The 57,671-nt window shown below is 35.6% G+C and carries 55 protein-coding genes (2 of these 55 cut by a window edge); 28 read left to right on the top strand and 27 right to left on the bottom strand.

Annotated features, from left to right (window positions below; genetic code table 11):
• The 3 genes from AC0NBN_RS11705 to AC0NBN_RS11695 form a co-directional block, all read right to left on the bottom strand.
• Positions 1–1,001, bottom strand: partial view of an outer membrane beta-barrel protein gene (locus AC0NBN_RS11705; protein WP_160812648.1) — the start only. Its footprint begins 1,231 nt before the window's first position; 1,001 of the gene's 2,232 nt are visible here — the first part of the coding sequence; it begins with the start codon at positions 999–1,001; its stop codon lies beyond the left edge, outside the window.
• Positions 1,002–1,275: 274 nt separating this feature from the next.
• Complete coding sequence (locus tag AC0NBN_RS11700; RefSeq protein WP_160812649.1) at positions 1,276–3,543, bottom strand: aconitate hydratase; 2,268 nt, start codon at positions 3,541–3,543, stop codon at positions 1,276–1,278.
• Between the two features lie 311 nt (positions 3,544–3,854).
• Complete coding sequence (locus tag AC0NBN_RS11695) at positions 3,855–6,638, bottom strand: bifunctional aconitate hydratase 2/2-methylisocitrate dehydratase (RefSeq protein ID WP_160812650.1); 2,784 nt, start codon at positions 6,636–6,638, stop codon at positions 3,855–3,857.
• Between the two features lie 304 nt (positions 6,639–6,942).
• Here AC0NBN_RS11695 and AC0NBN_RS11690 point away from each other — a divergent pair, with 304 nt between their 5' ends.
• The 12 genes from AC0NBN_RS11690 (at position 6,943) to AC0NBN_RS11635 (ending at position 17,987) form a co-directional block, all read left to right on the top strand.
• Positions 6,943–7,713 (top strand): WG repeat-containing protein, encoded by a 771-nt coding sequence (locus AC0NBN_RS11690; protein WP_160812651.1) that lies wholly within the window; start codon positions 6,943–6,945, stop codon positions 7,711–7,713.
• 245 nt (positions 7,714–7,958) lie between these two features.
• On the top strand, positions 7,959–10,061 hold the full coding sequence (locus AC0NBN_RS11685) for a TonB-dependent receptor plug domain-containing protein (RefSeq protein WP_160812652.1): 2,103 nt from the start codon (positions 7,959–7,961) through the stop codon (positions 10,059–10,061).
• 204 nt (positions 10,062–10,265) lie between these two features.
• Positions 10,266–11,030, top strand: coding sequence for an HU domain-containing protein (locus AC0NBN_RS11680; RefSeq protein WP_160812653.1), 765 nt, complete (start codon positions 10,266–10,268; stop codon positions 11,028–11,030).
• Positions 11,018–11,545 carry an acyl-CoA thioesterase gene (locus AC0NBN_RS11675; protein ID WP_143883199.1) on the top strand — a complete coding sequence of 176 codons (528 nt, stop codon included), beginning with the start codon at positions 11,018–11,020 and terminating at the stop codon, positions 11,543–11,545. The genes AC0NBN_RS11680 and AC0NBN_RS11675 overlap by 13 nt, the downstream gene beginning before the upstream one ends.
• Positions 11,546–11,566: 21 nt before the next feature.
• Positions 11,567–12,766, top strand: a complete 1,200-nt coding sequence (locus AC0NBN_RS11670) for a beta-ketoacyl-[acyl-carrier-protein] synthase family protein (RefSeq protein WP_160812654.1) — start codon at positions 11,567–11,569, stop codon at positions 12,764–12,766.
• Positions 12,763–13,824, top strand: coding sequence for a beta-ketoacyl synthase N-terminal-like domain-containing protein (locus AC0NBN_RS11665; RefSeq protein ID WP_160812655.1), 1,062 nt, complete (start codon positions 12,763–12,765; stop codon positions 13,822–13,824). The genes AC0NBN_RS11670 and AC0NBN_RS11665 overlap by 4 nt, the downstream gene beginning before the upstream one ends.
• A 140-nt stretch (positions 13,825–13,964) precedes the next feature.
• A complete protein-coding gene (locus tag AC0NBN_RS11660; protein WP_160812656.1) occupies positions 13,965–14,714 on the top strand; it encodes a polysaccharide deacetylase family protein in 750 nt (249 codons plus the stop codon).
• Positions 14,714–15,340: a flexirubin biosynthesis/transport protein LolA2 gene (gene lolA2, locus AC0NBN_RS11655; RefSeq protein ID WP_160812657.1), complete on the top strand. Its 627-nt coding sequence runs from the start codon at positions 14,714–14,716 to the stop codon at positions 15,338–15,340. The genes AC0NBN_RS11660 and lolA2 overlap by 1 nt, the downstream gene beginning before the upstream one ends.
• Entirely contained in the window at positions 15,306–15,956 is a 651-nt protein-coding gene (gene lolB2, locus AC0NBN_RS11650) for a flexirubin biosynthesis protein LolB2 (protein ID WP_160812658.1), read from the top strand. Before lolA2 ends, lolB2 begins: the two co-directional genes overlap by 35 nt.
• 2 nt (positions 15,957–15,958) lie before the next feature.
• Complete coding sequence (locus AC0NBN_RS11645) at positions 15,959–16,333, top strand: ApeI family dehydratase (protein WP_474468427.1); 375 nt, start codon at positions 15,959–15,961, stop codon at positions 16,331–16,333.
• The gene (locus AC0NBN_RS11640; RefSeq protein ID WP_143883206.1) at positions 16,330–16,815 is read left to right on the top strand and encodes a hypothetical protein; all 486 of its coding nucleotides are present in this window, start codon (positions 16,330–16,332) and stop codon (positions 16,813–16,815) included. Before AC0NBN_RS11645 ends, AC0NBN_RS11640 begins: the two co-directional genes overlap by 4 nt.
• On the top strand, positions 16,815–17,987 hold the full coding sequence (locus AC0NBN_RS11635) for a DUF2062 domain-containing protein (RefSeq protein ID WP_160812659.1): 1,173 nt from the start codon (positions 16,815–16,817) through the stop codon (positions 17,985–17,987). The genes AC0NBN_RS11640 and AC0NBN_RS11635 overlap by 1 nt, the downstream gene beginning before the upstream one ends.
• Positions 17,988–18,195: 208 nt before the next feature.
• Here the strand turns inward: AC0NBN_RS11635 and AC0NBN_RS11630 are convergent, their stop codons facing one another.
• A complete protein-coding gene (locus AC0NBN_RS11630) occupies positions 18,196–19,395 on the bottom strand; it encodes an endonuclease/exonuclease/phosphatase family protein (protein WP_160812660.1) in 1,200 nt (399 codons plus the stop codon).
• Between the two features lie 240 nt (positions 19,396–19,635).
• On the opposite strand from AC0NBN_RS11630, the gene AC0NBN_RS11625 reads away from it, so the two are divergent.
• Both AC0NBN_RS11625 and AC0NBN_RS11620 read left to right on the top strand, forming a co-directional pair.
• A complete protein-coding gene (locus AC0NBN_RS11625) occupies positions 19,636–22,416 on the top strand; it encodes a TonB-dependent receptor (RefSeq protein WP_160812661.1) in 2,781 nt (926 codons plus the stop codon).
• A gap of 11 nt (positions 22,417–22,427) precedes the next feature.
• Positions 22,428–24,494, top strand: coding sequence for a DUF5689 domain-containing protein (locus tag AC0NBN_RS11620; protein ID WP_160812662.1), 2,067 nt, complete (start codon positions 22,428–22,430; stop codon positions 24,492–24,494).
• 400 nt (positions 24,495–24,894) lie between these two features.
• Here the strand turns inward: AC0NBN_RS11620 and AC0NBN_RS11615 are convergent, their stop codons facing one another.
• The 8 genes from AC0NBN_RS11615 to AC0NBN_RS11580 form a co-directional block, all read right to left on the bottom strand.
• The gene (locus AC0NBN_RS11615; RefSeq protein WP_143883211.1) at positions 24,895–25,656 is read right to left on the bottom strand and encodes a sulfite exporter TauE/SafE family protein; all 762 of its coding nucleotides are present in this window, start codon (positions 25,654–25,656) and stop codon (positions 24,895–24,897) included.
• Positions 25,647–26,099 (bottom strand): FixH family protein, encoded by a 453-nt coding sequence (locus AC0NBN_RS11610; RefSeq protein ID WP_160812663.1) that lies wholly within the window; start codon positions 26,097–26,099, stop codon positions 25,647–25,649. Before AC0NBN_RS11610 ends, AC0NBN_RS11615 begins: the two co-directional genes overlap by 10 nt.
• 11 nt (positions 26,100–26,110) lie before the next feature.
• Complete coding sequence (gene ccoG, locus AC0NBN_RS11605; protein WP_143883213.1) at positions 26,111–27,565, bottom strand: cytochrome c oxidase accessory protein CcoG; 1,455 nt, start codon at positions 27,563–27,565, stop codon at positions 26,111–26,113.
• 91 nt (positions 27,566–27,656) lie between these two features.
• Complete coding sequence (locus AC0NBN_RS11600) at positions 27,657–28,535, bottom strand: c-type cytochrome (protein WP_143883214.1); 879 nt, start codon at positions 28,533–28,535, stop codon at positions 27,657–27,659.
• 10 nt (positions 28,536–28,545) lie between these two features.
• Positions 28,546–28,743, bottom strand: a complete 198-nt coding sequence (locus AC0NBN_RS11595; RefSeq protein WP_143883215.1) for a cbb3-type cytochrome oxidase subunit 3 — start codon at positions 28,741–28,743, stop codon at positions 28,546–28,548.
• 16 nt (positions 28,744–28,759) lie between these two features.
• Positions 28,760–31,021: a cytochrome-c oxidase, cbb3-type subunit I gene (gene ccoN / locus AC0NBN_RS11590; protein WP_160812664.1), complete on the bottom strand. Its 2,262-nt coding sequence runs from the start codon at positions 31,019–31,021 to the stop codon at positions 28,760–28,762.
• Between the two features lie 5 nt (positions 31,022–31,026).
• Positions 31,027–31,251 carry a cbb3-type cytochrome oxidase assembly protein CcoS gene (gene ccoS, locus AC0NBN_RS11585; protein ID WP_143883217.1) on the bottom strand — a complete coding sequence of 75 codons (225 nt, stop codon included), beginning with the start codon at positions 31,249–31,251 and terminating at the stop codon, positions 31,027–31,029.
• A 109-nt stretch (positions 31,252–31,360) separates the two neighbouring features.
• Positions 31,361–33,739, bottom strand: a complete 2,379-nt coding sequence (locus tag AC0NBN_RS11580) for a heavy metal translocating P-type ATPase (protein WP_474468437.1) — start codon at positions 33,737–33,739, stop codon at positions 31,361–31,363.
• A gap of 89 nt (positions 33,740–33,828) precedes the next feature.
• On the opposite strand from AC0NBN_RS11580, the gene AC0NBN_RS11575 reads away from it, so the two are divergent.
• The 3 genes from AC0NBN_RS11575 to AC0NBN_RS11565 all read left to right on the top strand — a co-directional run bounded on the left by AC0NBN_RS11575 (position 33,829) and on the right by AC0NBN_RS11565 (position 35,792).
• A complete protein-coding gene (locus AC0NBN_RS11575) occupies positions 33,829–34,542 on the top strand; it encodes a Crp/Fnr family transcriptional regulator (protein WP_143883805.1) in 714 nt (237 codons plus the stop codon).
• 108 nt (positions 34,543–34,650) lie between these two features.
• The gene (panB, locus tag AC0NBN_RS11570) at positions 34,651–35,466 is read left to right on the top strand and encodes a 3-methyl-2-oxobutanoate hydroxymethyltransferase (RefSeq protein WP_143883219.1); all 816 of its coding nucleotides are present in this window, start codon (positions 34,651–34,653) and stop codon (positions 35,464–35,466) included.
• Entirely contained in the window at positions 35,466–35,792 is a 327-nt protein-coding gene (locus tag AC0NBN_RS11565; protein WP_143883220.1) for a hypothetical protein, read from the top strand. The genes panB and AC0NBN_RS11565 overlap by 1 nt, the downstream gene beginning before the upstream one ends.
• A 61-nt stretch (positions 35,793–35,853) precedes the next feature.
• On the opposite strand, the gene AC0NBN_RS11560 is transcribed toward AC0NBN_RS11565, so the two are convergent.
• From AC0NBN_RS11560 to AC0NBN_RS11540, 5 genes are all read right to left on the bottom strand, one after another.
• Complete coding sequence (locus AC0NBN_RS11560) at positions 35,854–36,198, bottom strand: hypothetical protein (RefSeq protein ID WP_160812666.1); 345 nt, start codon at positions 36,196–36,198, stop codon at positions 35,854–35,856.
• Positions 36,199–36,210: 12 nt separating this feature from the next.
• The gene (locus AC0NBN_RS11555) at positions 36,211–36,405 is read right to left on the bottom strand and encodes a hypothetical protein (protein ID WP_143883222.1); all 195 of its coding nucleotides are present in this window, start codon (positions 36,403–36,405) and stop codon (positions 36,211–36,213) included.
• A 7-nt stretch (positions 36,406–36,412) separates the two neighbouring features.
• The gene (locus tag AC0NBN_RS11550) at positions 36,413–38,455 is read right to left on the bottom strand and encodes a S9 family peptidase (RefSeq protein WP_160812667.1); all 2,043 of its coding nucleotides are present in this window, start codon (positions 38,453–38,455) and stop codon (positions 36,413–36,415) included.
• 87 nt (positions 38,456–38,542) lie between these two features.
• A complete protein-coding gene (locus tag AC0NBN_RS11545; RefSeq protein ID WP_143883806.1) occupies positions 38,543–39,283 on the bottom strand; it encodes a uroporphyrinogen-III synthase in 741 nt (246 codons plus the stop codon).
• An 11-nt stretch (positions 39,284–39,294) separates the two neighbouring features.
• Positions 39,295–39,942 carry a DUF4271 domain-containing protein gene (locus tag AC0NBN_RS11540; RefSeq protein WP_474468419.1) on the bottom strand — a complete coding sequence of 216 codons (648 nt, stop codon included), beginning with the start codon at positions 39,940–39,942 and terminating at the stop codon, positions 39,295–39,297.
• A gap of 98 nt (positions 39,943–40,040) precedes the next feature.
• On the opposite strand from AC0NBN_RS11540, the gene AC0NBN_RS11535 reads away from it, so the two are divergent.
• The 4 genes from AC0NBN_RS11535 (at position 40,041) to AC0NBN_RS11520 (ending at position 43,494) form a co-directional block, all read left to right on the top strand.
• On the top strand, positions 40,041–40,757 hold the full coding sequence (locus AC0NBN_RS11535; RefSeq protein WP_143883225.1) for a polyprenol monophosphomannose synthase: 717 nt from the start codon (positions 40,041–40,043) through the stop codon (positions 40,755–40,757).
• A gap of 63 nt (positions 40,758–40,820) precedes the next feature.
• The gene (locus AC0NBN_RS11530) at positions 40,821–41,195 is read left to right on the top strand and encodes a DUF4296 domain-containing protein (protein ID WP_160812669.1); all 375 of its coding nucleotides are present in this window, start codon (positions 40,821–40,823) and stop codon (positions 41,193–41,195) included.
• Positions 41,196–41,241: 46 nt separating this feature from the next.
• A complete protein-coding gene (gene tgt, locus AC0NBN_RS11525; RefSeq protein ID WP_160812670.1) occupies positions 41,242–42,372 on the top strand; it encodes a tRNA guanosine(34) transglycosylase Tgt in 1,131 nt (376 codons plus the stop codon).
• Between the two features lie 9 nt (positions 42,373–42,381).
• A complete protein-coding gene (locus tag AC0NBN_RS11520; protein WP_143883228.1) occupies positions 42,382–43,494 on the top strand; it encodes an LptF/LptG family permease in 1,113 nt (370 codons plus the stop codon).
• On the opposite strand, the gene AC0NBN_RS11515 is transcribed toward AC0NBN_RS11520, so the two are convergent.
• Positions 43,488–44,201 (bottom strand): biotin--[acetyl-CoA-carboxylase] ligase, encoded by a 714-nt coding sequence (locus AC0NBN_RS11515; protein ID WP_160812671.1) that lies wholly within the window; start codon positions 44,199–44,201, stop codon positions 43,488–43,490. The two genes, AC0NBN_RS11520 and AC0NBN_RS11515, sit on opposite strands and share 7 nt — an antisense overlap.
• 85 nt (positions 44,202–44,286) lie before the next feature.
• Here AC0NBN_RS11515 and rsfS point away from each other — a divergent pair, with 85 nt between their 5' ends.
• From rsfS to AC0NBN_RS11490, 5 genes are all read left to right on the top strand, one after another.
• Complete coding sequence (gene rsfS, locus AC0NBN_RS11510) at positions 44,287–44,655, top strand: ribosome silencing factor (protein WP_143883230.1); 369 nt, start codon at positions 44,287–44,289, stop codon at positions 44,653–44,655.
• Positions 44,656–44,671: 16 nt separating this feature from the next.
• The gene (gene ftsH / locus AC0NBN_RS11505) at positions 44,672–46,684 is read left to right on the top strand and encodes an ATP-dependent zinc metalloprotease FtsH (protein ID WP_160812672.1); all 2,013 of its coding nucleotides are present in this window, start codon (positions 44,672–44,674) and stop codon (positions 46,682–46,684) included.
• A gap of 136 nt (positions 46,685–46,820) precedes the next feature.
• Positions 46,821–47,402, top strand: a complete 582-nt coding sequence (locus tag AC0NBN_RS11500; protein WP_143883232.1) for an LUD domain-containing protein — start codon at positions 46,821–46,823, stop codon at positions 47,400–47,402.
• A 22-nt stretch (positions 47,403–47,424) separates the two neighbouring features.
• The gene (locus AC0NBN_RS11495) at positions 47,425–48,285 is read left to right on the top strand and encodes a phosphatidate cytidylyltransferase (RefSeq protein ID WP_160812673.1); all 861 of its coding nucleotides are present in this window, start codon (positions 47,425–47,427) and stop codon (positions 48,283–48,285) included.
• A gap of 37 nt (positions 48,286–48,322) precedes the next feature.
• Complete coding sequence (locus AC0NBN_RS11490) at positions 48,323–48,976, top strand: phosphatidylserine decarboxylase family protein (protein WP_160812674.1); 654 nt, start codon at positions 48,323–48,325, stop codon at positions 48,974–48,976.
• A 58-nt stretch (positions 48,977–49,034) separates the two neighbouring features.
• Here the strand turns inward: AC0NBN_RS11490 and AC0NBN_RS11485 are convergent, their stop codons facing one another.
• From AC0NBN_RS11485 to AC0NBN_RS11470, 4 genes are all read right to left on the bottom strand, one after another.
• The gene (locus AC0NBN_RS11485; RefSeq protein ID WP_160812675.1) at positions 49,035–49,382 is read right to left on the bottom strand and encodes a DUF1801 domain-containing protein; all 348 of its coding nucleotides are present in this window, start codon (positions 49,380–49,382) and stop codon (positions 49,035–49,037) included.
• A gap of 19 nt (positions 49,383–49,401) precedes the next feature.
• The gene (locus AC0NBN_RS11480; RefSeq protein WP_143883238.1) at positions 49,402–51,240 is read right to left on the bottom strand and encodes an ABC transporter ATP-binding protein; all 1,839 of its coding nucleotides are present in this window, start codon (positions 51,238–51,240) and stop codon (positions 49,402–49,404) included.
• Between the two features lie 50 nt (positions 51,241–51,290).
• Positions 51,291–52,217 carry a M28 family peptidase gene (locus AC0NBN_RS11475; RefSeq protein WP_160812676.1) on the bottom strand — a complete coding sequence of 309 codons (927 nt, stop codon included), beginning with the start codon at positions 52,215–52,217 and terminating at the stop codon, positions 51,291–51,293.
• A 172-nt stretch (positions 52,218–52,389) separates the two neighbouring features.
• Positions 52,390–52,779 (bottom strand): DUF4293 domain-containing protein, encoded by a 390-nt coding sequence (locus tag AC0NBN_RS11470; protein WP_143883240.1) that lies wholly within the window; start codon positions 52,777–52,779, stop codon positions 52,390–52,392.
• A gap of 145 nt (positions 52,780–52,924) precedes the next feature.
• Here AC0NBN_RS11470 and rho point away from each other — a divergent pair, with 145 nt between their 5' ends.
• Positions 52,925–54,766, top strand: a complete 1,842-nt coding sequence (gene rho, locus AC0NBN_RS11465; RefSeq protein WP_160812677.1) for a transcription termination factor Rho — start codon at positions 52,925–52,927, stop codon at positions 54,764–54,766.
• A 152-nt stretch (positions 54,767–54,918) separates the two neighbouring features.
• Positions 54,919–55,515, top strand: coding sequence for a superoxide dismutase (locus AC0NBN_RS11460; protein WP_143883242.1), 597 nt, complete (start codon positions 54,919–54,921; stop codon positions 55,513–55,515).
• Positions 55,516–55,589: 74 nt separating this feature from the next.
• On the opposite strand, the gene AC0NBN_RS11455 is transcribed toward AC0NBN_RS11460, so the two are convergent.
• The 5 genes from AC0NBN_RS11455 to AC0NBN_RS11435 form a co-directional block, all read right to left on the bottom strand.
• Positions 55,590–56,234 carry an ElyC/SanA/YdcF family protein gene (locus AC0NBN_RS11455; RefSeq protein ID WP_160812720.1) on the bottom strand — a complete coding sequence of 215 codons (645 nt, stop codon included), beginning with the start codon at positions 56,232–56,234 and terminating at the stop codon, positions 55,590–55,592.
• Positions 56,235–56,248: 14 nt separating this feature from the next.
• A complete protein-coding gene (locus tag AC0NBN_RS11450) occupies positions 56,249–56,890 on the bottom strand; it encodes a lipoprotein signal peptidase (protein ID WP_143883244.1) in 642 nt (213 codons plus the stop codon).
• Positions 56,890–57,081 (bottom strand): DUF2683 family protein, encoded by a 192-nt coding sequence (locus tag AC0NBN_RS11445; protein ID WP_160812678.1) that lies wholly within the window; start codon positions 57,079–57,081, stop codon positions 56,890–56,892. Before AC0NBN_RS11445 ends, AC0NBN_RS11450 begins: the two co-directional genes overlap by 1 nt.
• A gap of 15 nt (positions 57,082–57,096) precedes the next feature.
• Complete coding sequence (locus AC0NBN_RS11440) at positions 57,097–57,342, bottom strand: DUF6576 domain-containing protein (protein WP_160812679.1); 246 nt, start codon at positions 57,340–57,342, stop codon at positions 57,097–57,099.
• 86 nt (positions 57,343–57,428) lie between these two features.
• Positions 57,429–57,671 carry the 3' portion of a TraR/DksA family transcriptional regulator gene (locus tag AC0NBN_RS11435; RefSeq protein WP_089741706.1) on the bottom strand. It continues 138 nt past the right edge of the window, so the window shows 243 of its 381 coding nt (coding positions 139–381); the start codon falls outside the window, past its right edge; it ends in the stop codon at positions 57,429–57,431.

Here is a 57,671-nt window from a genome sequence, read left to right as displayed (position 1 = left end):
ATAGGTGAATCTGTAAAGATTCCTTTTCTGAAAATATTATTCTGACCAAACTTACTGTCTGCTTTGGTATACCCAAACTGAAAGTCTAGTTTTTTATTTTTATCATCCGAAAAGCGTTTCTGGTAAGTTGCTACGGCTTCCTGTCTCAGATTATTGGTGTTTGCGGCATCAAAAGCATCAAAAGTAATTTCTCTGAAAAAATTCGGATCCTGTGATACTAAAATATCTGCTAAACCATTACTGGAAGTGTAATTACTGTTTTTGTTGTGATAAATATCGTAGTTGAGCAATAATCTGTCTTCACCCAAATCAAAAGTCACTCCGGATTTTGCAAAATATCCTCTTCCGATTCTGTCGGTATTGGCAAACATTAGATTATCCTGATTAGAATTGAGCATACTTTCGCGGTAGTTTTGCCCAACACTCAGCTGCCACCCGAAAAGCTTATTTCTTGCATTCAGATTCAGTGAGTTACTGGTTCTGCTTCTGAATTTATCATAATTTGAAAAATTGTAGTTTCCGGAATAGGTTGCAGAAAGATATTTATTAGCATTTTTATTAGTGATAATATTCATAATTGCACCGCCTGACGTTGCGGGAAATTCTGCTCCTGGCTGCGTAATGACTTCAATTTTTTCAACAGAATTTGCAGGCATTCCTTCCAGAAAGGAATTGAGTTCGTTGCTCGAAATATTGAGCGGACGACCGTTGAGGTATACATCAAGAACTTTCCCCTGATACATCATTCCGGCAATATCTGTAGAAACCAGACCGGGAAGTTTTTTTATTCCTTCCAGAACATTTCCGTTGTTGAGGTGCGGCTGTTCGGAAAAGTCAAAAATCGTACGATCTGCTTTTTGTTCAACGGCTTTTTTAGTTTTTGTGATAACAACGCCTTCGATATCCTTTTCTTTTACTTTGAAATTTGTACTGTCTTTGGTGTCCTGTGCAAAAAAAACTACAGAACTTAAAATAGAAATAGCAAATATGGTTTTCTTCATTACGTGAGTAAGTATACCTTGTTAGACGACGAAAAATCTTTTTTGTTACAGAATATGAAGAATAAAAGAAGTTCTATTTTAAGTATTTTTATATTTAGAATTCATAAATCTTTATCATTAATCTAAATCAGGTTAAAAGCCTACGTGTAAGAAAAGTCACCCTATCGTCCGAACATGAAATTCCGATAGGTGAGAGTTACAGAATTAATTTTTTTAATAAAATAAGCAGCCTCCGAAGAAGCTGCTTTATTATATTCATTAATCTAACAATATATTAATTTTCCTGTTGTTTGATTAAGTTTAGCGCAGACCCTGCTTTGAACCACTCAATCTGCTGATTGTTGTATGTGTGATTGGCTATAACGATATCTTTAGTTCCGTCTGTATGGATAAACTCCAAAGTCAATTGTTTTCCCGGAGCAAAGTCTTCTAGATCAAGGAAATTTACAATATCATCTTCCTGAATCTTGTCATAATCTGATTCATTAGCAAATGTTAGCCCGAGCATACCTTGTTTTTTAAGGTTGGTTTCGTGAATTCTTGCAAATGATTTTACCAAAACAGCTTTTACTCCCAAATGTCTCGGCTCCATTGCAGCGTGTTCTCTGGAAGAACCCTCACCATAGTTTTGGTCTCCAACCACAATAGACGGAATTCCTGCAGCCTTATAAGCTCTTTGCACGGCAGGAACTTCACCGTAAGAACCATCCAGCTGATTTTTAACCTTATTGGTCTCCATATTATAAGCATTCACAGCTCCAATCAGCATATTGTTTGAAATATTATCTAAGTGACCTCTGTATTTCAGCCACGGTCCAGCCATAGAAATATGGTCGGTTGTACATTTACCAAAAGCTTTAATTAAAACTCTTGCACCGTTAATATTTTTACCATCCCAAGCCGGAAATTCTTCCAGCAGCTGAAGTCTGTCAGAATTAGGATCTACCGCAACCTGAACTTTAGAGCCATCTTCTGACGGAGCCTGATAACCATTGTCTTCTACAGCAAATCCTCTTGCAGGTAGTTCAGAACCTTTTGGTTCGTCTAATTTTATCTGCTTGCCCGCTTCGTTGGTTAAAGTATCTGTGATAGGATTAAAATCAAGCCTTCCTGAAATTGCCACAGCAGCCACCATTTCCGGTGAAGCTACAAAAGCGTGTGTATTTGGATTTCCGTCCGCTCTTTTGGCAAAGTTTCTGTTGAAAGAGTGAATGATTGAATTTTTTTCACCTTTTTCAGCACCTTCTCTGTCCCATTGCCCGATGCAAGGTCCGCAAGCGTTGGTGAAAATTCTCGCATTTTCAAATTTTCTGAATGAATCTAAAAATCCGTCTCTTTCTGCGGTAAACTTTACCTGTTCAGAACCAGGATTGATTCCTAAGATTGCTTTAGGTTTTACTCCTTTTGCAACTGCATCTTCTACAATAGATGCAGCTCTTGATAAATCCTCGTAAGAGGAGTTAGTACAAGATCCGATTAATGCCCATTCTACTTCAATAGGCCATCCGTTTGCTTCGGCTTTCGCTCTGAATTCAGCTACCGGAGTTGCCAGATCCGGTGTAAAAGGACCATTAAGATGAGGAGTGAGTTCAGAAAGATTAATTTCAATCAGCTGATCAAAATATTGTTCAGGATTTGCATACACTTCAGGATCGCCTGTCAAATGTTCTGCAATCTGATCTGCCGCATCTACAACATCCTGTCTTCCTGTAGCAGTTAAATATCTTTTCATAGAATCATCATACCCGAAAGTAGAGGTAGTGGCTCCAATTTCAGCTCCCATATTACAGATCGTTCCTTTTCCGGTAGCGGAAAGAGACTCTGCACCTTCGCCGAAATATTCTACAATGCAGCCTGTTCCTCCTTTTACGGTAAGAATTCCTGCAACTTTCAGGATAACATCTTTTGCGGAAGTCCATCCGTTCATTTTACCCGTTAGTTTGATCCCGATCAATTTAGGCATTTTCAGTTCCCAGGGCATTCCTGCCATTACATCAACCGCATCTGCACCTCCAACTCCGATGGCAACCATTCCGAGACCTCCGGCATTTACGGTATGAGAGTCGGTCCCGATCATCATTCCGCCCGGAAATGCATAATTTTCGAGAACAACCTGATGGATGATTCCGGCTCCCGGTTTCCAGAAGCCTATTCCGTATTTGTCACAGACTGAACTTAAAAAATTGAAAACTTCTGAATTTTTGTTGATACCTTCCTGCAAATCTGCTTCTGCACCTACTCTTGCCTGAATAAGGTGGTCTGCATGAGCGGTAGAAGGAACTGCAACTTTGGCTTTACCAGCCTGCATAAACTGCAAAAGTGCCATTTGTGCAGTAGCATCCTGCATAGCCACTCTGTCCGGAGCAAAATCCACATAAGAATTTCCTCTTTCATGTTCCTGTGTTGCATTGCCTTCCCATAAATGAGTGTAAAGAATTTTTTCTGAAAGTGTCAATGGCTTTCCTGTAATTTGTCTTGCAGCTGCAATTCTTTCAGGATAGCGTTCGTACACTTTTTTGATCATGTCAATGTCGAAAGTCATATCTGTTGTAATTTTTTCTTTTTAATTAATAACTGCTATAGATTTATTTCAATAAAAGCAGAAATTCTCGTCAATATGCATCAAATTTCGTTCCTCAGAATCGAAGTGATGATAAATATAATGTATGACAGAGATTATTTATAATGATGAAGTTAAGGAAAAATAAATTTTTAGTGATTGATTTACATCAAAATAATTAAGATAGACCTAAAATAGAAATATTCTAAACAAGAAAAACAAAAGATTCTAATCCTGAGACTAAAATCTTTTGTTTTATACTGAAAAAGTCTTTCGACCGATGTTATGCTTTATTAGTGAGCACTTGTACTTGTTAACTCTTTGATTGGAGGCACAAATGTAGTCAGGTTAATTCCTTCCACAGCAGCTTTGTATTCTTCAATGTTTGGAATTCTTCCCATGATGGCTGATAATACTACTACCGGAGTTGATGCCAGTAAAGATTCACCTTTTTTACGTTCAGAATCTTCCACGACTCTTCCCTGAAAAAGACGGGTAGAAGTTGCTAAAACAGTATCTCCTTTGGCTGCTTTTTCCTGATTCCCCATACAAAGGTTACATCCGGGTCTTTCAAGATACATCATGTTTTTATATTCAACACGTGCTTCACCTTTTGGAGCGTTGTCGTCAAACTCAAAACCTGAATATTTTTCTAAAAATTCCCAGTCGCCTTCCGCTTTAAGTTCATCAATGATGTTGTAAGTTGGAGCGGCAACAACAAGAGGTGCTTTAAATTCAACCGTTCCGTTTTGTCTTTCGATATTTTTAAGCATTTGAGAAACAATTTTCAAGTCTCCTTTGTGAACCATGCAAGATCCTACGAAGCCAAGATCAACTTTTTTCTCACCTCCGTAATACGTTAAATCTCTGATGGTATCGTGCGTATATCTTTTAGAAACATCTTCATTGTTTACATCCGGATCTGCGATCATTGGTTCTACAATCGCATCAAGATCAACAACTACTTCAGCGTAATATTTAGCATTAGCATCCGGAGTCAGAGCAGGTTTTTCACCTGATTTGATCTCAGTAATTCTCTTATTTGCTTTGTTGATTAATCCTTGAAGAACCTGATTGTGATTGTCCATTCCTTTGTCGATCATGATCTGGATTCTGGATTTTGCAATCTCTAAAGACTCTATCAAAGTATCATCCTGAGAAATACAGATAGATGCTTTAGCTTTCATCTCGGCAGTCCAGTCTGTAAATGTAAATGCCTGATCTGCAGGAAGAGTTCCGATGTGAACCTCAATAATTCTGCCTTGGAAGACATTTTCTCCACCAAACTGTTTCAGCATTTGAGCCTGAGTTGCATGTACAACATCACGGAAATCCATGTGCTCTTTCATATCGCCTTTGAAGGTCACTTTTACAGACTCAGGAATAGGCATTGAAGCTTCACCTGTTGCTAAAGCCAGAGCAACTGTCCCGGAATCAGCTCCGAAAGCAACCCCTTTAGACATTCTTGTATGAGAATCTCCGCCAATAATAATTGCCCATTCATCAATGGTAATATCATTAAGAACTTTATGAATAACATCGGTCATTGCATGATATTCTCCTTTCGGGTCACGGGCTGTAATCAATCCGAAGTCATTCATGAATTTCATTAATTTCGGAATATTTGCCTGAGCTTTTTTATCCCAAACCGAAGCGGTATGACAACCTGACTGGTAAGCACCATCAACAATTGGAGAAATGACGGTTGCTGCCATTGATTCTAATTCCTGAGCGGTCATCAAACCTGTAGTGTCCTGAGAACCAACAATGTTAACTTCTACACGTACATCAGAACCAGCGTGTAGAACTTTTCCTGGAGCTAAGCCAACTGCATTTCTGTTGAAGATTTTTTCAACTGCAGTAAGACCCTGTCCTTCGATAGAAACTTCTTTTGAAGGAGCGAAAACAGTTGGGATTTCAACCCCTAAAATCTGTGCCGCAATAGTTTGTATTTTTTTACCAAAAACGATGGCGTAAGAACCTCCCGCTTTGATAAATTCCATTTTCTGAGGAGTGAATGATCTACTAAGATCAATCAGTTCTGTATCTCCGTTATATAATTTTTTCTTTTTTGTATTGATAGTCAATACAGTTCCTGTTGCTACTGAGTAAGCCTGCTCAAGAACAACCTCGCCGTTTTCGTTCCGTACAGGATTTCCGTTTTCGTCAACTTTTTTCACCCAGTTTTTAAGGTCAATACCTATTCCTCCTGTCACATCCACTGTTGTAAGGAAGATGGGAGAAATGCCGTTTGTTCCGCCTACAATAGGAGCAATATTAACAAATGGAATATATGGGCTTGCTGGTTTTCCTGTCCAGAGAGCTACATTGTTTACTCCCGACATTCTGGATGAACCTACACCCATCGTTCCTTTTTCTGCAATCAGCATTACACTTGCATCAGGGTGCTGAGCCTGCAAAGCTTTGATTTCTGCCTGAGCTTCAGGAGTGATCATGCATTTTCCATGTAACTCTCGGTCTGACCTTGAGTGTGCCTGATTTCCAGGAGATAACAAATCTGTTGAAATGTCTCCTTCCCCGGCAATAAAAGTAACTACTTTAATTTCTTCAGGAACTTCAGGTAATTTGGTGAAGAATTCTGCTTTTACGTAGCTTTCCAGAATATCTCTGGCGATTGGATTGTTGTTTTTAAAAGCTTCTCTTAAACGGTCTGTGTCTGCATCATAAAGAAAAACCTGTGTTTTAAGAACTTCGGCTGCCTGTTTTGCAGTATCTTCATTATTTCCTAATGCTAAATCAAGCAGAACTTCAATAGAAGGACCGCCTTTCATGTGAGATAAAAGCTCAAAAGCAAAAGCAGGACTGATCTCCTCTACAGAAGATTCTCCAAGAATAATTTCTTTTAAAAATTTTGCTTTAGCACCGGCAGCACTTGTAGTTCCGGGCAGAGTGTTGTAAATAAAAAATTTAAGCGAATCAGCTCTGTTTTCGTTAGCATGATCTTTAATTTGTGTAATAATTTCGCTTAATAGTTCAGCACTGTCAATTGGTTTTGGGTGCAGACCCTGAATTTTTCTTTCTTCAATCTCCTGGAGATAATCCTGATAAATACTCATATACTCTTTTCTTTTTTATACATTAGATTATACTTAATAATTTGATAAAACCGCATAATCTACATTTTCAATATCTGGAACTGCTTTTCGCTGATAAAATTTTGCTTAAAAAAAATCTTCAGCTTGCGTTTAGAATGGTTATTGATAATTTGAAATCAATAGTTTATCCTTACAGGCATTACATTACCAGACATTTAAAAAATGATCCCAAAATTACAAAAAATTAGAATTTTGTAAGAATTAAATTATTTAGATTGTTTATAAATATGAATTTTTTATTTTATATTTTTGGCAAAAAATAATAATGAGGCTGGTGAAAAAAATTGAAATCTTATTTATCGTGCTGTTTTCGGCAACAGCTTTTTGCCAGAACAGGCAAACTACCAAAAAGATAGTGAAAAAAGCAAGCGGACAGAATAATACATCCACTTTGCACACAAGAAATACCGGTCTTCCTGTTGTTAACGAAAATATCCCATTATTAATTCCTAAAAAACTAAACGGAAAATCTGGTTTTGTCAATCAAAAAGGGAAATTTGTAATTGCGCCTGAGTATGATCTTGCCATGTTTTTTGGTGAAGATTGTAACCTTTTAAATTCACCAAATGAAAAGATAAAGCATTTTGGCAGCGAACTTTATGCAACTGTAGAGAAAAAAGGTATGGCTTTCAGGATCAATAAAGCCGGAAAACGTGTTTATCAATATAAAAATGACGATTTGGGAAGATGCAAATCTGACCTGAAAAAAGCTTTGTTTCATGCCTATATTCTGAATGGCAAATATGGCATCATTGAAGATGCTAAGTTTAAAAATCCTTCGGATCATTCTCAGTTTAAGATTTATCCGAAATATCAATATTTATATGTTCTGGAAGGAGATGATACCGCCAATCCTATGATTATTGCAACTCACAATGATAAATTTGGAGTGATTGATGTGGATAATAAAATTGTGATCCCGTTTGAGTATTCAGATATAAAAAGAAATTACAGCTGGAAACTGGGCAAAATGTTTGAAGTAACCAAAGACGATAAAAATTATTACTTCATCGATTCTTACAACCGGTCATACTGATGAAAATTTTATTTTAATTTAATTATAAAAGTTGTACTTTTGCCGCTGAAATAAAGGGGTGCTCCTGTCGGGGCTGAGATTATACCCAATGAACCTGGAACAGGTAATGCTGTTTAGGGAATTTTGTAAGTGTACCAATGTATCAGTTTATCAATGTTTCGGCATTGCTGCATTGTTAAATTTTCAAATTGTTACATTTTTTTAATCGCCCCTTTTATTCCATTAAATTTTAAAAATTTATAAGAATGAAAGGATTATTTTTTTTAGGGCTTATCGCAGGCTCGCTGAGTTTTTTACAGGCTCAGAATTCAGACTCTCTTAAGATAAGAGAAATTGAAACCGTCAGTTTTACCAAAAGGCTTCCGGTTGCAAAAGAGATTATCAGCGTTCAGAAAGATCTGGACAGTAGAAATCTGGGGCAGGATCTGCCGATTCTTCTCAAAAATCAGACTTCAATTATTTCAACATCAGATGCAGGAAATGGAGTAGGGTACACCGGCTTCAGGATTCGTGGTGTTGCAGGAAGAGGGATTAATGTTATGATGAATGGTGTTCCGTTTAACGATTCTGAAAGCCAGGGAACTTTTTTCGTGAATGTTCCGGATTTAACGAGTTCCGCATCACAAATCGTCATTCAGAGAGGAGTTGGAACTTCCAATAATGGTGTTTCCGCATTCGGAGCAAGCATCAATGTAATTTCAAAAGAACCGGAAGAAAAATTTTATTTCAAAACTGATGACAGTTACGGGTCTTTTAATACCTACAAATATTCAGCAGAAATAGGCTCCGGAAAATTCTGGAAAAACCGTTTGTCGGTTATGGGAAGATATTCTCATATTCACTCTGACGGATATATCGACCGGGCATTTTCAGATCTTAATTCGTACAACTTTACCGCTTTATTTGAAGAAGGAAAAACCAAGCTTCGTCTGATGGCATTCGGAGGGAAAGAAAAAACATATCAGGCTTGGAACGGAGTCGACAGAAAGACATGGGAAACCAATCCTAGATATAATTTTTCAGGAGCAATCTATGACGCCAATTGGGAGAATATCATAGGATTTTATGATAATGAAACTGATAATTACAGACAAAACCATTATCAGCTTTTGTGGGAACAGGGACTGAACGAACGATGGAATCTTGAAACAACACTTCATTATACCAAAGGAAGAGGATATTATGAAAATTACAAACAGGGAGATCCTTATGCAAGATACAATCTGCCTGATTTTAACGGTGAAGAATATTCGGACTTTATCAGAAAAAAATGGCTCAACAATGATTTTTACGGGATAGTCTCTACTTTGTACGGAAAATTCGATAATATAGATCTGAATTTTGGTCTTGTCGGAAATCAGTATTTTGGCAGACATTACGGGAATGTGAGAGATGTTTTTGTTCCTCAGATACCGCAGCATGAGTATTACCGAAACCGATCTGTAAAAAATGAAGTTGCCGGATTTGCTAAAGCTTTGGTGAAAATTAATGACTTTGAACTTTTTGGAGATCTACAGCTTAGGAATATTGATTATGACACCAAAATTCTTTTGCAGGGTGACGATGAAGGCGCAGATTTAAAAAGAAACTGGCTTTTCTTTAATCCTAAAGCCGGAGTAAATTACAGATTAGGCAACGGGAAAATATTCCTTTCGTATGCTCACGCACAGCGTGAGCCCAATCGTGATGATCTTTTTTCCAATAATGATGTGAAAGCCGAGAAACTTCATGATTTTGAAGCCGGAATTGAAAAGCGTTTTGGTACGGTTGAATTTACTGCCAATCTTTATTATATGTATTATATCAATCAGTTGGTTTTAAACGGACAGATCAGTAATATCGGAGAATTTATCAGAACCAACTCAGGGAAAAGCTACCGAAGAGGAATTGAGGTTGGAGCTTTGACAAAATTAGGAAAACAATGGGAAGTTTCCGGTAATGTAAGTTTAAGTCAGAGCAGAAATTTGGACTTCCGCATTGAAAACCAAAACGGCATAAACAATTTAGGAAACACGGAGATTTCTTTCTCTCCTAATGTTATTACCAATCTAAGCCTGAAATATAACCCGACTAAGAATTTTCAGTTTGCGCTGATCAATCAATATGTTGGTAAGCAATATCTTGATAATACAGAAACTCCGGATTTACAGTTGAAAGACTATTTTCTTACTGATTTTAATGCACAATATCAGTTTAAGATCAATAAGCATGATGTTGCACTGAAACTTCTGGTTAATAATATTTTTGATCAGAAATATGTAAACAATGGTTACGTGTATGACGGACCAATTTACTTTGCTCAGGCAGGAATCAATTTTATGTTTGGAATCAGCTGGAAAATTCAATAATCATAAGAACACTGCTTCACACTTATATCATAGTTACATTAATTTTTTTTTTTAAAGACTGTTGAGGCAGTCTTTTTTTATTTTAATAACTCAAAGCATTGATCAGAATTAAATATTTTCAGATCATTTTTACCAATAATTAAGAAACCAACTTATAGAGAAACATTTAAAAAAGTCATGAAAAAATCATAAATTTGCTGCCAAATGAATATTTCAGCATACATTTTAGAATATCTGAAGCAATTCGGAACCGTTATCGTTCCGCAATTTGGTGTATTCTCTCTGGAAAACTCCAAAGCAGTTATCAATTCTGAAAACGGAAGTATTCTTCCGCCTTCCAGCAAAATCGCTTTTCAGCAGGATTATCAGATTCAGAATGATGATTTTATCAGCTTTTTGAGCCGTCAGAAAGACATTTCAAAAGCTTCAGCAGAAAGAGAACTGGAGCTGCAGGTGGATTTCTGGAAGAAAAGACTGCAGTCTGACAAAACTTTAGAAATTTCCGGTCTTGGAACCGCTTTTATAGAAGACGGAAAAATTTTATTCAAAGGAAATCGCTTAGAATCAGATTATCCGGATTTTTATGGTTTGGAAGAAATTCGCTTTTCAGATATTAATGATAAGCCCGCTGAAGTTTCAGAAAATAAATCTGAGAAAGATTACAGGTTCAATAAATCAGTGTTATGGATATTTTTATTCATCATTCCGGTTTTAGGAATACTATATTTTGCTTACACTCAGCAGGAATTGCTTTTTGGCAAAAAATCTTTTGATGATCTTTCTGTACAGACAAAAACACAGAGAATTGAGAAAAAAGCTCCTGTAAAAATAGATTCTGCCCAGATGAGACGGCAGGATTCTATAAAAGCTTTTAAAGCAGATTCATTAAAGCAGGACTCTGTAAAAAAACAGGCTGCAAAAAACTGGAAAGCAACTTCATATAAAAGAAAGTCACGATGGCAAAAATAAAAAAAGCGTCAGAATCTCTTACGGTAATGACCAATATTGTTCTTCCGAACGATACCAATCAGCTCAGAAATCTTTTCGGAGGAGAGCTTTTGGCAAGAATGGACAGATGTGCTTCTATTTCTGCAACAAGACATTGTGAAAGAAGAGTCGTTACAGCATCTGTAAATCATGTTTCGTTTGATCATCCTATTCCGGAAGGCGGAATTGTGGTGATGGAATCTAAAGTATCCCGCGCATTTTCAACATCCATGGAAATCTATGTGGATGTCTGGCTGGATGATCCTATCAACCGCAAAAAAATTCAGACCAATAAAGGAATCTATACTTTTGTGGCTGTAGACGAATTCAACAGACCTATACCGATTCCTGAGATGGAACCGGAAACGGATCTTGAAAAAGAAAGATATGCAGCTGCACTAAGAAGAAAAGAACTCTCTCTGATTCTTTCCGGAAGAATGAAGCCGGTAGACTCTGTGGAACTGAAAAAGCTTTTTCAGGAGTCGCAGGAAAAATAATTCTGAAAATCCCCAAAGTACATGAGTCATAAAATTGCCATTACAGGAATGGGCATCATTTCCGCTATTGGAAACAATGTGGAAGAAAATCTGAATTCTTTAAAATCCGGACAACACGGAATTTCCGACATCACTCTGTTTGAAACACGCCATAAAGGAAATATTAAAACAGGCGAAATCAAATTATCTAATGACGAACTTGCAGAAAAACTTCACCTGAATGAAGATCATCATGCTACGAGAACAGCTCTGTTGGGAATGATGGCTGCAAAAGAAGCGATAGAAAGTTCCGGAATTTCGGATATTAACGAATATAAAACAGGACTGATTTCTTCAACCAGTGTTGGAGGAATGGATGTTACCGAAAAATATTTCTACACTTACGAAGACTTTCCTGAAAAACAACAATATATTCATTCTCATGATGCAGGAAATTCTTCCTTGCTGATTGCTGATTATCTTGGACTAAAAGGCATGGTTTCCACCATCAGTACCGCCTGTTCATCGGCTGCCAATGCAATAATGATGGGCGCAAAATTAATCAGAAGTGGAGTTTTAGACCGTGTAATTGTGGGCGGAACAGATTCTCTTTCAAAATTTACATTGAATGGTTTCAATACACTGATGATTTTAACGGATTCTTACAACACCCCTTTCGATAACGACAGAAAAGGTCTGAATCTGGGTGAAGCAGCCGCTTTCATTGTTCTGGAATCTGATGAAATTGTAAAAAAGGAAAATAAAAAAGTTCTGGGTTATCTTTCCGGATACGGAAATGCCAATGATGCGCATCATCAGACTGCTTCTTCAGAAAATGGACAAGGTGCGTTTTTAGCCATGGAAAAAGCTTTAAAAGTTTCGGGCTTAAATAAAGAAAATATCGATTATATCAATGTTCACGGAACAGCAACCCCAAATAACGATTTGTCTGAAGGAATTGCGATGATCCGGATTTTCGGGGAAGGCAATGTTCCGGAATTCAGTTCTACAAAAGCTTTTACTGGTCACACACTGGCTGCAGCGGCAGGAATTGAAGCTGTGTATTCTCTTTTGGCAATTCAGCACAATCTTATTTTCCCGAATCTGAATTTTAAAACTAAAATGGCAGAATTTGATTTAACACCTGTAACGGAGCTTAAAGAGAAAAATATCAACCATGTTCTATCCAATTCGTTTGGTTTTGGAGGAAATTGTTCAACTTTAATTTTCTCAAAATCATGAGTGCCGTTTACATCAACAGTGCAGCCTGTATTTCGGCTCAGGACACTTTAAACGAAAATTTTTTCTATCATTTAAAACCGGAAAATTCATCTCAGGTTTTAAAAGCGATTGAACCCAATTATAAAGAATTCATTCCGCCTGCGGCGAGCAGAAGAATGTCTAAAACTGTAAAAATGAGTTCCGTAGCTTCACAATACGCTTTGGAAGAAGCCGGAATTGAGAATCCTGATGCCATTATTGTCGGAACAGGAATGGGATGTTCCCAGGATTCTGAAAAATTTCTGAAAAATGTATTGGATAACCATGAAGAGTTTCTGACTCCAACTTTTTTTATTCAGTCGACACATAATACCGTTGCGGGACAAATTGCTCTGGGATTACAATGTCATGCGTACAATTTTACGTATGTTAATACCTCTTCTTCATTAGAGTTTTCTTTTTTGGATGCAAAATTACAGATCAATGATGATGAAGCAAAAAATGTTTTGGTTGGTTCCACAGACGAACAGACCGAAAGAGTGATGGAACTTTACAAACTGAATAAAACCATTAAAAAAGAAAAAAACCTTCCTATTGATTATCTGAATTCTGAAACAGAAGGGGTAATTTGGGGAGAAGGAGCAAGTTTTTTTGTTTTAGGAAAAGAGAAAACAGAGCATTCTTACGCTCAATTAAAAGATATTCAAATCAGCAGCCGATTGGATTTGGAAGAAACTCAACAGTTTATTGAAGAGTTTTTAGCTAAAAATGATTTAACGAATAAGAATATTGATGCCGTAATTTTAGGATTCAGCGGTGATTCTAAATCGGATGTTTATTATAAAAGCGCTTCGGAGTTATTTACCAATTCGGCTTTACTCTATTACAAACATTTAAGCGGCGAATTCAATACGGCAAGTGGTTTTTCAACATTTATGGCTTGTCATATTCTTAAAAATCAGGAGATTCCGGAAGCAATGATGATTAATTCAGTGAAGAAGAACGAAGTGAAAAATGTTTTGCTTTATAATCATTTAAGAGGAAACGATCATAGTTTGGTTTTGTTGGAGAAGGCTTGATTATTAAGCTAAATGTAAATTGCTTTTGTCATTCTGGAAGAATCTAAACATTTCCTTTTAACCATTGAGATTCCTCCGGAATGACAAACATACTTTCAGAAATCAGTCAACAGCTTAAGGTAAATTTGAAATACTAAAATATGAAACATTATCAGTTTATCATTTTTTATATTTTCCTGAACCTTATTATTTATGCTTTTCAAGGTACAATTTGGGTGTATGTTTTCTGTTTCATTCTATTTTCGGGAATGGTTATTTGGGGATCATTTGATATTCAGTTAGAATATTTTGTCAATAGTTTTATCCACAAAAGAACCAAAATAAAAGAAGTCGCTCTGACTTTTGATGATGGTCCGACGGAATTCACGCCGAAATTTTTAGATCTGTTAAAAGAAAACAATGTAAAAGCCACCTTTTTCTGCATCGGAAAACAGATTGAAAAATATCCGGAAATCTTTCAAAGAATTATTTCTGAAGGTCACACCATTGGAAATCACACTTATTCTCATTCTAAAAATACAGGGTTTTTATCAACTTCAAAAATGATTGAGGAAATTGAAAAATGTGATGAAGTAATGCTAAAAATCGGAAATGTAAAAACAAATTTATATCGACCACCTTTCGGAGTTACTAATCCGAATATTGCAAAAGCCATCAAAAAAACAAAGAAAAATAGCATTGGTTGGAATGTTCGATCTTTGGATACTGTAATTATGGATGAGAAAAAAATATTGAGAAGAGTAACGAAGGACTTAAAAAAAGGAAGTATTGTTCTGCTTCACGATACTTCGGAAAAGACGTACCAGGTTTTGGTAGAATTATTGTTATTTTTGGAACGTGAAAAATATTCAACTTTTACAGTTGATTCTTTGATTAAATTAGAAAAATAATGTTAAAAAATATAACTTTTGTAGCATTTCTGTTGATTTCAAGCTTAGTTTTTGCTCAGAATACAGCAATGACGAGCAACGAATCTAAGGCATTCGTTACAAAAATATCATCCGAAAGTCAGCAGATCAAAACCCTGCAAAGTGATTTTGTTCAAACAAAAAAAATGGATTTTCTGGATAAAAATATTGTTACACAAGGGAAAATGTCATTGAAGTCTCCCAATACTTTAAGCTGGAAGTACACTAAACCTTATCAGTACAGCATTATTTTTAAGGATAATAAGATTTTAATCAACGATCAGGGCAAAAAGTCTTCTGTGGATGCAAAAAGCAAAACATTTGAAAAAATCAATAAACTGATTGTAGGAAGCTCAAACGGGCAGATGTTTGGTGATCCTGAATTTATTGTGCGGTATTTCAAAAATGAAAATTACAACATCGCCAGATTTATTCCCAAATCTTCCCAGCTGCTGAAATACATTAAGGAAATAGAACTTTATTTTCCTAAAAATCAGTCAACGGTTTCTCAGGTCAATATGACAGAAGCTTCGGGAGATACGACGAATATTGTTTTTAAAAATCCCAAGATCAATGCGCCGATTGCTGCTTCTGACTTTTCTTTATAGTTTGATTTTATTGTCTTTTGTTTCGTGCAAAACATACAAACTGAAAGATGTACAACCATTGCCACTTCACAAAAGTTTCAAAACCGAAAATCTTTTTTTCACCTCACCTCAAGATTACATTTATAAATGCCAAATGGAGGTTTATGGAAATAATATCAGCGGAATCATAATCATTAAAAAAATAAACAAAAATACACACAGAGTTGTTCTTACAACAGATTTCGGGAATAAGATGATTGATTTTGAAATTTCGGATAATGATTTTAAACTCAATTATGTTCTGCCAGATTTAGATAAAAAAATGGTGATTAATTTTCTTAAAAATGATTTTCAGGAATTGTTAAGACAAAAATACATTCTGACCGAGAGATTTGAAAACAATGAGTCTATTATTGACATTTCAAAAGACGAAAACAAAACGTATTATTTATTTTACGGAAAAGAAACTGAAATGTTGACACAAATTGTTTACACTAAAAAAAATAAGGAAAAGATCAATTTTACATTTGAGGCTAAAAAACCTACTTTTGCAGAAACGATTGAAATTCAGCATAAAGATTTTAAAATCAACATCAAGCTATTTCAAATTACTGAAACTGAACAAGAAACAGAATAACAATGCACACGATACTTACAGATTTTTATACTTTAGACAGCTATAAAATGGCAGGAAACGGGAGTTATACTGCGAAAATCAGACTAAATAAAGACCATGATATTTTCAAAGGACATTTTCCTGGGAACCCTGTTACACCGGGAGTTTGTATGATGCAGATCGTAAAAGAACTGACCGAAGAATTTACGGGTAAAAAATTGTTTTTGAAATCTGCGTCTAATGTAAAGTTTATGGCAATTATCAATCCTTTTGAAACTCCGGAACTCACCATGAGTCTGGATATCAGTGAAAACGAAAATGATATTAAAGTAAAAAACACGACAGCTTTTGGCGAGACTATTGCATTGAAAATGTCTGTAAATTATACCAATATATGAAGCTTTTAATCTCTTTATTTTCAATAGTATTTTTGTTTTTTCAAAATGGTGATCTTGAAGCGTTGAGAAACGCCTATTCAAAGGCAAATTCTTCTAATGAAGGGGCAAAAAATTTTATTGAGCTTGCTGATAAGAAAAATTCTTCAGATCCTATAACTTCTGCATACAAAGCAGCAGCGCAAATTCTTGAAGCCAAAATAACAACAGATAAGAATAAAAGAAAATCTTTTGTAAAAACAGGGGCAACTTCATTAGAATCTGTGATTAAAAATAATCCTAACAATATCGAACTGAGAGTTATCAGAATGAGTGTACAGGAAAATATCCCGAAAATTGTTGGTTATTCTAAAAATCTACAGGATGATAAAGCGTTCATTATCAGTAATTATTCTACTCAAAATAAAGCTTTGAAAACATACATCCGCAAATTTGCTATGCAGTCTAAAACGATGACTGCAGCTGAAAAAAATTCATTAAGATAATGACACTTTCTGAAATCAGGAATGCAATTTCGGATAAGAAAATCTGCGTTCTTGTACCTACTTACAACAATCATAAAACTTTAAGAAGAGTACTTGACGGGGTCTTAGATTATACAGAAAAAATTATTGTTATCAATGACGGCTCTACAGATTCTACTTTAGAAATTTTAGAAAGCTATTTTCAGATTTTAACCATTAATCTTCCTGAAAATAAAGGTAAAGGAAATGCACTAAAGACAGGTTTCAGAAAAGCAAAAGAAAACGGGTTTGATTTTGCCATTACAATTGATTCTGACGGACAGCATTATCCAAATGATATTCCTGTATTTGTAGAAGCCTTATTTGCTGAGAAACAAGATGTTTTGCTGATTGGAAACCGAAATATGTCTCAGGATGGAATTCCTAAAAAGAGCAGCTTCGGGAACAGGTTTTCCAATTTCTGGTTTTGGTTTGAGACAGGGATTAAGCTGGAAGATACACAGTCCGGCTACAGATTGTATCCGTTGCATAAAATTCCTAAGAAATATTATACTCCAAAGTTTGAATTTGAAATTGAAATTATCGTAAGAACAGCTTGGAGGCATATTCCGGTAAAAAATGTTCCGGTAAAGGTATTATATGATCCGGCTGAAAGAGTTTCACATTTCAGACCTTTCAAAGATTTTACGAGAATCAGTATTCTGAATACGATTTTGGTTGTCATTACCTTAGTTTATATCATTCCGAGGAATTTTATTAATAATTTCAAAAAAAAAAGCTTTAAAAAATTCATCCAGGAAGATGTATTGGAAAGCGAGGGCAGCAACAGAATAAAATCATTTTCAATTGCTTTAGGCGTGTTCATTGGTCTGACTCCGCTATGGGGATTTCATACATTATTGGTCATATCGCTTTCGGTTTTGTTTAAACTCAATAAGGTTTTAGCATTTATCGCTTCCAATGTGAGCTTGCCGCCGTTTATTCCGTTTATTATTATTGCTTCTCTTATACTGGGATCTCCTTTTGTAAGCGGTGAAAGTGATCTTATACATCAGGAATGGAATTTTGATCTTGTAAAAAACAATATTCTCCAATATGCAATCGGAAGTTTTATTCTCGCATGCATGATGTCGATTATTTCGGGAGTTGCAGCTTTTTTATTTTTAAACAAAGTAAGTCCTGATAATAAATAAAATTTGATTACTAGCCTAAAAGGCTTCGACAGGCTCTGCCTGACATGGCTAAATCAAGCGTTTAGTGGTAGAGTTGTCACACTGAGCTTGTTGAAGTATCTATTATAATCCCTGATTTTCAGACTATAAAATAGTGTCAGTTTATTTTCAGACAATTAGTAAATAAGAAAATACATAAAAAAACACTCTGTAAAGAGTGCTTTTTGTTTTATTTTTTGATGTATTCTTTCTGAACAATCGAAACAGCGGGGAAGTGGTCGCTGTATCCTCCGGTAAATCTGTCACCGTCCCAGGATCTGAAAGGGTAGCCTTTCCATTGTCCTTCTTTATTGATCAAATAAGACGGAGCAAAAATCTCAGCCTTGAAAATGGTATAAGTAGGAGTGATTTTTTCGTCTGAATATAGGTTTTTAGAAACAATAATCTGATCAAATAAATTTGGAGAATCTCTGTAAGCTAATGAAGCAACTCCGGCTTTGAACAGTTTATACATCAGATTATAATATGGTGTTTTTTCTGATAATTCTGACGGGCTTGCTACTGCTCCCAGATGTTTTTTGAGACTCGGACTCACCGGATCATCATTGAAATCTCCCATTGCAAACATTTTAATACCAGGATTTTCTGCTGCAATTTTGTCCATTTCATTTTTCAAAACTGTAGCAGCAGCATTTCTTTTGGGTTGAGATACCGCTTCACCACCTCTTCTTGAAGGCCAGTGATTCATAAAAACTGCAGTTTTTTCGCCATCCAGATAGCCAATTGCAACCAAAACATCTCTTGTGTATTCTCTTCTTCCTTCTTCATTGTAGTTTTTAATTTCTTTGGTATAAGAATCTTCCAGTACAAATCTGTTTTTCTGATAGATCATGGCAATGTCTATTCCTCGGGCATCATAAGAATTATAATGTACAATTCCGTAATTGCTTTTTGCCAGTACAGGCTGTTTGATAAGATCTTCAATTACCTGACGGTTTTCCACTTCAATCAGTCCGCAGATTACAGGGTTATCATTGGTATATTGCCTCCCAAGTTCAGAAATTACCTTGGCTTCGTTTGCTAGTTTTTGGTTGTAGTACTTGGAACCCCATCTTTTGGGGCTGTTTGGTGTAAAATCATCTGCAAGTACCTGTTTTCTTATTACTTTTTTGCCTACAAGAAGCTCGTTGCTCCATTCTCCTTTGTAATCTTCAGTTGTTTCAAGGTACTTCAGAGAATCTACAGGTACACTTCTGTGAAATTTTGGATTAGAAAAAGGCAGAGTACCATCTATGTAATCTGCAGAAACGATGGTATCCCATAAGTTTTCAACATTCAGGAAACCAACTGCAGCTCTTTTCACTTGTTTCTGCTGGGAAAATCCTACAGTAAAACATAATATTGCGAAAATTGATAAGAATTTTTTCATGATATTTATTAAATTCAAAAAATTGAGGCGCTAAAATTACACATTTTTAAAATAACTGAAGATTAAATTATCCTTAATAAAGCTTTTTTTGATTTCAATCATAAAAAGGCGTGTTTATTAAGATAATTATTAAGTGTTAAGAATATTTAATAGAATAAAGCATTAAAAATGTTTGTGTTAATGAAAATAATACTAAATTTGTTGCCCCTTAAATAAAGAAGGTGCTAAAATAAGTTTATTATGATTAAAAAACTATCCCTAATCTCTTTGTTTACTTTGCTTCCTGCATCGTATTACTATGCGCAAACTACTGTTTATGCGTATGTTAAAGGTCAGGACGGTAAACCTGTGGAGAGAGCAGAGGTTGATCTTGAACAATCTGTAAATGACGTTACCGCAGACAAAATTGGTTATTTTCAGTTTGTAGATTTAATGCCCGGACATTATCTTATTACGATTTCAAAACCAAACTTCGAATCTAAGACATTAGAATTTGATGTTACGGCTAACGAAAAAAGAAAAGATTTAGGTGTAATTGTATTAAACAACAGCGTTGGAAATGATGCCGGTGTTGTTGTGATTGATGATTCTCAGGGAGATTCAGAAGACGGAGGCTCTGCGATGCAGCCTACGGTTGGTCTTTTAAGTTCGGGTAGAGATGCATTTCAGAATGTTTCTGCGTTTGAACTGGGTGCTTACTGGTTCAGACCCAGAGGTGTTGATAACCGTTTTGAAGATGTTGTTTTCAATGGAGTTTCTATGTCTAAAAATGATGACGGAAGAATTGATTTCAGCAACTGGGGTGGTTTGAATGATGTAACGAGATATCCTTATGAAAACGTAGATAATCTTACGCCTTCAGAATATACTTTTGGTAATCTTGGAGGGGTCGTTTATTATAATACCAGAGCATCATCTTACAGAAAGCAGACTTCTCTTGCTTACTCATTTACCAATAGAAGTTACCTGCACAGAGCAATGGCAACTTATTCTACCGGAATGAGCAAAAAAGGTTGGGCATTCACATTCTCAGGAAGCAGAAGATGGGGAGATCAGGCAATCATAGATGGTGTTTATCAGGATTCTTATGCTTACTTTGCTGCTGTAGAAAAGAAATTCAGTGACAGACACTCTATTAACTTTACAGGCTTTGGATCACCAACTTACAGAGCATCTAACTCGCCAAACACACAGGAAGTGTATGATATTATGGGGAAAAACTATAATTCATTCTGGGGATGGCAAGATGGTGAACAAAGAAACTCAAGAATCAGAAAAGTTTTTGAGCCGATGTTTATGTTGACAGACTATCTTAAAATAGGTAAAAATTCAAACTGGATCAATACAGTTTCTTATCAGATAGGGAGCGATGCACGAAGCAGATTAGACTGGTTCAGAGCTAAAGATCCGAATCCTACTTATTACAGAAATCTTCCAAGTTTTGGTAATTTTACAGTAGATGAGTTTAAACAGAATTCACAGATTAACTGGTTAGATTTATACAGTCAGAACAACAATATTATAGAAGGAACATATAATATTGGGTTTGATGCTCAGGGAAATCCTATTCAGGTAAAAGGAAAGAGAGCTGCTTATAGTTTGGTGGAAGATGTGAATCAAGATAAAACATTCAATTTCGCCTCACATTTTGATACAAGATTAAAAGATAACTGGAAATTAAATATTAATTTTAATTATCAGAATTTAAAATCTGATAACTTCAGAAGAGTAAAAGATCTATTGGGTGCCGATTTTGCATTTAATTTAAATCCTTTCAATAATGATTTACAATACAATGCAGATGATCCTAATTATCTTGTAAGAGTTGGAGACAGAACGCAATATTCTTATGAGTTTACAAGAAATCATTATTCATTAAATATTTCTTCGGAAGTAGATTTCAATAAGTTTAATGTAGTTGCATCCATTTTCAGTTCTTACTCAGAATCACAGAGAGACGGACATTATAGAAGCGGAATCACCAGGTTTGCGAATAATTCAAAAGGTAAAAGTGCAATTTATGATGCTTTGGATGCCGGGATGAAAGCAAAGGTTACTTATAAAATCAACGGTAAAAACTTTATTGTTTATAACGGTGCATTTTTTAGTCTGGCTCCGACCCTTAATGAGATTTATATCAATCCAAGAATGGTTGATTATGTAACTCCGGGAGTTAAAAATCAGATTATCAATTCTAATGACCTGAGTTACATTACAAGAGGTCAGGTTGTAAAGTTAAGATTAACAGGTTTTTACACCACGATCAGTAATTCCACAGAAATCGCAAGATATTATGCTGATGTGACGGATGCTATCGGAACTTCTTTAAACACTTTAGTAAATGAAGCGATGACAGGTGTGAACAAGAGATATATGGGAGTGGAATTGGGATATGATATTAAAATTACCCCAACTTTGAACGCCATAGGTGCTGCAAGTATCGGAGAATATAAATTTACTTCTAATGCTGATGTTTCTACCTTTGATGATCTTAATGGTTTCAGGGGAGAAGAATTCTGGAAAGGACAGGCAAATATCAAAAATTATAAGGTAGCCGGAACTCCTCAAAAAGCGTTTTCATTCGGGTTGAAGTACAATTCACCTAAATATTGGTGGGTTGGAGCCTCTGCTAACTATCTGATGGATCAATATCTGGATTTTTCAGCGTTAAATAAAACTCCATACATGTATATCAATCCGGCAACAAATGATCCTTACGAAGCGGTAACGCCGGAACTTATTCAGCAGCTTACAGCTCAGAAGAAATTTGATGATCAGTTTATGCTGAATGCCAATGCAGGAAAATCTTTCCTTATCGGAAAATACAGAATGGGAATCAGCGTATCTGTAAACAACATTCTAAACAACAGAAATTATGTGACAGGAGGATTTGAGCAAGGTAGAAATGTAAGATTTCCAGATGCTCTTGAAGACGGACAAAGACAATATCCATATTTTGCACCAAAATTATGGTATGACAGAGGAACAACATTCTTCACAAATGTTTATTTAAGATTCTAATATATAGTAAAATGAAAAAATATCAATCCATTTTAAAATATTTCTTCGTGATGATTGCAGCTATGATTATTTCTGGTTGTGTACACGATGATAAGTATGATGAGCCAAATGTCGATGGTTATCAGTGTGGAGACCTTACTGCCACAATGACATTGACACAGCTAAGAGCAAAGTATACCAATACAGCGTTTGTTTTTCCTGATGATTCTAAAGATATTGTAGAGGGATATGTTTCTTCTACTGATGAAACAGGGAATATTTATAAGACGATATATATTCAGGATAGACCTGAAAACCCTACTCAAGGATTTGTAATCAGTGTAGATGCTGTGAGTACATATACAAGATACCCTCAAGGTTCTAAAGTTTATATTAAACTTGCTGGCTTAGCCTTAGGTACGTACGGTGGAGTAGTACAATTGGGAGTAAAAACAGGTGCTGAAACAACAGCTTCTTCAGTATCAAGAATTCCTGAAAAACTTGTACCATCAAAAATTTTCAAATCATGTACTGTAAGAGCGGAAATTATTCCTAAAGTAATCACTTCTGTTCAGATGGTTTCTGCGAATGATAACCTTATCGGTTGTTTAATACAAATGAACAACGCAGAATTTGACAGCAGAGTTTTATGTACCAACTTTGCTCCAAACGGAGTTACTGTAGACAGAACAATCAGAGATAACACATCATCAACAGCTAGAGTTGTAAGAAACAGCGGTTACGCATCATTTGCTAGTCAGATTCTTCCTTCAGGAAATGGTAAATTTGTAGGTATCTACAGTAAGTTCAACAGTACTTATCAGATGTATATTAATAAGGTTACTGATCTTGAAATGAATAATTTCCCTAGATTAGACGGCATTGCATCAAATCCTTGTGAGTATAGTGATAATGGTTTAACGCAGAAAACGGTTGCTGAGGTTAAGCAATTGGCAACCAATCCTCTTACATTAATTACCGGAGATTTTGTTTTAAAAGCGAAAGTAATTGCTAATGACAAAACAGGAAATCTATTCAAATATATTTATGTAGAAGACGCAACCGGAGGTATCAGAGTAAATATTGACAAGAATGATATGTTTAATGATTCTAGATTTGTAGTTGGGAAAGAGGTTTATATAAAACTTAAAAATCTTTATGTTGGAGCGGTTTCTGGAGAGATTCAGTTAGGAAGTCCGTTTAACGGTGCGGTTGGAAGAATTGCCGAAGCAGATGTTTACAAGTACTTCTTTGATTCTAAAAAACCAACAACTGCGGTTATACCTACAGAAAGAACAATTACTCAAATTAGTATGGCAGATGTTGGTAGATGGGTAAAAATTAGAAATCTTCAGTTTATTGAAGGAGATTTGGAAAAAGTATATGCTGCATCAGCTGCTACCAACAGAACTCTAGAAGATTGTTCTGGCAATAAAATTTTTCTTAGAACAAGTAATTTTGCTGATTTTGCCGGTCAGGTTATAGAATCAGGAAAAGGTGATGTGTATGGTGTTCTAAGCGTTTTCAACGGAACTTATCAGCTTTGGATTACAGATCTTTTAGGTGCAGATTTAGATAATCCAAGATGTGATGGTTCAGTATATGTTCCACTTCCTGTTTTATACAGTGAAAACTTTGCAGCTGGAGGATTTAATGCAGACTGGACAACAGTAAATGTTTCAGGAGCTCAGGTATGGACTACTTCTAACCAAGGGAACGGAACAAATTACTATGCAGTAATGAACGGTTTTGCAGGAGGTAACAATGTAAATGAAGACTGGCTGATTTCTAAATCTGTAAGTTTGGTTGGGAAGACTAAAGCAGCCGTAAGCTTTACAAGTGATGTAAGATACAACGGTAATCCTTTACAGGTGTATGCAACAGAAAACTATACAGGAAACCCTGCTACAACAAACTGGGTGCTTTTACCGGCAACATTAGATACCAACAGCGGTGCATTTGGAGACTGGGTAAGTTCTGGTAATGTAGACTTGTCAGCATTTTTAGGAAAAAATGTGAGAATTGCATTCAAATATACTTCTACAACCTCAGGAGCTCCAACCTGGGAAATTGATGATTTTAAAATCAAAGGTGAATAACCATCAGTAAAAGTTATAAAGAAGAGTCCGTCTCACAACTAGTGTAGACGGACTTTTTTTATGATTTCTATTGATCTACAGTCTTGTAATGGTTTTGTATCAAGATTTTCAATTTACATCATCTAGCTGTGAAACCAACTCTTTTTTAATTTAATCTGAGTTTGGAATAAGTTTTCTTAAACATAATGTTAAACAGAGAGATTCAATTATTAAAAACTTTCAAGAAGTAAAAAATCTTTTGTTTTTCTTTGCTATAAGTTAATATGATGCGATAAATCAATTATTTAAATTTATTTCTTATCCCGAACTGAGGTTAATGTAAAAGATAAAGTGTTGTGCTTTCACAAAGAATAATTTCAAAACAGCCATTAGAATTGTTATTAAATAACAGCTTAAGCATTTAATGACAAGTTTCAGGATTATGTTGATGATTGGGATCTGTATTCGTACAGTTTATATCGTGACCGGGAGATATTTTCATTGCTTCCTTTTTTGGGGAAACGTACGGAATTCCCAGTTCCAGACCTCGTACAATAAAAAGACCGCCTAAAATAATCATCACCACCGGAACTACTTTAAGTACTTTTATCCTAAATGTCTGGCTCATCAGATTACCCACCAATACAACCGTAAACATAAAAGGAAGAGTTCCCAATCCGAATAAGCTCATGTAAAAAGCTCCCTGCCAAATGCCGCCACTTGCCAGACTTGCTGTGAGTGCCATATAAACCATTCCGCATGGCAAAAATCCGTTCAAAATTCCGGTTGTAAATCTTGACCGGTAATCTGCTTTTTGGAGTAATTTTCCTAGGTTAGATTTTACTTTAAAAAGAAATTTCGAAATAAACGGAATCTTTGATGCGAAATCTTTTCCGCCAAACGAAAATAAAGCCATAATGATAAGCAAAACTCCAACACCAATGGTAAGATAGCGTTGGAATCCTGCCATTTCAAATCCTTCGCCTATAATACCCAGAATACCGCCGAGTAGAGTATAGGTAAAAATCCTTCCAAACTGATAGGTCAGATTCTGAAGATAATAATTAGTTGCTTGTTTCTTGGTCAAACCCATTGATAGCGCAATGGGGCCGCACATTCCGATACAGTGGAATCCTGATGCGAAGCCTAAGCCCACTGCAGATATAATCAATGCTATTTCCATATCACGTCATAGTCCAGTCGATAGTCGGTTTTATCTTTTGTCCAGCTCAGTCTCAAAGTGTAGTTTCCTTTAATTAAGACAGCCGCAGGGATCGTGAAAGAATTGTCTGTCTCAAGCTGAACAGTTTTTTTTATATCTAAATTCTGATCATCTGATCTGTTTAATACAAAACTGACTGTTGAATTGGAGTTATTGATTTCCAAAGGAAATGTAATGGTAATTCCTTTTGTTGATTGGGAATACACTGGTTTTTCTTCCAGTTTATCCGCACGGTTTTTTGCATCAATTACCGATTGATACTGAAGCTCTTCTTCATAATAATGTTCAGTCACCATTTCCGAATTTTTTTGACCGTTCGGAAAAAGAAACAGCATTGACAAAATAAATATAATAAATGCGGCAAGTGCTAAAACAATACCGTGCCCCCAAGTGAAATTTTTCATAATTTTTTTCTTTAAAACTGTAATTTAAAAGGCCCTTCAAAATAAGTCTGGTACGAATCAATGAGCTTGCCGTTCATGTCATACACCCCAATGGTAATATTTTGTTTAGATAAATTCATTTCTGCTTCCGGGAAACTGATGCTGATTGTTCCTTTGGCTATTTTATCACGCTCAACCGTAATTTTACTGGAGCCGCTGAAACCTATTTCTGCATGAGAAGGCTCAATAACTTTTATAGTAACAATTTTTTTATCGTTAGTCTTATTGAGAAATGTATAATTATATGTATTGGTAATTTTTCCTTCTCTTACGAAGAATGTACTTCCTGCTGGTTTGATGAATTTTGCTTCCATTTCGCCGCGGTTATAAAGTAAGAAACCTAAAAATCCTATCAATAACATCAGTACCACAGAAAAGCCTTTCATTCTTCCCGTGAATTTGAAAGGAATCTGTTTTTCTATTTCATTTTCCGAAGCATATCTTATCAATCCTTTTGGCAAGCCTACTTTTTCCATCACTTCATCGCATGCATCAATACACGCTGTGCAGTTCACGCATTCCAGTTGTTGACCGTCACGGATATCAATTCCTGTCGGGCACACCACAACGCACTGAAAACAGTCGATACAATCTCCTTTTCCCGCAGCTTTTCTGTCTTCGCCTTTTCTCCATTTAGAACGGTTTTCGCCTCTTTTAAAATCATAAAAAACATTGATGGTATCTTTATCAATCAAAACTCCCTGCAATCTTCCGTACGGACAGACTAAGGTACAAACCTGTTCTCTGAACCATGCAAAAACAAAATAAAATGCAGCTGTAAACAGGATCATTACCATGAAATTGGTAGGATTGGCAAAAGGTCCCTGTGAAATAATATTGAAAACTTCCTCATATCCCACAATATACATAAACATGAAGTGTGTGATAATTAAGGAAATGATAATGTATATCGACCACTTTAAACTTCTTTTCCAGATTTTTTCACTGTTCCATTCCTGTCTGTCCAGCTTCATTTGCTTATTACGGTCTCCTTCAATAGCATATTCAATTTTACGAAATATAGACTCTAAAAAAATTGTCTGAGGACATATCCACCCGCAGAAAATTCTTCCGAATGCAATTGTAAAAACGATAATGAAAATAAGTGAAGCAATAGCACCCAGCGTAAGAATAAAAAAATCTTGAGGATAAAAAGGCTGTCCGATAATAAAAAATTCTCTGTCGATGACATTGAACATGAAAAACGGATTACCGTTAATTTTAATAAATGGAATTGAAAAATAAATCAGCAACAAAATAAAGCTTACTAAATTTCTGTAGTTGGTATACTTTCCTTTAGGTTTTCTGGGGAAAACCCATTTTCTTTTACCAGACTGTTCCATTGTGCCTATAGAATCTCTATAGGTTTCAGGATCTAATACCTGACCCTGTCCGCCGCGAACGGCTTCATTCTCTATTTTTGACATTTTTGGTATATTTTAAAAACGAAAAAAACATAATCCGTTACTATTTTTATCTAATAACAAATTATGTTTTTTCATATATTTTTAAATTTAATTACTGTTTTTCCCAATTCGCTTCATCCCCGTAAGGAGGAGCTCCGCCTTCTGCCGGAGTAATCGGCTTTTTAAGCTGATTGATTGAGTAAACATATGCCGCAACATTCTGAATGTCTGTACCTGTAAGAACTCCGTTTTTACCCCAAGCCTGCATCGCAGTTCCGGTAACTCCGTTTTCTACGATATGGAAAACATTTTTAAAGAGTTTTTTCTCAGGTTGGTTTTTCCAGAAGTTATCGGTTAGGTTAGGACCAATTCCACCTCTTCCCCCTTCAGAGTGACAAGACACACAGTTAGTTTTGAATACTTCTTCTCCTGCTGCAATATTATCTTCAGAAAATTCTGCGCTTTCAAGAGTCACAGGCGGCTGATCTGCTAAATATGCAGCAACGCTTGCTTCCTGTTCCTTATATTCTTTTTCGTATTCCTTAATCGGACTTGCAAAATCTGTGAAAGAAAAAGCAAATACATAGACGATACAAAAGGCAGTTCCGAACCAGAATAATCCAACCCACCATTTAGGAAGCTGGTTGTCTAGCTCCATAATGCCATCAAAGCCGTGGTCAATAAGAATATCTTTTTCTTCAGTTTCAGATTGCTTTTTAAATGCAGCCATATACTGTCTCTTTAGAAAAGGTATTTTCTTTTCAGCGAGATATGTCGCTTTTTCTTCATCTGATAGTTTCCCAAACTTCTTGTTTTCGATTAAATCTCCGATTGCACTGTGTATGTACGCCAATATTCCGCCAATGATTACAGTACCCCAGAAATAAAGGGATGAAAAAAACGAATAACTTTGTACAAACAGATAATAAAAAACAATTAAAAGTCCTGTTATAATTAAAATGTTTACAAAAACCGGTGTTCTTTGTTTCATAATAAGTAGTTTAATTTTTTAAATTAAAATCATCCTCGTCATCCCCAAGCGGTGCATGTTCTTCCTCTTTGTAATATTTTTTGGGTCTGCTGAACACATATATTACAAGAGCTACGAAAAACAGCATAAAGAATATCAGAGCCAGAGTCTGATAAAAACCAGCATTATCAGTATTGGATAATATGTCTTTAAAGTTTTGAGGAATCATCAGTAACTTTTAATATTTAGTTATTACTCGCTGTTTTTATTTCAGTCGTTTTAATATCTGTACCTAATCTTTGCAGGTAAGCAATCAAAGCAACAATTTCTTTCTTCTCAAGTTCACCTTGTGGTCTTTTCGCATATTCGTTTTTCAAATCTGCTGCTTCCACAAAGATGTCTTTTACAATACTCGCAGCCTGATTATCTGCCCATTTATCAGCAGAATCAATTTGAGCTTTTGTATAAGGCACATCATATACTTGCTTCATAAAAACAATTTTGTCTACCATTTTTGAACGGTCTAAATTGTTTGAAATCAACCAAGGATAACGAGGCATGATAGAACCTGCTGATGTAGATCTTGGGTTGTACATATGCTTATAATGCCAAGAACTTGGGTTTTTTCCACCTTCTCTGTGCAAATCAGGTCCTGTTCTTTTAGAACCCCAAAGGAATGGTCTGTCGTATACAAACTCTCCTGCTTTGGAATATTGTCCGTTTTTACCGTTAAATCTTACAATTTCATCTCTGAATGGTCTTACCATTTGAGAGTGACAGGCATTACATCCTTCACGGATATATAGATCTCTACCTTCAAGTTCAAGCGGTGAATAAGGTTTTACCGCTGATATTGTTGGTACACTTTTCTTTAATGAAAGAGTAGGAATAATTTCTACCATACTTCCTATAGAAATTGCTACGAAAGATAAGATACCCAATAATAAAGGCATTCTTTCCAGCCAAAGGTGAGTACCTTCTCCCTCTTTTCTCTTGTTGCTGATATTAGCTAACGCAGGAGCTTCTGCAGGAACTTCTTTTTGGAATGATCCTTTTTTGATGGTCATATAAGCATTAACAACCATTAAAAGTCCTCCTGAAAGATATAAAAGTCCTCCTACAAATCTCATTTTATAATACGGAACGATAGCTGTAACAGTATCTAACCAGTTTTTCCATAAAAGAGTTCCGTCCGGATTAAACTGCTTCCACATCAAACCTTGGGTAAATCCTGCAATATACATTGGTACCGCATAGAAAATAATACCTAATGTTCCTAACCAGAAATGCCAGTTTGCTAATTTTACAGACCATAGTTTTGTTCTCCACATGATCGGGAGCAGATAGTAAATAACGCCAAACGCCATAAAACCATTCCATCCTAAAGCACCTAAGTGTACGTGTCCAATTACCCAGTCAGTAAAGTGACCAATCTTATTGATGTTTTTAGTTGCTAAAAGCGGACCTTCGAAAGTTGCCATTCCGTAACATGTAACAGCTACAACGAAGAATTTAAGAATAGGATTTTCTCTTACTTTATCCCAGGCGCCTCTTAAAGTTAATAAACCGTTGAGCATTCCACCCCAAGACGGAGCAATAAGCATGATGGAAAACCCTGTTCCCACCGCCTGAGCCCATGCCGGCAAAGCAGTATACTGAAGGTGGTGAGGTCCTGCCCAAATATAAACAAAGATCAATGACCAGAAGTGAATAATTGATAATTTGTATGAAAATACTGGTCTGTCTGCTGCTTTTGGTAAGAAATAATACATCAAACCAAGAACCGGTGTTGTCAATACAAATGCAACAGCATTGTGACCATACCACCATTGTACAATCGCATCTTTTACTCCTGCGTATGCTGAATAGGATTTCCATCCTGCGAAAGACAACGGAACTTCAAGGTTATTGAAGATATGAAGCATGGCAACCGCGATCCATGTACCGATATAAAACCAAATCGCAACATACAAATGGCGTACTCTTCTTTTAGCAATCGTTCCAAACATATTAATTCCGAAAACAATCCATGAGAATGCAATCAAAATATCAATTGGCCATTCATGTTCAGCATATTCTTTAGAAGTGTTGATCCCCATAAAGAATGTGATGAAAGTTGCCACAATCATGATTTGCCATGTCCAGAAATGAATCCATGAAAGGGTATCACTGTACATTCTGGTTTTAAGCAATCTTTGTAGCGAGTAGTAAACTCCTACATAAACGATATTACAAACAAATGCAAAAATTACCGTTGTGGTGTGAAGCATTCTGATTCTTCCAAAACCTAGCGCACCGTTGGTATTTATTAAGCCTTGTATGTTTCCTGACGCCAGACTTTTGATTGTTTCGTCATCGGTCCCGAACAAAAATTCAGGAAGCTCAGGATAGAAAAGCATCAATGCTGCCGTAAGCCCGAATACGAAACCGATAATTCCAAAAACTATGGTTGCGTATAGGAATGCACGAACAATACTGTTGTCATAACTAAACTTTTGTGTCTCCATATTAACTATTCACTTTTTTCTTCAAATTTATTACTATCACCTTTTTTCTTTTCGCTGTCGCTGCTCGAAAGGTCTTCTGTTTCCTTGATTTCTTCATTATCAAAGAGGATTCTCACAGCAGGAGATTCATCATCTTCAAACTGTCCTTTTCGGGCATACACTATAAATACGACCAGAAAAACGGCAGCCAAAGAAACGCTGCACAGGATCATTAAATATAGAATATCCATCTGACAACAAAATTAACCTATTTTCGGGTTTCAAATTTAGTGAAAAATAATGATTTTCGTCACGAAATACGGGTTTTGGTTAATTTAAAACCAGTCTAAATAAGCGTTTTTATACTGCTTTTTTAAAATGTTTTCTGCCTAAAATCCATGTGGAAATTGTAGTAAAAGTGATCACGGTAATAGAACTTATCGGCATGATGATGGCAGCGAAAAGCGGACTCATGTTTCCGGTTACTGCAAAGCTGAGACCTACAATATTGTAAAGAAAACTGATTACGAATGTTAATTTGACAATGGTAATAGATCCCTTGCAGGCATTAAGGTAATGATTAAGCTGCGTCACTTTTTCTCCATTCATGATCACATCTGAGGACGGTGTAAAGCTGTTGCTGTCGTCCGAAATTGCAATTCCTACGTTGCTTTGCTTCAGTGCACCGGCATCATTCAGTCCGTCACCGAGCATGATCACTTTAGAGCCTTGATCCTGAAGGTTTTGGATGTAATTTAATTTGTCTTCAGGGCTTTGATTAAAAGCCATAGAGCTGCAATTCGGGATAATTTCTTTCAATTGGTTTTCTTCTGATGAATTATCGCCGCTCAGAATATAAATTTTATACTGAGTAAGTTTTGTGAATAAGTTTTTGAGGTTGTCGCGATATTCATTTTTGAAAATATATTTCCCTAAAAACTGATTGTTTTTGCTGATGTAAACCGCTGTTTCCAGATTTTTTGACTCCTGATTGTTGTATTTTGCCGAGCCAATTTTGTATAAATTTCCTCTGATGTATGCTTCGTATCCTTTTCCGGAAATTTCCTCGAAATTTTCTACGGGATAATATTCGTCGGGAACATTCAGATAGTCATACAGAGATTTGGATAACGGATGATTTGAATTTTTAACCAGGCTTTTAATGTTCAATAGATCAAATTCCTGAATATCAGATCCTTCGTATTTTAAATTTGATTTTTTTCTGTGCGTAATTGTTCCTGTTTTATCAAATACAAGAGTATCAACTTTAGCAATTTTTTCTATAGTTAAAGTGTCTTTTACGTAAAATTTATTTTTGCCCAAAATCCGCATGATATGTCCAAAAGTAAAAGGCGAGGATAGCGCTAAAGCACATGGGCAGGCAATAATAAGAATGGCAGAAACAACCTGAAACATTTTTTCAAGATCAATAAAATACCAATATGTTCCTGCAACAACAGCAATGCCTAAAATGATGAATGTGAAGTATTTACTAATGTTGTTGATGAGTGTGTCAAGTCCCGTTTCATGTTTTTTAAACGCTTCTTTGTTCCATAGCTGGGTGAGATAACTCTGATCCACATTTTTGATAACTTCAAGCTCAAGAGAAGAACCTATCTGTTTTCCTCCGGCGAAAATTTTATCCCCGGGATTTTTAGAAATACTTACGCTTTCACCCGTAATAAAACTGTTGTCGATATTGCCTTTTCCGCTGATTAAGATTGCGTCTACCGGAATAATTTCCTGATTCCTTACAAGAATTCTGTCTCCAATTTTAATTTCAGAAAGCAGAATGTTTTCCTGTTTCCCGTTAAAATCAACTTTTGTTACGGCAATTGGATAAAATGATTTATAATCTCTGTCATAGGATAGTGAGCTGTAAGTTCTTTTTTGGAAAATTTTCCCCAAAAGCATAAAAAACAACAGTCCGCATAAAGTGTCAAAATATCCTGGACCGTAATCGGTTGCAATTTCATAAATACTTCTTCCAAACAGGACGAAAATTCCTAATACAATCGGAACGTCAATATTAACAATTCTGTTTTTTAAGCCATACCAAGCTGATTTGTAATAATCTGACGCAGAGTAAAAAACGACAGGTACAGACAAAAGAAACATTAAAATTCTGAATAAACCTTTGTAATGCTGCATCCAGAAATCTTCGCCACCAATGTACTCTGGGAACGCCAGAAACATTCCGTTTCCGAAAGCAAAGCCGGCAACGGCAAGCTTCACCAGCAAAGATTTATCTAGGTTTTCTTCATTTTTATCTGCTGTTTCCAGATTTATGGCTGGTCTATAGCCAAGATTGGTAAGAAATTTAGCAAGTTCGCTCAGCTTCAGCTGGTTATGGTCAAAAGAAATCTGTAGCGTTTTTCTGGTGAAATTTACCTGAGAGTATTTAATATCTTTGTGTAAAGTATGAAGGCTTTCTAAGAGCCAAATGCATGAAGAGCAATGAATTACAGGAATTCTAAACGTCACGAGACTGGTATTGCCTTCAGAGAAATCAGTTATTCTGTCAAAAATTTCCTGAGTGTCTAAATAATCAAACTGAGATGAATCGTCTTCTGAAGGTCGGATTCCTGCTTTTTTATTAAGCTCGTAAAAATTACTTAGATTGTTGGTATTCAGAATTTCATAAACAGATTTGCAGCCTGTACAGCAGAAAATTTTTTCATCGAAATAAATTCTCTCCTTTTCTATCTCTTGCCCGCAATGAAAACAGTTCTCGCTCACCTTCATAAATTATTGACTTACAAAATTATAACAATTTTTTTTGTTTATCGGATTAAAATGTTCTATTTTTGTGATAAATGTCATATAAAATGTCGCAGGAACAACAAATTGCCATTGAAGAAAGATTTGCAAGAGTTTTCAATGATAATTCATTCAAAGAAAGGCTCAGCAGTGCAGATTTTGAAAGATATATTAGAGCTAAAAAAAAGCTGACTTTCGGTAAGCATGATATCATTTTTGAAGACGGAGAAGCACCGAAAGGTGTTTTCGTTTTAGAAAAAGGAGCAGCAAAACTTTCAAAATCCGGAGCGTTCGGGAAAGATCAGATTCTGAGATTCATCAAAGAAGGCGATATTATTGGATACCGATCTTTGCTTTGTGGTGAAAATTTTCAGGCTAAAGCAGAGGCAATGACCGACATTGAAGCTACTTTTTTACCTGCAGATGTTTTTATGTATCTCCTTGAAGTAGATTCTCAACTTTCATTTGTAATGCTGCAGAAGATTTCTTACGAACTGGGAGAATCTTCTAATACCATTACTTTTTTAGCACAAAAAACAGTGAGAGAAAGACTTGCTGAAATATTGCTGCTTCTTGAGCAAAAACTAGGAACTGATCCTGAGGGTTTTATCAAAATTTCTTTAACCAGAGAAGAAATAGCCAATATTATTGGTACTGCAACAGAAAGTGCCATCAGATTGATTTCCGAATTTAAAGGAGATCATCTCATTGAAGTGGATGGCAGAAACATTAAAATCCTGAATCACGAAAAACTGATGAAACTGGGGCACGTTGTTTTATAAAGAACAGAGATGATTGATTGCTGATAAATCAATCATCATTTTTTTTGCTCAAAACTTCTGACGAATAATCTTTCATCACTTATTATCTATCACTCATCATTAATTATTATGTCTGTACATTCTGAAATAAAAAAAGTTACGACTGAAACCTTACGAAAAATGAAATTCGATAAGGAAAAAATCACAATGCTCACCGCTTACGATTTTACCACTGCAAAAATGGTAGATGCAGGCGGAATAGATGCTGTACTTATCGGTGATTCGGCGGCAAATGTAATGGCTGGTTTCGAAACAACGCTTCCCATAACACTGGATCAGATGATTTATCATACACAAAGTGTTGTAAGAGGTATAGACAGGGCATTAATTGTGGCGGATCTTCCGTTCGGAACTTACCAAAGCAATCCGGATAAAGCACTGGAATCTGCTGTAAGAATGATGAAAGAAGGTGGTGCTCATGCTGTTAAAATTGAAGGAGGAAAAGAGATTTCAAAGTCTATCAAAAAGATCATCAATGCCGGTATTCCAATTATGGGGCATTTGGGATTGACTCCACAATCTATTTATCAGTTTGGAACCTACAAAGTAAGAGCTAAAGAAGATGCTGAAGCAGAAAAACTGATCAGTGATGCAAAACTCTTGGAAGAATTAGGATGTTTTGCGGTTGTTTTAGAAAAAATTCCTGCTGATCTGGCTAAAAAAGTTACAGAGAGCATCACAATTCCTACCATCGGAATTGGAGCAGGACCCGACTGTGATGGTCAGGTTTTGGTGTACCATGACATGATCGGTATGAACAAAGGTTTTTCGCCCAAATTTTTGAGAAGATATCTTGATCTGTATACGGAAATTACCGGGGCTGTTTCACAGTTTGTAAAAGATGTAAAAACATCAGATTTTCCAAATAAAAATGAAAGCTATTAATGAGAAATAATTTACAGGCAGCTCAGGGAATTTTGTCGATTTTAGCCATCATCTGTATTGCTGTAGGATGGTTTAATCTTTTTTCGGAGGATATCAATTCTTTTCTCTCCAGAAGATTGTTCTATATTCTGATAGGTCTAAGCTTTATTTTGCAGGCTCCGACTTTAATCAACAATAAATTTACTTATCCGATGTATGCGGCAGCTGCATTATGTATTGTCGGTGCTTTTTTACCATTGGATTCTCCCTTTGCCTCCATCAAAACACTTGGTCTTTTAGGGGGAATTGTTATTTCGTTTACCAACAGATCTCAGTATAACAAATAAACAAAAACCAAATAAAATATTTTAATCCATTAAAGTTATTACAGAAACTTTAATGGATTTTTTAAATCAGTTCTTCGTCCTGAAAATACTGAATGATTGCTTTTTTCATCAGAATCTGCTGTTCGTTGGGTTTTAATTCAGGCAGTTTTTCTACTTCCTCAAAATGAGGATAGCCATCATCGTCATAATGCGAGAATTTGAAATATCCGAAAGGTTCGAGCAAACGGCATACTGCTATATGAAGAAGATTTACTTTGTCGTCTTTAGTGTATTTTTGCTGTCCGCTTCCTAATTCCTGTACTCCGATTAAAAAAAGATAGGTTTCTATCGGTGCATTTTTCTCAGTATCAAAATTTTCACTAAAAAACTGTTCTACTTTTTGCCAGTATTCTGATTCGTTGATCATAATTTTTATCAATTAATTGTCATTTTCATTCGCCTTATCATTCTCTGAGTTTTGCTCATCCTGTTTTCTGGCAAGATCAAGCAATTCATTAAATTTTTGATTTTTTCTTTCCTGTATATATTCCTGTTTTTCAATTCTTCTTATTTTACTTTTTTGAAAAAGATAATATGAAATAAAAAGGCAAAGAAAGATAATTGCAAATGTCATCGTTTTTCTATTGTTTGTCAATTTTTAATAGAAATGCGTATTCCAGCGCATCTTCCTTTAAAGATTCAAATCTTCCGCTTGCTCCTCCGTGTCCGGAACTCATATCAGTTTTGAAAATTAGGATGTTATCATCTGTTTTCAATTCTCTCAGTTTTGCCGTCCATTTTGCAGGTTCCCAGTATTGCACCTGAGAGTCGTGAAAACCTGTAGTAATCAGAATATTCGGATAATCTTTAGCTTCCACATTGTCGTAAGGCGAATATTCTTTCATGTAATGGTAGTACTCCTCATCATTTGGGTTTCCCCATTCGTCGTATTCTCCGGTTGTTAAAGGAATGGTTTCGTCAAGCATTGTGGTTACAACATCTACGAAAGGAACCTGTGCTATAATACCGTTGAATAAAGAGGGTTCGTAATTCATCACCGCACCTACCAAAAGTCCGCCTGCGCTTCCTCCCATAGCATACAAATGTTTTGAAGAGGTATAATTTTGCTTAATCAAAAACTTTCCGGCATCTATAAAATCAAAAAAAGTATTTTTTTTGAATAACATTTTTCCGTCTTCGTACCATTCTCTTCCCAGATATTCTCCACCTCTGATATGTGCAATGGCATAAATAAACCCTCTGTCGAGAATTGATAACCTTACATTAGAGAAACTTGCATCAACGGTATGACCATAACTTCCGTATCCATATAAAAGAAGCGGAGTTTCGGCTGATTTTTTTGTGTCTTTATGATACACCAGAGAGATAGGTATCCTTGTTTCTCCATCTCGGGAATCTGCCCAGATTCTTTCAGAAATATAATTTTCCGGATTAAATTTTCCACCTAAAACTTCCTGCTGCTTCAGCATTTTGGTCGTTTGATCTTTCATATTATACTCAAACGTTGTGCTTGGTTGGGTGAGTGAAGTATAACCGTAGCGGAGAACTTCCGTATCAAACTCAAGATTAATGCCAATGTAAGCGGTGTAAGTAGGATCTGTGAAGCTGAGATAATGAGATTCCTGATTTTTTCCGTCGATAATTTTAATCCGGAGTAAACCTTGTTCTCTTTCTTCTAATACAAGATAATTTTTAAAAATCTCAAAACCTTCCAGTAAAATTTCAGGGCGGTGAGGAATCACATCCACCCAGTTTTCCATACCGCAGTTATTGATTTTTGTTTTTACCAGCTTAAAATTGGTAGCATCATCAGCATTGGTAATGATATAAAACTCATCTTCATAATGTTCCACAGAATATTCCAGATCATCTATTCTTGGCTGAATGACTTTCCAATCAGCAAAAACATTATCTGCAGGAATAAAACGATGCTCATCTGAAATTGTGCTGGAACTAGCCATGAAAATATATTCCATAGATTTTGTCTTGAACACGTTTACGTCAAAAGTTTCGTCTTCTTCATGAAAAATCAAAACGTCTTCAGCAGCATCAGTTCCTAATTGATGTCTGAAAACCTGAAATGCACGCAGGCTTTCATCTTTACGGATGTAAAATACATGCACATTATCATTCGCCCAGACTGCTTTTCCTGTGGTGTTTTCTATTACATCAGGAAGAATTTTACCGGTTTTTAAATCTTTAAAATTGAGCGTATAAATTCTTCTTCCTACATTATCAGAGGAAAAAGAAGCTAATTGATTATTGGGACTCACCGCAACATTGGCTACTTCAAAAAAATCTTCTCCTTCTGCGAGGATATTTACATCAAGTATTATTTCTTCTTCATGGTCAAGACTTTTATATTTTCTGCAGAAAATAGGATATTCTTTACCCTCTTCGTAACGAACGATATACCAATAGCCATTGAAAAAATAAGGCAGTGACTCATCATCCTTTTTATATCGTGCTTTCATTTCCTCGAAAAGTTCTTCCTGAAGCTGTTCGGTATCTTTCATTATAAAATCCGAATAGGCATTCTCCGCTTCTAGGTATTGTATCACTTCGGGATTTTCTCTTTCATTCATCCAGAAATAAGCATCTGTTCTCTTATCTCCGTGTATTTCAAGTGTTTTTTCTATTTTTTTTGCCTGTGGAGCTTTCATCTGATCTAATTCTTGTTCAAATGTAGTTAAAAAAAAACCATCTTACCTGCTATGAGGAAGACGGTCTTGTCGTGTAAAGATTTTAACTTATTTGTGTAAAACTTTAATGTATTTTTCCAATGCCATTGTCATGGACGGAGTTTCTTTAGTTGGTGCCATTAAATCTACTTTCAGTCCTGCTTCTTCGGCAGCGGCAGATGTTGTAGGACCAAAAACGCCTATTTTGGTATCTTCCTGCTTAAAATCCGGGAAGTTTTGTTGTAAAGATTTGATTCCCTGTGGACTGAAGAAAATCAACATATCGTAATCTTTTATAGTGATATCCGTAAGGTCACTGCAGACAGTTCGGTACATGATTGCTCTTTTCCAGTCTACATTAGATGCCTCCATTGTTTTTACAATATCCGGACTTAGAAGGTCTGAAGATGGGAGCAAATATTTTTCTGAGGGAAATTTTTTAAAAAGCGGTAAAAGGTCCGAAAAATTCTTTTCGCCAAAGCTTATTTTTCTCTTTCTGTAAACAATGTGCTTTTGGAGATAATTGGCAATTGCTTCCGACTGACAGATGTATCTCATCGTATCCGGAACTGCAAACCTCAATTCTTCTGCAAGCCTGAAATAATGGTCAATAGCATTCTTACTGGTAAAAATAATACCGGTATACTGTGTAAGGTCTATTTTTTGTGTTCTGAGTTCTTTGTTGTCTACACCTTCTACGTGGATAAACGGGCGGAAGTCAATCTTTATTTTTTCCTTCTTCGCAATTTCCAGATAAGGAGAAGACTCACTCGGCGCTGGTTGAGAAACCAATATTGATTTTATTCTCATCATGTACTCTATTAAATAAATAATAACTTCCATAGCATCAGAATTGGTGCCATTTGGAGCGTGCAAATATACAAAAATTTATAATACCATTTTTGGGGTAAGATGTTGTTTCTGTGAAACAAATAGAAAAATACCTTGAAAATGAATGTGAAACAAAAAAAACTGAGATAATATACAAATGCTTCATTTCTGTCGATCGGGAAATAATAATGCGCTATGCACAAAATAATCAGCAGAATAGAAAAGATGAAATAAAATTTGGTTGACGTAAAATAAAAAATGCTCCACTTTTTTCCGTCACCAATAGATTGGTAAAAAAGATATCCGAGTACAGCTCTTGTGATATAAAAAAGAGATACAATGATTACGGTGTAGCCAATTTTATTCAGTTGGTATCCAAATGGCTGAACGTCTGCAATATATTTCGGAACAAAAGGAATGTACTGCGAAACCAAGACACTCATGCAAAGTGCCGTTACTATAGAGGTAATGATCCAGCTCGGGAGATTATTGCTTGCATCATAATATTTCTGAAGCAGAAAGTCTTTGAGATTTGCATCACGTTCCACCACATTCATCATAAAAATGTATAGAAAGATACATACAATAAGGGTAAAAACAACCCAATCATTATTTTCGGGTATTCTTACGTGGTTCACAAAATTATGGATTGATGGCAAGAGAATATTTTTTTGCAAAATTATAGATTATTTTGTATAAAATAAAAAGCTTAAATAAACTATCTTTGCAAACTGAAATGAAAAAACTTGTCATCATTCCGACTTACAACGAAAAAGAAAATATTACCAATATTATTTCTGCAGTTTTTGCGTTGAATGAAGACTTTCATATTTTAGTGGTTGATGATTCTTCGCCTGATAAAACAGCGGATATCGTAAAAGATCTTCAGACAAAGTTTCCTCATCACCTGCATCTTTCTGTGAGACACGTGAAAGACGGATTGGGAAAAGCTTATATCCATGGATTCAAATGGGCACTTCAGAATCAGTATGATTATATATTTGAAATGGATGCTGATTTTTCACATGATCCGAAAGATCTTCCGAGACTTTTTGAAGCTTGTAAAAATGCAGATATGGCGGTCGGATCTCGCTATTCTAAAGGAGTGAATGTAGTCAACTGGCCAATGGGAAGAGTTTTGCTTTCTTATTTCGCTTCAAAATACGTAAGGTTTATTTTGGGTCTTCCGATTCACGATACAACAGCGGGTTTCGTTTGTTTTTCAAGAAAGGTGTTGGAAGAAATAGGATTGGATAATGTGAAATTAAAAGGATATGGCTTTCAGATTGAAATGAAATTCAGAACTTTCAAAAAAGGATTTAAAATTGTAGAAGTTCCTATTATTTTTACCAACAGAATTTTAGGCGAAAGTAAAATGAATGGCGGAATTATTCATGAAGCCGTTTTCGGAGTTTTAAACTTAAAGTGGAAATCTTTAATTAACAGGTTGTAAAATCAGAATTGTTCACAAACTATTATAATTGAGATACAATTTCTTTAATACAAATATATACATATGAAAAAGCTTATAGGATTTTTTACTTTTCTGTTGGTTTTTTCCTGTACGGAATATATAGATAAGCCCAAAAATCTTATTGATCAGGATAAGATGGCGGAGATTATTGCAGAAATGGCTATCAACGATCAGATGGTTTTTCTTTATCCGGACAAAAATCTGGAAAGCGGAACAAGATATATTCTTAAATCTTATAATATTAAAGCAGATGATTTTGTTGAAAGCTATAAATATTATGTTATTAAACAAAAGATGAAAGGCATCGTAGAAGATGCTCAGGAAATTCTTAAAGAAAAAGATCCAAAAGCTGTAGAGAAAGTAAAGAAAGAATCTGAACAGGTCATTAAGGATGTTCCCAGGCTTGAGCGCAGATAATTTTTCACCATCATTGAGAAATACGGATCGTATTAAATGTTATAGAATGAATTTTTTTAATATAGAAAAAACCTCAGAAGGGAAAGCAAGAGCGGGTGTCTTGTCTACTGATCACGGAAGTATTCAGACTCCTATCTTTATGCCGGTAGGAACGGTTGCAAGTGTAAAGACGGTGCATCAGAGAGAGATTAAAGAAGATATAAAGGCGCAGATTATCCTTGGAAATACCTATCATCTATATCTTCGTCCGGGAATGGAAGTCATGCAGGAAGCCGGAGGTTTGCACAAATTTATGAATTGGGATCTTCCCATTCTTACAGATTCAGGAGGTTTTCAGGTGTTTTCGCTTTCAGGAAGCAGAAAAATGTCTGAAGAAGGTGTGAAATTCAAATCTCATATCGACGGAAGCTATCATTTATTTACTCCGGAGAAGTCTATGGAAATTCAGAGACAGATCGGAGCAGACATATTTATGGCATTTGACGAGTGTGTTGCCTATCCGTGTGATTACAATCAGGTGAAATTATCAATGGAGATGACGCACCGCTGGCTGGAAAGATGTATTGACTGGAACGAAAAAAATCCTGAGCTTTATGGTTATAAACAACGGTTTTTTCCGATTGTTCAGGGTTCTACATATTCAGATTTAAGAAAAATTTCGGCAGAAGTAATTGCCGAAGCCGGTGCTGAAGGAAATGCAATTGGCGGTCTTTCCGTTGGTGAGCCGGAAGAAGAAATGTACAGAATCACGGATGAGGTTACGGATATTTTGCCTAAAGAAAAACCAAGATATCTGATGGGAGTAGGAACACCGTGGAATATTCTGGAATCTATCGGTCTCGGAATTGATATGATGGATTGCGTGATGCCAACAAGAAATGCAAGAAACGGGATGCTTTTTACATGGCAGGGGGTCATCAATATGAAAAATGAAAAATGGAAGAAAGATTTTTCGCCATTGGATGAGTTTGGGACAAGTTTTGTAGATCAGGAATATTCAAAAGCCTACGTAAGGCATTTATTTGTATCTAAAGAATACCTTGCAAAGCAGATTGCTTCTATTCATAACCTTGCATTTTATCTTGATTTGGTAAAAGTGGCGAGAGAGCATATCTTAGCAGGAGATTTTTATCAATGGAAAGATTCTGTAGTTCCTGTATTGAGACAAAGACTTTAAACATTATTTATGCTTAAAATAATAGACGGATATATCGTTAAAAAATACCTCGGAACCTTCGGGTTTATGTTGGTATTGCTGTCTATTGTCGTTTTGGTAATTGATGTACAGCAAAAAATTCCGCGAATAGAAAGAGCTACAGAAATAGATCCAAAGCTGGATGTTAGTTATTTTTTGGTTAATTTCTATCCGTTCTGGATTATAAACCTTGTTGTTACATTTTTGGCAATTCTTGTTTTTATTTCGGTTATTTATTTTACGTCAAGAATGGCAAATAATACCGAAATTGTTGCCATAATAAGCAGCGGTGCAAGCTTTCACAGATTTGCCAGACCATACCTGTTGACTTCATTGTTCATTGCGGTTGTCTCATTGGCAATCAATCATTTTGTTTTACCGTGGGCGAATATCAAGAAAAATCAACTGGAAGCCTATACTTACAATACTGCAAATAAAGAAAAAATCCTTGGTACAGCTGCTGTTTCTGCTCAGCTGAGCAAAATGGAGTATATTTTTGTCAATTCCTGGAACAAAAGAGAAAAAAGAGGGTATGGCTTTCTTTATCAGAAATTTGATAAAAACAGAAAGCTGATTTACGAGCTGAAATCTACCGATGTTTTCTGGGAGCAGGAGAAAAAGAATTTTGTACTCAACAGTTATCTGGAAAAGACCATTAATAAAGACGATTCCGAAAAATTGGGGCAGGGTTTTGAGATAAGAAAAAATTTCGGACAGGATCCTGAAGAATTATTTCCAAATGAGCTTTTAGGACAGAATAAGACTACTCCGGAACTTATTAAATTCATCGAAAGGGAAAAAGAAAAAGGAAACAGCAATCTCAACTCTCACCTGAACGAGTTTCACCAGCGTACTTCAATGCCGGTTTCTATTATCATATTAACGTTTCTTGCGCTTTCGCTTTCTTCACAAAAGAAAAGGGGAGGTTTGGGAATCAATCTGGCTATAGGTATTTCTCTGGCTTTCGTTTTTGTATTTTCTTTTGAAGCCTTAAAGGTGGTTTCAGAAAACAAAAGTATGTCTCCGGTACTGGCAATGTGGTTTCCAAATATCGTATTTTTTCCGGTTACTTTGTTTTTGTATCTGAAGAGGGCTAATCAGTAAAGAAGCTTGATCTCTTTCAGATAGAAAGCCTGCAGTCCTGTTTCCAGTTCAATGCAGATTTTTCCGTTTTTTTCTGCACTTCTTATGATGCCATTTTGTTTTGATCCTCCTATTTCAAAAACAGAAATTTGATCTTTACGGAACAGATGGTAGTTCAGATGAATCATAATTTCGTCTTCCGAAGGAATATTTTTTAATTTTTCAATGAAATATTTATGGAAGTTTTCAATGAAGTTTTTCAGATTAAATTTTTGTCCAGTCTGGGTTAAAATGGATCCGGCATTAGATATTTTATCGAAGTTTTCCTGTAAGATATTAATTCCGATTCCGGTAATGAAATAAGCCGTTTGGCTAATATTCTTTTTTTCAATTAAAATCCCGGCAATTTTCTTTTTGTTTAAAATAATATCATTTGGCCATTTAATGTGTACCTGTTTTCCTGTCAGGGTGGCAATATAAGTCTGTACGCAAATTGCGGTATAATAATTGAACAGAAAGTCGGAGTGATGAAAAGCTGATTTTTTTACTGCTAATGTGTAAGCCAGATTCTTTTCCGAAGACGAAACCCATTGATTGCCGTATTGTCCTCTGCCGTTTGTCTGACAGAAAGTGTAAAGGGCTGTAAAATCTGAAGTATTATAAAGTAAAATACCGCTTATTTCGTCATTAGTAGAAGAACATTCATTTACATAAAAAAGGTCATCCATTTAAGAAAACTTTAAGACTTTAAACGGCTAAAAATAAGGCTAAAGTGAAAGAAAAACAATAAATTTGCAGATTATATATATATTAATGAGTAAAACAGCAGAAAAGCAGGCACTAATAGATAAAATTATCGAGGCTATCCAGGATGTGAAAGGAGAAGATATCATGATTTTTGACCTTACCAATATCGAAAATTCAGTAGCAGAAACATTCATTATCTGCAGCGGAAATTCAAATACACAGGTTTCGGCATTAGCGGGAAATGTTGAGAAGAAAGTAAGAAACGAACTTCACGACAGACCTTGGCATGTAGAAGGTACGGAAAATGCTATGTGGGTTTTGGTAGATTATGTTTCGGTGGTAGTACATATTTTTCAGAAGCAGACCAGAGAATATTATGATATTGAAGAACTTTGGGGTGATGCTAAAATCACAAGAATTGAAAACGCAATATAAATTTTAAAAGTAATAAATGAATAATAAAGGATTTAACTGGTTTTTCCCAATAATGATTATAGCTCTTTTGCTATTTTTTGTTGCTAATTCGTTTGGTGACAGCGGTGCAAAATCTATGGACGAAGATACATTCTTCAGAACAATGCAGGCGGGAAAGATTCAGAAAGTTTTAATAGACAAACAGGCGCAGAAGGCTGATGTATATTTAACGAAAGAAGCAAAAACAGAAACTGTACAGGCTAATAAAGACAAAGCACCTGCTGCATTCCCTTCTTTCGGGATGTCACCAAAGCCAGACTATACATTGAAGTATGGAGACTTACAGTTGTTTCTCTCAAAGTTTGAAACGCTGAAATCTGAAAATCCAGCTATAAAAACAACCAAAGATTATGCAGAAGGTGAAAGCCCGCTGATGGGATTTCTTATTCAGGCATTGGTATGGATCGGGATTTTGGGGCTCTTCTATTTCATTCTTTTCAGAAAAATGGGAAGTGGCGGTGGTCCTGGTGGACAGATTTTCTCAATCGGTAAATCTAAGGCTAAACTTTTTGACGAAAAAGAAAGAATTCAGGTAACATTCAAAGATGTTGCAGGTTTAGAAGGAGCAAAAGAAGAAGTACAGGAAGTTGTAGATTTTCTTAAAAATTCTGAAAAATATACAAAACTGGGAGGCAAGATTCCTAAAGGAGTACTCTTGGTTGGTCCTCCGGGAACGGGTAAAACATTATTGGCAAAAGCAGTAGCCGGTGAGGCAAAAGTTCCTTTCTTCTCGCTTTCAGGTTCAGATTTTGTGGAGATGTTTGTTGGTGTAGGAGCTTCCAGAGTAAGAGATCTATTCGCTCAGGCAAAAGCCAAGTCTCCGGCAATTATTTTCATTGATGAGATTGATGCCATCGGACGAGCAAGAGGAAAAAATAACTTCTCGGGCGGAAATGATGAAAGAGAAAACACTCTGAATCAGCTTTTAACAGAAATGGATGGTTTCGGAACAGATACCAATGTAATTGTAATGGCAGCAACCAACAGAGCAGATATTTTAGATAAAGCTTTGATGAGAGCTGGTCGTTTTGACCGTTCGATTTATGTGGATTTGCCGGAACTTCATGAGAGAAGACAAATTTTCGATGTTCATTTGAGCAAGATTAAAATGGATGATACTGTAGACAGAGAGTTTTTAGCTAAACAGACTCCAGGTTTCAGTGGTGCAGACATAGCAAATGTTTGTAACGAAGCTGCTCTTATTGCAGCAAGAAACAATCATGAAGCTGTTACTAAACAGGATTTCCTTGATGCGGTTGACAGAATTATCGGTGGTCTTGAGAAAAAGAATAAAGCAATCAAGCCTTCGGAAAAGAGAAGAGTGGCTTATCACGAAGCGGGACACGCAACAATTTCTTGGTTGGTAGAACATGCTTCTCCGCTATTAAAAGTGACAATTGTTCCGAGAGGGCGTTCTTTAGGAGCGGCTTGGTATCTTCCGGAAGAAAGGCAGTTGACTACCACAGAACAAATGCTGGACGAAATGTGTGCAACATTGGGCGGAAGAGCTGCAGAGCAGGTGATATTCAACAATATTTCCACAGGTGCGCTTTCTGATCTTGAAAATGTAACGAAAAGAGCTCAGGCTATGGTGACCATTTATGGTTTGAGTCCAAACATCGGAAACATATCCTACTATGACAGTTCAGGACAATCTGAATACTCTTTCGGAAAACCTTATTCTGAAGAAACAGCGAAGAAAATTGATGTTGAGATCAAAGGAATTATTGAAAATCAATATGACAGAGCAGTTCAGATTTTAACAGAAAATAAAGATAAGCTTGATGCTTTGGCAAGTAAGCTTTTGGAAAAAGAAGTTATTTTCCGTGAGGATCTTGAAGAAATTTTCGGAAAAAGAGCGTGGGATCCTGAGTTAACGGAAAAGCCGGTTACCAATACAATTCCGGAAAACAGACTGGAGCCAAATAATGACGAAGGCAATATAGCAGAAGGTGAAATTAAGGCACCGGAAAGCCCTACACAGATTTAAAAAAATTGGTTAATATTGTACAGAATTCCCGATAAATAAATATTTGTCGGGAATTTTTTGTTTTTAAGTCATATTATTGGATTCTTTAAGATTATATTTTCTATTTTTGTACTAAGTTGACTAAAAATATACTAAGTTGAGTTTATTTAAAAGAATTGTAAGCAAACTTACCAATCAGCCTGAAGATGAGGAGAAGCAGAGCCTGGAAAAACTTGGAGATTCGCTGAAAAACGCCGATCTTGATTACAAGTTTGCACAGTTGTTTACTCATTCGGGTGGGTTTTTCAACTACTGTGCAGATGAGGCCGAAGCATTGCAGACTTTGAACCAGATTATTAAAATTGAGGGAATCAGCTCAATGTTTTGTTGTGATAAGGATTTACAGGGTTTTCTGAATGTTTTGAAAACAAACTATAATGCAGAGCTTCAGCAGTCGAATGATGCAGCATTTATTACGTGTGAGTATTTAATTGCTTATGACGGAAGGATTATGCTTTCTCATAATAACATTTTGCACTACCATTCTTCCAGGCTTCCCGGTAAGATTATCATTATGGCAAATGTTTCCCAGATTGTAAATAATCTGAATGATGCAATGGGCAAAATAAAGCGCACCGGGAATATTAAAAATCTTACATCAATCAGCGGAAATCATTCTAAACTGGATGCAGCTGCCAATAACAATACGAAGCTTTTTTTACTTCTATTGGAAGACTAACAAGCAGATTAAATTTTAAATTTTGGACAAAAATCTTATTCAGAGAACACTTTCGGGGCTTGTTTATGTAGCGGTAATTTTTCTTTGTACAACTCCGTTCGGAGCGCAGCTTCTGAATGGAATTGTAAAGCAGCAGTATCTGTTTTATGGCTTGATGAGTTTCTTTTTGCTCGCAGGAACTTGGGAATGCATCAGGATCATGCAGTTTGGTAAAGGATACGAAAAATGGATTGTTTTTCCGATTGTATTATTCATCTTTTACACTTTTTCCAAAAGATTTTTCCATCATGATTTTTACTTTAATTTCAGGTTATACGAAATTCTTGCGTTATCATTAGTTTTAATCGCTGTCGTTACTTTATTTAAATTTTCAAATGAATTGTATTTTGACAGCGGAAAACTAATTTTTACCGTTATTTATGTAGGATTGCCGTTTTCATTAGCTTTGGGTCTGCCTAAATTTTCAAATTTTGATGATACTTTTACCCTGGAAGTATTTTTTCTTTTTCTCCTGATATGGAGCAGCGATACTTTTGCGTATTTGACAGGAAAATTTTTTGGAAAACATAAAATGGCACCTAAAATTTCACCTAAAAAAACGTGGGAAGGTTATGCAGGTGGAGTAGTTCTAACTTTAGTGCTGTCTTACTTTGTGGAATTGTATCAGCCACAGCTCCGCGGGAACTGGATGGTCGTAGGTTTTCTGATTGCAGCATTTGCGCCTTTGGGAGATCTGGTGGAAAGCCAGCTGAAGAGAAATTTCGGGGTGAAAGACAGCGGAAATATTATTCCGGGACACGGGGGAATTTTAGACAGGCTTGATAGTTTTATCATTTGCGTTCCTGTCGTATATTTGTACTTTATTTTAGAAAAATTTATTTAATCGTAAAAGATCATCACCGACTTATAAAAATCTACACATGAAACTACATAAGGAATCAAAAGGAACAATTGCAGTTGCAACCATACTCTTTGCCATCATTGCAGCAGTATCTATCTATTATCTGGAAATGTTTTCCTTGTTGATTATTGTGCCTTTGCTGGTAGTTTACAGTCTGGTTTTTTGGTTTTTCAGAGTTCCCAACCGTGATATTCAGGATCATGTTGAAAACGTAATTGCTCCTGTAGACGGAAAAGTCGTTATGATTAAAGAAGTAGAAGAATCAGAATTTTTAAACGAAAAAGCAATTCAGGTTTCTATTTTTATGTCACCTCTTAATGTCCATATTTGCAGATTTCCGGTTTCTGGAAAAGTTATTTATAAAAAATATCATCCGGGAAAATATTTGGTAGCATGGCATGAAAAATCTTCTACAGAAAACGAAAGAACAACGGTTGCTGTAGAGAGTTTAACCAATCATAAGGTCGTTTTCAGACAAATTGCAGGATATGTTGCCAGAAGAATTGTATTTTACTGTAATGAAGGAGATAATGCAAAAGCAGGACACGAATTCGGGTTCATCAAATTCGGATCAAGAATGGATATATTCTTACCTTTAGATACAGAAATCATCTGCAAGATTGGAGATAAGACTAAAGGCGGAATTGATGTGATTGCTAAAATGAGAGATTGATTTTATAAAAGATAAATGAAAAATAGCTGTTTCGTAATGAGACAGCTATTTTTATTTGTTACCGTATATATTTCTTCACTTCCTCAATAATATTCAAAATCAGCTCCACAGGCAAATCGGTATTCTCATCAATTAAAAGAATTTTAAACTTTTTTCTTCCTTCACTGATGAGTTCAGGATAGTTCAGCCGATCACCATGATAAAAGCTGATGTAATGCTTTTTATGCTTTTTACTGAAATAAAAATAACAGAGCATCTTCTTTTTATACTTGAAAAAAGGAAGACCAAAGCTGAATGTCTCGGTAATGTTGTCAGGATCAGATTCCAGAATTTTCTTTCTTAAAAACAAAAGAATACTTCTTTCAGGTTCACTGATTTTGTAGAAGTATTCTTGTATAAGGTTCATTTAAACGTAAAGAAATTGATTAATCGAAATTCTGAAGTTCCACCAATTTATGGTAAACGCCTTTTTGAGCCATTAGCTCTTGATGACTTCCCTGTTCCACGATGTCGCCTTTTTCCATTACGACAATCCAGTCAGCTTTCTGAATAGTCGAAAGTCGGTGGGCAATAACCAGTGATGTGCGGTTTTCCATCATTTTTTCCAAGGCATCCTGCACAAATTTTTCAGATTCTGTATCCAAAGCAGAAGTTGCTTCATCCAAAATCATAATCGGTGGGTTTTTAAGAACAGCTCTTGCGATAGAAACCCTTTGTTTCTGTCCGCCGGAAAGCTTCCCGCCATCATCTCCAATATTGGTTTCGTAACCATTAGGAAGCTGTGAAATAAAAGTATCCGCATTCGCAATTTTAGCAGCAGCAATCACTTCATCTCTTGTAGCCTCGGGTTTTCCCATCAGAATATTGTTGTACACCGTATCGTTGAATAAAACAGATTCCTGAGTAACCATACCTAAAAGCTTTCTGTATTCTTTAAGCTTCAAATGTTTGATGTCGGTCTCATCAATCAGAATCTGACCTTCTGAAACATCATAAAATCTTGCAAGAAGATTGGCAATAGTTGTTTTTCCGCTTCCGCTTTGTCCCACAAGAGCAACTGTTTTTCCTTTAGGAATTGTAAGATTAAAGTTCTTTAAAATTAAATTAGATTTATCATAGTAGAACCCGATATTTTTAAACTCAATATGGTTATTCAGTGTAGAAATAGAAACAGGTTCGGCGATTTCTTCAATCTTTACATCAGCTTCCAGAATTTCCAATACTCTTTTAAGTGAAGCTTCGCCTTTCTGTACATTAGAAATAGATGAAGATAATGTCTTTACAGGAGGTAAAATCTGGAAGAAAATTCCTAGAAATACAAGGAAATCTGCTGGAGAAATACTTTGATCTACAATGATTTGTTTTCCTCCGTACCACGCAATAATCAGAAAGGTTACAGAACCCAGAAATTCACTCATCGGGGAGGCTAGTTCCTTCTTTCTTCCCAATCTTATAGAACTGTTGATCCACTTCTGCATTGATCCCATAAATCTGGTATTCATTATCTTTTCTGCACTGAAAATTTTAATCACCTTTGATGATTTTAAAGTTTCATCTACAATAGAAAATATGGTTCCCATTTCGTGTTGAGCTTCATGCGAATCTTTTTTAAGACTTTTACCGATCAGAGCAATTAGAGTTCCCATTACCGGTAAAACCAAAAGAGAAAAAAGTGTCATTTCGGGACTTAACCAAAATAAAGTTATCAGCGTACTTATCAGCATAAAAGGAGCATTGATAAGTTCCACTAAGCTTCCTAGTATATTACCTTCTACATCGCCAACGTCATTTGACATTCTAGACATCATGTCGCCTTTTCTGCTGTCGGTGAAGAAAGAAACAGGAAGAGACAAAACTTTCCTGTACATTTCGCCACGAAGATCTTTAGTAACTCCTACACGATAATTAATCAAAAGAAAAGATCCCAAATATCTGAATACATTTCTCAGAAAAAACATAAATGCAGTGACGATGCAAAGCCATGCCAAAACTTTAAGAGATCCATAATCGGCTACTAAAGTCTGGATGTAGTAGTTGGAATAGTCTTTCAGATATGAAAATAAATCCAGAACATTACCTGAATAAACAGGAGCAGAGTCGTACTTTTCTGGTTTTATGGTACCAAACAGCATCCCTAAAACTGGCAGAATTGTACCTAAAGATGCAATCTGAAATACCGAATACAAGAGATTGAAGAACAAACTTCCGTAGATGTATTTTTGATGAGGTTTTGCGAATTTTAATATTTTTCTATATTCGTTCATTCAATAAAATTGGATAGCAAAATTACTTAAAATATAATGATTAGACGTTTTTAATCAAACTTTACTTTATTGTTGTATTTCGGGCTGAAGTTTTTAGGGGTAAGCTTCTCAACCGTTTTTGAAAAGTTGTTGATAATCTGCGCCATGTTGGTGAAATTTACAATACTTAAGTCATCATTCGGCTGATGATAATGCTTGGCTTTCGTCATATCTACTGTGGAAATAGAATGGGCGATAATTTTCTTTTTTACATAGCTTACATTGTCAGAGCGATAAAATAATTGCTGTTTAGCATACGGATCAGGATGAATTTTTAAACCGTCTACAGCATATTTGTTAAAAAGCTCGTCCAAATCAGAGAATTCATCACCGGTAATAAAGACCGCATTTTTTCCGAATTGAGATTCTGTAGCAACCATTTCAAAATTAAATAGGGCAGCAATGTTTTCATTAATGCGATTCATGTTGTCATCTTCTGAAATTGCTTTAGAACCCAACATTCCCTTTTCTTCCCCGTTAAATGCCATAAAAACCATAGAAAATTCTGGATCCTTATCTTTGAAATAATCTGAAATACCCACTAATGTGGTAATTCCGCTTGCATTGTCATCTGCTCCGTTATAAATATTGTCACCGCCAGATTTATTTTTTGTGCCGATATGATCAAAATGTCCGGAAAATCCTAAAACTTTTTCCGATTTTCCTCTCTTTATTCCACATACATTGTAAGCAGTTTTGCCTTTGTAGTCAAATGGGATTAAATAAGAATTTCCTGTACAGTATTCCAGATTATTTTTCTCAAAAAGTTCTGCGATATATTGTGCAGATTTGTCGTTTTCCGGAGTTCCGATTTCGCGGCCTTTCATTTCGTCTGAAGCTAAAATTGAAATGATGGTTTTTATTCTTTCTTCAGACACCTCTTGTGCAAAAGTAGATATACTTAAAAATGAAAGTAATACAAAGGTTAATTTTTTCATGTTAATTTTTGCTTTTAATTTATTTAATCTGAATATGTCGCAAATTTCAGCAAATTGTTTCTGAGATATAAAAATAAATATTATTTATTTAAAGTTGATGCAGCCAACGCTGAATATTAAAAAAACAGCTCCTAATAAAGAAGCTGTTCTCACTCAAAAAATCGTTGTTAGGTTATCGGAGTCTGTCTACAGATTTTACGAGCCTCTCATCTTTTCTGATAAAAATATTTGCCATAAGCAAGCAGATTATCGAAATAAATGGAAAAACCGGCTCAATACCCTTCTCAGGAAAATCTATTCCTCCGGATAAATTTTGCAGCCAATACACCAAAATACCAATCAACAAAGCGTTTATAATCATGCTGGCTGTATTAAGCATGATTTGTCTTTTTCTGTTTTTATAACTGAATAAACTGAATGCTCCAATTAAAACAAGAACTACTGAAGAAGCATCAATCACCGGGAAACTTCCGAAAACATCAACATCCTGTCCTGTTATAAAAAGAAATACTGCGCCTAAAACCGCAAGTAAAATCCAAACCGTCTGTATTCTTTGTAGCATAGAATTTAAAATTCAGAAGCAAAAATAATATAAATTTTGCACAATTCAAAAATAAGTGTAGATTTGCAATATACAATGTACTTGAAAACAAAAGTCACCGGACTTACTTTTCTTACTCACAATTAATTACATTTTTACATAAAATATGTTTAACATAGAAACGTTAAGGTCAAAATCCGTTACGGAATTGACTAAAATCTTGAAAGATTTAGGCGTGAAGGTTGCAAGAACAAGCAATGAAAACGATAAAATCTTTGCTATTTTAGATTTTCAGGCTTCCAATCCAAAAGTGACGAAAGAGTATTTCAACTCTACGGAAGTTTCTGAGAATAAAGAAGAACCACTGCCGGAAAAACCCGCAAAAACAACCTCTCGAAAAACAACAGCTCCTAAAAAAACTGCTAAAAAGGTACTGCCTGAAGCTGAAGCTGAAAAAAAGGAAGAACAGGAAACTCCTGAAAAGGAAATCAAAAAAGAAGAAATTCTCTCTCCTGAAGCTGCTGAAGAGGATAAAGTAAAGGAGGTTGCTGAAGAAAAGCCTGCAAGCACACCCAAACAAAAAAGAAAAAGAGTTTCTGCAGCACCTAAAACAGAAACCGAAATACAGGAGAAAACAGAAGCTCCGGTGAATACAGATTCTCAGCCTGTTCAGGAAAAAGAAGAAAGACCGAAAAGACCGCAGGGTCAGCCTCAGAATACAAAAGGTCAAAACCATCCAAATCCGAATAACGGAAATTCTCAAAACAGAAACCAGAATAATAATCCGAATCAAAATCAAAATCAGAATTCGGGTCAAAACCAGAGTCCTAACCAAAATCCTAACAGGCATGCTGAAAAGCAGGAAGAAGCTGAACCAAGGAAAGAGTTTAGTTTTGACGGAATGGTTAGCATTGAAGGAGTTTTAGAAATTTTACCGGATAATTACGGTTTTTTAAGATCATCAGATTTCAGCTATATTTCTTCACCAGACGATGTGTATGTTTCTACAGCTCAGATCAGAAATTTCGGCTTAAAGACCGGAGATACCGTAAAAGGAATCGTACGTCTGCCTAAAGAAGGTGAAAAATATTTTTCTTTACTAAAACCTACTGAAGTTAACGGACGCGATTTAGCTTTCATCAAAGATCGAGTTGCATTTGAATATCTTACGCCGCTTTTTCCTGAAGAGAAATTTAATTTAGCCGGAAATAATTCTACTATCTCTACAAGAATAGTTGATCTTTTTGCTCCTATTGGTAAAGGCCAGAGAGCGATGATCGTTGCACAGCCGAAAACAGGTAAAACCATGTTGCTGAAAGATATTGCCAATTCTATTGCGGCCAATCATCCTGAAGTGTATATGATGGTACTTCTGATTGATGAACGTCCTGAAGAGGTAACCGATATGGAAAGAAGTGTAAATGCTGAAGTAATTGCGTCTACCTTTGATGAAGCTGCCGATAAACATGTGAAAGTAGCCAATCTTGTTTTGGCAAAAGCCCAGAGAATGGTAGAATGCGGACATGACGTAGTTATTCTTTTGGATTCTATCACGAGATTAGCAAGAGCTTACAATACGGTAACTCCGGCTTCCGGTAAAGTTCTTTCCGGTGGAGTTGATGCCAATGCGCTTCACAAACCGAAAAGATTTTTCGGAGCGGCAAGAAAAATTGAAGGCGGCGGATCTTTAACGATCATTGCAACAGCTCTTATCGATACTGGATCTAAAATGGATGAGGTTATTTTTGAAGAATTCAAAGGTACCGGAAACATGGAACTTCAACTAGACAGAAAAATCGCCAACAGAAGAATTTATCCGGCAATTGATCTTGTAGCTTCCAGTACACGTAGAGATGATCTTTTAATGGATGATGTCACTACTCAAAGAATGTGGATTTTAAGAAAATATCTTTCTGAAATGAATCCTGTAGAAGCAATGGAATTTGTGAATAAAAACATCAGAGGAACTTTGAATAACGAAGAGTTTTTAATGTCAATGAATAAATAAGATTTTTTATCTTAAGAAATAAAGCAGTCAAATTTTTTGGCTGCTTTTGTATTTGTTATTATCAATGTTAAAGATTTATTAAAATAATCTCTATTTTTTGAACTTGGCTTGAATATTGGCTAAATTTACATATTAACATTAAAAACAAACTTATGTCATTTGAATTACCAAAATTAGGATACGCTTACGAAGCTTTAGAACCAACAATTGATGCAAAAACAATGGAGATTCACCATTCTAAGCATCATCAGGCTTATGTTGATAATTTAAACAAAGCAATTGAAGGAACAGATTTGGAAGGTCAGTCTATCGAAGATGTTTGTAAAAACGGTTCTGAAAAGCCAGCTGTAAGAAACAATGGAGGTGGTCATTTTAATCATACACTATTTTGGGAGATTTTAACTCCGGGTGGTAGCAAAGAACCTGTAGGAAGTGTAAAAGCTGCTATTGAAAACTACGGAGGTTTTGAAAAATTCAAAAATGATTTTTCTGATGCCGCCAAAACAAGATTCGGTTCAGGATGGGCTTGGCTGGTAAAAAATGAAGACGGATCTGTTTCTGTAACTTCTACTCCAAACCAGGATAACCCACTAATGCCGGTTGCTGATGTACAGGGAACTCCGGTATTAGGATTAGACGTTTGGGAGCATGCTTACTATTTGAACTACCAAAACAGAAGACCTGATTATGTAACTGCATTCTTCGATGTGGTAAATTGGGATAAAGTTGAGGAGTTATTCAACAAATAAATCTTCAGTTTATATAATTAAAAAAGGTTCAGAATTTTCTGAACCTTTTTTGTTTTTAAGAATGTTTTAATCTATTACGGAATCAAAACCTTATCACCGCCAAATTTAGGTTCAATTTCAAAGAGTAAATCCCAATACGCTTTAGATTTTGCAAGATATTCTCTGAGGTTTGTTTTGAGACCTGCGTATTTATTGACATTTTCAGCATTATAGCCATACGCTTCAATATTATTTTTTCTGGCGAGAAAGACAGCTCTTTCGTTGTGGAATTTTTGTGAAATGATAATCAGTTGCTTCTGACTGAAAATTTCTTTGGCTCTTACTACTGAATCTAAAGTTCTGAATCCTGCAAAATCAAGAAATATTTTATCCTGTGGAATTCCTTGCTGCATCAGAGCCTGTTGCATATCTTCAGGCTCATTGTAATCTTTTCTGCTGTTGTCACCGCTTACGATGATATATTTAATTTTTCCGCTTTTATATAAGTCTGCCGCAGCTTTTATGCGGTTGGTGAAATACGCATTCGGATAACCGTTGCTCAGCGTTTTGCTTGTTCCTAAAAGCATGGCAGTTTTAGTCTGCGGAATCTGTGAAGTATCATCATAGAGAAAAGCTTCGGTGCTTTTCTTAATGCTGTAATTGGCAAAGACAACAAAAATAAATCCTGCCACAAAAAGAAGCAGGAAAAATTTAAAAAAGTTTTTCAGTATTTTTTTCATCATGTGATTGTATTTTAGAACTCCAATCCGTTTGGAAATGCTTTTTTTCTGAAAATCAATAACAGTGCAGCTCCCACGGTAATTGCAGAATCGGCAATATTAAAAATATATTTAAAAAACTCAATGTGCTTTCCTCCAATCAAAGGCCAGCTTTCAGGTACATTCCAGTCAACAATAGGAAAATGCAGCATATCTACCACACAACCTTTCATAAAAGCAGAATATCCTTCTCCAAAAGGAACCAATTTAGAAACTCCGCCATAGCCGATCCATCTTCCTGTATTTTCGTCGAAAACAGTTCCGCTGTCAAAGATTAAACCGTAAAACATTCCATCAATCAAATTTCCGATGGCTCCTGCAAAAATCATTGCCATAGGAATCAGGAGATAATTAGATTCCCCTCTTTTCAGCCATTTTTTAAAGAGATAAATCATTCCGCCAATCAAAAACAATCTTATGATCACCAGAAAATATTTGCCGATAATTCCTCCAAAATGAAATCCGTAAGCCATTCCGGGATTTTCAACAAAAGTTTTATTAAAAAAGCCATCAATTACAGGAACGCTTTCGTTAAGCTGGAAATTTGTTTTTACATAAATTTTAGAAGCCTGATCTATCAATAAGATAAGAAAGGTCACCAAAGCAATCTTCTTCATTACAATCCTTTTGGTTTTGATGGTTTATTAATTTTTTCGTTTTTCTTTTCAATTACTTTTTTAATCGTTTTCTGATTGTGAAAAGTATTTTTTGTGTGAAATTTTTCATATTTAATTCCCATTTCCTTCAATACGCTTTTCAGCGCATTCAGCTCCATAGAATTTTTGGTGTGCACGATGATAGATTCCATTATTTGATTTTAAAATTATTTGCGGGAAAGCTCATCCAGTCTTTTTCTGTCTTTTGCAGAAAGATCATTGATGCCGTTTTTGCCCATTTTACCCAGAAGTCTGTCTATTTCCTTCTCTCTTTCGCGTTTGTCAGAATTAAATTTGTCGTCAATCGTGTAATTTTTTTCCTTTTCAGGAAAAAAATTCTCTTTCAGCTTTTCTCTGTTGAAAAATGCCAAAACAGCAATGATGATTACGGCTAAAATCACAAATTCAGTCATAGCTATAATTAAAAATTAGGTTTATAAAATGCTGTAAAAACATTATATAAACCCAATTAATTATTTACAAAAATAAGATAAAATAATTATCTCTGCATATTTTTAGCTTCAATACTTAAAGTAGCATGCGGAACGGCCAGAAGTCTTTCCTTCGGAATCAGCTTTCCGGTTACTCTGCAGATGCCATACGTTTTATTTTCAATCCTGATCAGTGCATTTTTCAGATCACGTACAAACTTTTCCTGTCTTCCGGCAAGAATAGAATTCTGCTCTTTACTCAATGTTTCAGCACCTTCTTCAAAAGCTTTGAAGGTAGGCGAAGTATCATC

It is taken from the genome of Chryseobacterium sp. L12, from assembly GCF_056133985.1.
The sequence above is the reverse complement of the archived record's forward strand: the minus strand, read 5'-3'. Positions and strand labels throughout refer to the sequence as shown.

Bases quoted from the DNA above. Each gene is read 5' to 3' on its own strand.
- panB (WP_143883219.1), top strand. From the start codon at position 34,651: ATGTCTGTACATTCTGAAATAAAAAAAGTTACGACTGAAACCTTACGA.
- AC0NBN_RS11670 (WP_160812654.1), top strand. From the start codon at position 11,567: ATGAGTCATAAAATTGCCATTACAGGAATGGGCATCATTTCCGCTATT.
- AC0NBN_RS11535 (WP_143883225.1), top strand. From the start codon at position 40,041: ATGAAAAAACTTGTCATCATTCCGACTTACAACGAAAAAGAAAATATT.
- AC0NBN_RS11485 (WP_160812675.1), bottom strand. From the start codon at position 49,382: ATGAACCTTATACAAGAATACTTCTACAAAATCAGTGAACCTGAAAGA.
- AC0NBN_RS11615 (WP_143883211.1), bottom strand. From the start codon at position 25,656: ATGGAAATAGCATTGATTATATCTGCAGTGGGCTTAGGCTTCGCATCA.
- AC0NBN_RS11610 (WP_160812663.1), bottom strand. From the start codon at position 26,099: ATGAAAAATTTCACTTGGGGGCACGGTATTGTTTTAGCACTTGCCGCA.
- AC0NBN_RS11575 (WP_143883805.1), top strand. From the start codon at position 33,829: ATGTCGCAGGAACAACAAATTGCCATTGAAGAAAGATTTGCAAGAGTT.
- AC0NBN_RS11630 (WP_160812660.1), bottom strand. From the start codon at position 19,395: ATGAAAAAATTCTTATCAATTTTCGCAATATTATGTTTTACTGTAGGA.
- AC0NBN_RS11665 (WP_160812655.1), top strand. From the start codon at position 12,763: ATGAGTGCCGTTTACATCAACAGTGCAGCCTGTATTTCGGCTCAGGAC.
- ftsH (WP_160812672.1), top strand. From the start codon at position 44,672: ATGAATAATAAAGGATTTAACTGGTTTTTCCCAATAATGATTATAGCT.
- AC0NBN_RS11690 (WP_160812651.1), top strand. From the start codon at position 6,943: ATGAGGCTGGTGAAAAAAATTGAAATCTTATTTATCGTGCTGTTTTCG.
- AC0NBN_RS11595 (WP_143883215.1), bottom strand. From the start codon at position 28,743: ATGATTCCTCAAAACTTTAAAGACATATTATCCAATACTGATAATGCT.
- AC0NBN_RS11470 (WP_143883240.1), bottom strand. From the start codon at position 52,779: ATGCTACAAAGAATACAGACGGTTTGGATTTTACTTGCGGTTTTAGGC.
- tgt (WP_160812670.1), top strand. From the start codon at position 41,242: ATGAATTTTTTTAATATAGAAAAAACCTCAGAAGGGAAAGCAAGAGCG.
- AC0NBN_RS11620 (WP_160812662.1), top strand. From the start codon at position 22,428: ATGAAAAAATATCAATCCATTTTAAAATATTTCTTCGTGATGATTGCA.
- AC0NBN_RS11680 (WP_160812653.1), top strand. From the start codon at position 10,266: ATGAATATTTCAGCATACATTTTAGAATATCTGAAGCAATTCGGAACC.
- AC0NBN_RS11480 (WP_143883238.1), bottom strand. From the start codon at position 51,240: ATGAACGAATATAGAAAAATATTAAAATTCGCAAAACCTCATCAAAAA.
- ccoN (WP_160812664.1), bottom strand. From the start codon at position 31,021: ATGGAGACACAAAAGTTTAGTTATGACAACAGTATTGTTCGTGCATTC.
- AC0NBN_RS11675 (WP_143883199.1), top strand. From the start codon at position 11,018: ATGGCAAAAATAAAAAAAGCGTCAGAATCTCTTACGGTAATGACCAAT.
- ccoS (WP_143883217.1), bottom strand. From the start codon at position 31,251: ATGGATATTCTATATTTAATGATCCTGTGCAGCGTTTCTTTGGCTGCC.
- AC0NBN_RS11515 (WP_160812671.1), bottom strand. From the start codon at position 44,201: ATGGATGACCTTTTTTATGTAAATGAATGTTCTTCTACTAATGACGAA.
- lolA2 (WP_160812657.1), top strand. From the start codon at position 14,714: ATGTTAAAAAATATAACTTTTGTAGCATTTCTGTTGATTTCAAGCTTA.
- AC0NBN_RS11530 (WP_160812669.1), top strand. From the start codon at position 40,821: ATGAAAAAGCTTATAGGATTTTTTACTTTTCTGTTGGTTTTTTCCTGT.
- AC0NBN_RS11640 (WP_143883206.1), top strand. From the start codon at position 16,330: ATGAAGCTTTTAATCTCTTTATTTTCAATAGTATTTTTGTTTTTTCAA.
- AC0NBN_RS11520 (WP_143883228.1), top strand. From the start codon at position 42,382: ATGCTTAAAATAATAGACGGATATATCGTTAAAAAATACCTCGGAACC.
- AC0NBN_RS11490 (WP_160812674.1), top strand. From the start codon at position 48,323: ATGAAACTACATAAGGAATCAAAAGGAACAATTGCAGTTGCAACCATA.
- rho (WP_160812677.1), top strand. From the start codon at position 52,925: ATGTTTAACATAGAAACGTTAAGGTCAAAATCCGTTACGGAATTGACT.
- AC0NBN_RS11625 (WP_160812661.1), top strand. From the start codon at position 19,636: ATGATTAAAAAACTATCCCTAATCTCTTTGTTTACTTTGCTTCCTGCA.
- AC0NBN_RS11440 (WP_160812679.1), bottom strand. From the start codon at position 57,342: ATGACTGAATTTGTGATTTTAGCCGTAATCATCATTGCTGTTTTGGCA.
- lolB2 (WP_160812658.1), top strand. From the start codon at position 15,306: ATGCGCCGATTGCTGCTTCTGACTTTTCTTTATAGTTTGATTTTATTG.
- AC0NBN_RS11695 (WP_160812650.1), bottom strand. From the start codon at position 6,638: ATGAGTATTTATCAGGATTATCTCCAGGAGATTGAAGAAAGAAAAATT.
- AC0NBN_RS11450 (WP_143883244.1), bottom strand. From the start codon at position 56,890: ATGAAGAAGATTGCTTTGGTGACCTTTCTTATCTTATTGATAGATCAG.
- AC0NBN_RS11685 (WP_160812652.1), top strand. From the start codon at position 7,959: ATGAAAGGATTATTTTTTTTAGGGCTTATCGCAGGCTCGCTGAGTTTT.
- AC0NBN_RS11455 (WP_160812720.1), bottom strand. From the start codon at position 56,234: ATGAAAAAAATACTGAAAAACTTTTTTAAATTTTTCCTGCTTCTTTTT.
- AC0NBN_RS11700 (WP_160812649.1), bottom strand. From the start codon at position 3,543: ATGACTTTCGACATTGACATGATCAAAAAAGTGTACGAACGCTATCCT.
- AC0NBN_RS11460 (WP_143883242.1), top strand. From the start codon at position 54,919: ATGTCATTTGAATTACCAAAATTAGGATACGCTTACGAAGCTTTAGAA.
- AC0NBN_RS11565 (WP_143883220.1), top strand. From the start codon at position 35,466: ATGAGAAATAATTTACAGGCAGCTCAGGGAATTTTGTCGATTTTAGCC.
- AC0NBN_RS11545 (WP_143883806.1), bottom strand. From the start codon at position 39,283: ATGAGAATAAAATCAATATTGGTTTCTCAACCAGCGCCGAGTGAGTCT.
- AC0NBN_RS11660 (WP_160812656.1), top strand. From the start codon at position 13,965: ATGAAACATTATCAGTTTATCATTTTTTATATTTTCCTGAACCTTATT.
- AC0NBN_RS11560 (WP_160812666.1), bottom strand. From the start codon at position 36,198: ATGATCAACGAATCAGAATACTGGCAAAAAGTAGAACAGTTTTTTAGT.
- AC0NBN_RS11555 (WP_143883222.1), bottom strand. From the start codon at position 36,405: ATGACATTTGCAATTATCTTTCTTTGCCTTTTTATTTCATATTATCTT.
- AC0NBN_RS11445 (WP_160812678.1), bottom strand. From the start codon at position 57,081: ATGGAATCTATCATCGTGCACACCAAAAATTCTATGGAGCTGAATGCG.
- AC0NBN_RS11645 (WP_474468427.1), top strand. From the start codon at position 15,959: ATGCACACGATACTTACAGATTTTTATACTTTAGACAGCTATAAAATG.
- AC0NBN_RS11550 (WP_160812667.1), bottom strand. From the start codon at position 38,455: ATGAAAGCTCCACAGGCAAAAAAAATAGAAAAAACACTTGAAATACAC.
- rsfS (WP_143883230.1), top strand. From the start codon at position 44,287: ATGAGTAAAACAGCAGAAAAGCAGGCACTAATAGATAAAATTATCGAG.
- AC0NBN_RS11475 (WP_160812676.1), bottom strand. From the start codon at position 52,217: ATGAAAAAATTAACCTTTGTATTACTTTCATTTTTAAGTATATCTACT.
- ccoG (WP_143883213.1), bottom strand. From the start codon at position 27,565: ATGTCAAAAATAGAGAATGAAGCCGTTCGCGGCGGACAGGGTCAGGTA.
- AC0NBN_RS11600 (WP_143883214.1), bottom strand. From the start codon at position 28,535: ATGAAACAAAGAACACCGGTTTTTGTAAACATTTTAATTATAACAGGA.
- AC0NBN_RS11635 (WP_160812659.1), top strand. From the start codon at position 16,815: ATGACACTTTCTGAAATCAGGAATGCAATTTCGGATAAGAAAATCTGC.